Here is a 57,671-nt window from a genome sequence, read left to right on the forward strand (position 1 = left end):
GGCCTGCATGTTGGCGATATGGCAGAAGTGAAGCGCCTGATCGCGCAGGCAATGGCCCTCTTCCAGCAGGAGAAGGCGTTCCTGCCCGATACGCTCGTGCAGATCGCGGGAATTCCATTGCTTCGCCGTGCGGGCCTGCACGGCGACGAGAAAGCGGTCCTCGAAAAGAGGCACTCCCTCCAGCTGCGCGTTCGGCGCCGGCAGCGCGATCAGCGCCGCGTCGAGCTCGCCCCGCAGGAGTTCGTCCAGCAACATGTCGGTCTGCGTTTCGCGGATCTGCAGATCGAGCGCGGAGTATTGCCGCTCCACCTCGCTGAGAATGGCAGGAAGCAGATATGGCGCGACGGAGGGAATGATCCCGAGACGGACGGTGTTCGACAGAACGCCCTGATGCTGGCCTGCCAGCTCCGACAATTCCCGCACCTGACCGAGGATCGCCTCGGCCCGCTCGGCGACTTCCAGCCCGGCCTGGGTCAGGATGACGGAATTGCCTCGCCGCTCGGCCAGCTCGACCCCCAGCTCCCGCTCCAGTTCCTTGATCTGCATGGAGAGCGCCGGCTGCGTCACCGCGCATTGGTCGGCCGCCATGCCGAAATGCCGCGTCCGCGCAAGCGCCTCGAAATATCGTAGCTGACGGAATGTGATCATGATGCCGATAAGAATATCTGATCGACCGGGATAGGCAAAGCGATTGGACGTGATGACCTTCCAACCCCATGATGGCCCCGCATTATGGGGACGACCATGACACAGACAACAACTCTGACGACCACGGCCGGCGCGCCGATCGCCGACAACCAGAACAGCCTGTCCGCCGGCGAGCGCGGCCCTCTGCTGCTGCAGGATTATCAGCTCGTCGAGAAGCTGGCGCATCAGAACCGCGAGCGCATTCCCGAGCGCGTGGTGCACGCCAAGGGTTCCGCCGCCTATGGTACGCTGACCATCACCAACGACATCTCCCGATATTCGAAGGCGAAGGTCTTCTCCGAGATCGGCAAGAAGACCGAGGTCTTCCTGCGCTTCTCGACCGTGGCCGGCGAACGCGGCGCCGCGGATGCCGAGCGTGACGTGCGCGGCTTCGCCCTCAAGGTGTACACGGAAGACGGCAACTGGGACATCGTCGGCAACAACACGCCGGTGTTCTTCATCCGCGACCCGCTGAAATTCCCGGACTTCATCCGCACCCAGAAGCGTCATCCCTCGACGAATCTGCGTTCCCCGACCGCCATGTGGGACTTCTGGTCCCTCAGCCCCGAGAGCCTGCACCAGGTGACGATTCTGTTCTCGGACCGCGGCCTTCCGCAGGGCTACCGCTCCATGCACGGCTTCGGCTCCCACACCTACTCGTTCATCAACGAGGCCGGCGAGCGCTATTGGGTGAAGTTCCACTTCAAGTCCATGCAGGGCATCAAGACCTGGACGAACCGGGAAGCCGAAGCCGTCGTCGCCAAGGATCGCGAGAGCGCCCAGCGCGATCTCTACGAGGCCATCGAGGGCGGCGACTTCCCGCGCTGGAAGTTCTGCGTGCAGATCATGCCCGAGACGGATGTGGAGAAGACCTCGTACAACCCGTTCGACGTCACGAAGGTGTGGCCTCATGCGGAGTATCCGCTGATCGAGGTCGGCGTGCTCGAACTGAACCGCAATGCGCAGCACTACTTCGCGGAAGTGGAGCAGTCCTCGTTCTCGCCGTCCAACATCGTGCCGGGCATCGGCTTCTCGCCCGACAAGATGCTGCAGGGCCGCATCTTCGCCTATGCGGATGCGCACCGCTATCGCGTCGGCACCCATTACGAGGCGCTTCCGGTGAACCGCCCGCGCTGCCCGGTTCATCACTATCACGCGGATGGCTCGATGCTGTTCGACATCCCGAACCGGGGCGACGCCTATTACGAGCCGAACTCCTTCAACGGCCCGGTTCAGACCACCCGCGCCGCCGAGCCGCCGCTCAGGATTTCGGGCGATGCCGATCGCTACGATCACCGTGCGGGCAACGACGACTACAAGCAGCCGGGCGATCTCTTCCGCCTCATGTCGCCCGACGAGCAGAACCGGCTCATGGACAATATCGCGGAAGCGATGCAGGGCGTGCCGGAGGAGATCGTGAAGCGCCAGATCGTGCACTTCTACCTTGCCGACAAGGCCTATGGCCTCGGCGTCGCGGAACGCATGGGCCTGAAGGGCGCTGTGGCGGTTCAGGCGGCCGAGTAAACCGCCCTCCGTTTCGAGGCAAGATCCGATGAGGCAAGACTTGATGGCTCGGGAGCTTTCCTGAGCCATTCTTTTTTGAAGCGCAGTCGCCTGAGAGCTGTTTCCACTTGCGTGGAATCAGCTCTTTTCTTTGCTCAATCGCTATTTTCGACAGTGAACCGGATCCACTTCACCGAACAATGCTTCAGAACAGCCCATCGCCCTGTAGGAAGGGATTGGTCTGCCGCTCCTGGCCGATGGTGCTCATGGGACCGTGGCCGCAGATGAAGGCGATGTCGTCGCCGAGCGGCAAAAGCTTGTCCTTGATCGATTGGATCAGCGCCTTGCCGTCTCCGCCCGGCAGATCCACGCGGCCAACCGACCCCTGGAACAGCACATCGCCGACGAGGGCGAAGCGCTCGCTCTTCGAGACCATCACGACGCTGCCGGGCGAATGCCCCGGGCAATGCAGAACGTCGAGCGTGAGTTCGCCGATGCTCACCGTATCGCCTTCCCGAAGCCACCGGTCGGGGGTGACGGCGCGCGCGGGAATTCCATAGGCCTGTCCCTGTTCGGGAAGCCGCCGGAGCAGGAAGTCATCCGCTTCGTGCGGGCCCTCGATCGTCACTCCCAACGCGTCGCGCAGTTCCGCCGCACCTGCCGCATGGTCAATGTGACCATGGGTAAGCAGAATCTTTTCCACAGTGACGCCGCTCTGCGCGATGGCATCGCGGATCCGCTCCAGATCTCCTCCGGGATCGATCACTGCCGCCTTTTTGGTCTTCTCGCACCACAACAACGTGCAGTTCTGCTGAAACGGCGTAACGGGAATGATGGCGGCGCGAACATTGGTCACGGGCTGATCCTTCGATTGTCAAAGGACACATATGAGCGGAAATCGCTTCTGGAAAGCCCGGGAGCGGCGCAGGATCGGAACGGACCTTCCATTGACCTTCCGTCGAGCAGGTTCACATACTCGCGCCACCGAATCGCAATGGAGAAAAAGCATGGAAACCAGGGCTGCAGTGGCCTGGGAGGCTGGCAAGCCTCTGACGATCGAGACGATCCGCCTCGAGGGGCCGAAGGCGGGCGAGGTGCTGGTCGAGGTGATGGCCACGGGCGTGTGCCATACCGACGCCTACACCCTCTCGGGCCTCGATTCCGAGGGCAAGTTCCCGGCCATCCTCGGCCATGAGGGCGCCGGCATCGTGCGCGAGGTCGGCCCCGGCGTGACCACGCTGAAAGTCGGCGACCACGTCATCCCGCTCTACACGCCCGAATGCCGCAACTGCAAATCCTGCCTGTCGCGACGCACCAACCTGTGCACCGCGATCAGGTCGACTCAGGGCCAGGGCGTGATGCCCGACGGCACGAGCCGCTTCCGCTGCGACGGGGAGACCGTGTTCCACTACATGGGGTGCTCGACCTTCGCCAACTTCACCGTGCTGCCCGAGATCGCGCTCGCCAAGGTGCGCGAGGACGCGCCCTTCGACAAGATCTGCTATATCGGCTGCGGAGTGACCACCGGGATCGGCGCGGTGATCTACACCGCCAAGGTGTGGCCGGGCGCCAATGTGGTGGTGTTCGGCCTGGGCGGCATCGGCCTCAACGTGATCCAGGGCGCCCGCATGGTCGGGGCCGACAAGATCATCGGCGTCGACATCAACCCGGGCAAGCGCGCGATGGCGGAAAAGTTCGGCATGACCGACTTCGTCAACCCCAAGGAGATCGGCAACGACAAGGTGGTGCAGGCGATCGTCGACCTGACCGGCGGCGGCGCCGACTTCTCGTTCGACGCCACCGGAAACACGGATGTGATGCGCCAGGCGCTCGAATGCTGCCATCGCGGCTGGGGCGAGAGCATCATCATCGGCGTGGCGGAGGCCGGCAAGGAGATCGCCACGCGGCCGTTCCAGCTGGTGACCGGGCGGGTGTGGAAGGGCACCGCCTTCGGCGGCGCGCGCGGGCGCACGGACGTGCCCAAGATCGTCGACTGGTACATGGAGGGCAAGATCAACATCGACGACCTGATCACCCATCAGATGCCGATCGAGGAGATCAACACCGCCTTCGACCTCATGCACGAGGGCAAGTCCATCCGATCCGTCATCGTCTACTGATAAAGGGGAGAAGAGGTGAGCTTCGAGACCGTCTCGCAATCGCGCTGCTTCGGAGGCACGCAATTCGTCTACCGTCACGTCTCCCGGGAGACGGGCACGCCCATGCGTCTTGCGGCCTTCGTTCCGCCGCAGGCTGCCGCCGGCAAGGTGCCGGTGGTGTGGTTCCTCTCGGGCCTGACCTGCACGGAAGAGAATTTCACCGTCAAGGCGGGCGCGCAGCGCATGGCCTCGGAGCTCGGCCTCATCCTGGTCGCACCGGACACGAGCCCGCGCGGCGAGGGCGTGCCGGACGACCCCGAGGGCGCCTACGATTTCGGTCTCGGCGCCGGCTTTTACGTCGACGCCGTGCAGGAGCCCTGGGCGAAGAACTATCGCATGCGCTCCTATCTCGAGCAGGAGCTGCCGTCCCTCGTGGCGGACAGCCTGCCGGCCGATATGGGACGACAGGGCATCATGGGCCATTCCATGGGCGGACACGGGGCGCTCACCATCGCTCTGCGCAATCCGGGCCGCTTCAAGGCCGTCTCGGCCTTCTCGCCGATCGCCTCGCCGATGAACTGCCCGTGGGGCGAGAAAGCCCTGTCGAACTATCTCGGCTCCGACCGCTCAGCCTGGCGCGACTATGATGCCTGCGCGCTGATCGAGAGCGGTGCGCGCGTGCCCGATCTCCTGATCGATCAGGGCACGTCGGACAGCTTCCTCGAGAGTCAGCTGAAACCGCAGCTTCTGGAGGAGGCATGCTCCAGGGCGGGCCAGCCCCTCACCCTGCGCCGGCAGGATGGTTACGACCATTCCTATTTCTTCATCGCGACCTTCATCGAGGATCACCTGCGCTGGCACGCCGAGCGCCTCGGCTAGAGCATCGAACGCAAAAGTGGGAACCGGTTTTGCGTGAAAAGATGCTCAAGAACAGAGACGTCATGAGCGCATCGTGCGGCCCCGCCGGGTCCGCACGATGCGCTAGATCCTCTCGAAAGCGTGCGGGTGCCGCAATTGCAGCGCCTGCACGAGCACCATGGTCTTCATGTCGGCGATGGTGCTGTCGGCAACGAAGCCCGCGAGATCGTCGAAACCGACCTCCAGCACCTCGATCTCCTCGTGCTCGTCGGCAAGGCCGCCCCCTTCGGCGACGCGGTCCGCCTGCGTGTAGGGCGCGAGGAAGAGGTGCAGCCGCTCCGTGGTGGCTCCGGGCGCCGTCCAGAACCGGCCCAAGGGCTCCAGGCGCTCGATCCGCAATCCCGCCTCCTCCATGCTCTCCCGCCTGGCACAGGTCTCGGGCTCGTCCTCGTCGAGCAGGCCCGCCACCGCCTCCAGGAAATCCGGGTGCCCTTCGACATGCATGACGGGCGCGCGAAACTGCCGGACGAGGATCACCTTCCGCCGCCCCAGATCGTAGGGAAGGACGGCTGCAGCTTCGCCGCTGTTGAGCACCTCGCGGATCATGGTCCGCCCGTCCGGCATCTGGACCGTCAGGTCCAGGAGCTTGCGCCAGCCCTCGTAGACGATGTCGACCTGCTTGATCCGATAGGCTGTCACGTCCGGATTCCTCCTGTCCGATGTCGCAATGTCCCTACAACAACACACGAAACGCTCAAGTTATCCATCTCATTTGAGCCTGAGAGCGTGCTTTGACCGTCATGGGCAGGGGTCGGTTGCAAGGAGGCTTCAACGCGCCGGAAGACATGGCATGGATCGGGCTGCGGGCGCGCCCGGCCGCCATCCCATGTTTTCATGTTACGCTCGAATCCGGTGGAGCACGCGGTTCCGGAGCAAGGGGGCTGCACGTTCTCACGGGGAACAACTGCCCGCCGGAGGAGGCCCTTGAGGTCTTCCTGAGCACGCTCTACAACGCGGCCCAGGAATCAGGGAATGACTCCGGTCTTCAGCCGCGCTGAAGATGAATTTTTTGTAATTCGCCCTCCGCAAGCCCCAATGATAAGGTCGAAACGTTCATAGATGCGTTCGACTGCATCAGCCTTTGCGCTGCGCCGGGGCAACCTTTTGTCAACTTGGCGTTTTAGCACGTTACAGATTGAAGAGCAGGTCGATGGCAGCCTCGAAGCGGAATACGACGATTGATTTCTGGCGCGGCCTCGTGCTGGTGATTATTTTCGTCAATCATATCCCGGGCAATCTCATCGAGCACATCACGCCGCGCAATTTCGGCCTCTCCGACTCGACGGAGGCTTTCATCTTCATTTCCGGCCTGTCGATTGCTCTCGTGTACGGCCCCCGCCTGCCGCAGGGCGACCTGTTCGGCGTCGTGAGGCAGTGCCTGCAGCGCGCGTTCAAGCTCTATCGGATTCATCTTCTTCTCACGGCCGGAGCGATCGCCGTCTTCTCGATCGGTTATGAGCTGAGCGAGGAGATCGGCCTCATCGAGGAGCATGGACGCAACGCCGTCTTCGGCGACACGGCCAAGGGGATCACCGGCATCATCCTGCTCGGCCACCAGCTCGGCTATTTCAACATTCTCCCGCTTTACATCGCGCTGATGTTCTGGGCTCCCGTGGCGCTCGTCCTGGCGCGGGTCCATGCAGGCCTTGCTCTCCTGGTATCGGCGGCGGTGTACGTTCTGGCCCGTGCCGGCGTCCTGACCATCCACAGCTGGCCGGAGCCCGGAACCTGGTTCTTCAACCCGTTCGCATGGCAGTTCCTGTTTACGCTCGGGATCGTGACCGGGCTCCTGATGCTCGAACGACCGGTCCCCTACCGGAGAGCCCTCGCCGTCGGCGCGCTTGCCTTCGTCATCCTGTCACTCGTCGCGATGACGGCGGGATTCGGCCTGATGCCCTGGTTGTACGAGATCGCCCTCACCAAGCTCGATCTCGTCAAGCATGACCTTGGCGTCGTCCGCATGCTTCATTTCCTGGCGCTGGCCTATCTGGTGACCCAGTTCCGGATCGGAGACGCTCTCAAGACGACGATCGTCGGCCCCGACCTGGTCCGCCTCGGACAGAACGGCCTCACGATCTTTGCCGTGGGATCGCTCCTGAGCGCCCTCGGGCAAGTCATCATGACGCTGGCTGCAGTCAAATCGTCTGCTAGTCCGCAGATTATCGGTATGGTATTCACCATTCTTGGTATCATTGGTCTTCTGGCACTGGCGCGATATCTCGAATGGAACAGACAAAACCTAACTGCCCGGAAACAAGGGCAGGCAAAGGGGCTCGGATTGTCACCTTCACAGGGGCGGCTCTCGTCTTAGGCCTTGGATTGCTCGGTCCGTCGGGCGTCTCGGCTGCAAGCAGCGCCGGATGCGTTGCGAAGCGCCAGGTCTTCACGACCTATGCGCCCGCAACGGCCCTCGGCGCCAAGCTCGCCCGCCATGAGCCGATCCGTATTCTCGCCATCGGCTCGTCCTCGACGGAGGGCATCGGCGCCACATCGCCCGATCGTGCCTATCCCGCCCAGCTCGAAGATGAATTGAGCGAGGACTGGAAGGGTAATGTCTCCGTCGTCAACGCCGGCAAAGGTGGCGAGACCGGTGTTCAGACCGTCGAGAGGCTCGAGGCTGCCCTCGAGACCCAGCACTTCGATCTGGTCATCTGGCAGGTGGGAACGAACGACGCCATCAAGGGCGTGAGCGAAGACGATTTCCGGGCCATCCTGGAACGTGGAATCGCGGCCGTGAGGACAGCCGGAGCAAGCCTGATACTCCTCGATCAGCAGTATTTTCCTACGATCAAGGATCCGAGCCGCTACGAACAGTTCGTCCACGTGGTGAGCGCACTGGGCCGCGAAAGGCAGATTCCCGTCTTCTCCCGCTATGCGCTGATGCAGGACTGGAACAGCCAGTCGGCCGAAGAACTGCGCTCGATGCTCTCGAGCGACGGTTTCCACATGAGCGACAAGGGATACGATTGTCTGGCCGATCAGGTCGCAGAGGCGATTCAGACCCTCGTGGAGGTGCCGTCTCATGCCCGGCAGGATACGGCGACCCAAATCGCCAAGGCGCATTAACCCTTCTGCAGGGGCTCAGGCGCCAGCTTCTGCCGATCACGCCTTGAAGGCAGAGCTCTCTTCAATCCGATCACATCGTTCATGATCCAAACCAAACGCCGACTTTCGCTCAAAGACGTTCTGACCGACGGGCGCATCGCGCTCATGCTGCCTCTGGGCTTTTCATCGGGCCTGCCCTTCCTGCTCGTCTTCAGCACGCTCTCCACCTGGCTTCGGGAGGCGGGGATTTCACTCACGGTCATCGGCTTGATGAGCTGGGTCGGCCTGGCCTATTCCCTCAAGTTTCTCTGGGCGCCCATCGTCGACCGCTACGACGTTCCGGTCCTCGCCCGCCTGCTCGGCCGCCGTCGCGGGTGGATGGCTTTGGCGCAGCTCGGCGTGATGGCGGCTCTCGTCGGCATGGCCGTGACGGGGCCGACGACCGGCCTGCCTCTCACCATATCCTGCGCCGTGTTGATCGCCTTCTTCTCGGCCACGCAGGATGTCGTGATCGACGGCTGGCGCATCGATGCGGCACCCACCGAGCGTCAGGGCATGATGGCCGCAAGCCTTCAGCTCGGCTATCGCCTGGCGCTTCTGTGCGCGGGTGCCGGCGCGCTCTATATCGCCGAGCTCGTGAACTGGCCGAGCGCCTATCTGTCCATGGCCGCGCTCATGGCCGTCGGCCTCGTGGGCACCCTGCTCGCGCCGCGAATCGATGAGATCCGGATTCGCGAGAACCCTCCCTTCGCCCAGGCCATTATCGACCCCCTCGCCGATCTCTACCGGCGCAAGCGCGCGATGCTGATCCCGATCCTGGCGCTGATCGCCTGCTATCGCCTGCCTGATTTCATGGCGGGCATCATGGCGAACCCGCTCTATATCGACCTCGGCTTCAGCAAGGCCGATATCGCCAGCATCTCGAAACTCTACGGCGTGTGGATCGGCATCATCGGCGCCTTCGGAGGCGGCCTCGCCCTGACCCGCCTGGGCCTGTGGTGGACCCTGCTGATCGGAGCCGTTCTCGCCGCCGGGTCGAACGTGATGTTTTCCTGGCTCGCCGCGGGCCATGCCACCCTCACGGGCCTGACGCTTACGATCAGCATCGACAATTTCGCGCAAGGCTTCGCGGGCGCGGCCCTTGTGGCCTATATGTCGGGGCTCACCTCGCCCGGCTTTGCCGCCACCCAATACGCCCTTCTCAGCTCGCTCTACGCGCTTCCGGGAAAACTCATCGGCGGCGCATCCGGCGCCGTGGTGGATTCTTATGGCTATCCGCTGCTCTTCACCGGCACGGCGGCCCTCGGCATTCCGCTCGCGGTTCTCTGCCTCCTGGTGCGCCGCGACACGATGGAGACCGTGCGGCAGAAGGAGGAAGCGGATGCGCGCGCGGCTCGAGCATCGAACGCGGGAAGCGGGTACCGGTTTTGCGTGAAAAGATGCTCAGGACCATAGAGCATCGAACGCGGGAAGTGGGCGCCGGTCGCGTCAGAGGCGCGAGCCCGAGAGAGACGGCATGATCAGCCCGCGCCCGGCCCCGGCGTTGCGCCGGGCGGGCACTTGCCCAAAATGATCATGCCGAGCACCTCGTCCTGCGTGACATCCTGCACGTTGGCGGAGCCCACGAGCTTGCCGTTCTTCATGACGCTCACCCGATCGGCGAGGCCGAACACGTCGTGGATGTCGTGGCTGATGAGGAAAATGCCGATGCCTTCCCGCTTCAGTTGCAGCACCAGATCCGCGACCTGCTGCGTCTCGGCGGGGCCGAGCGCCGCCGTCGGCTCGTCCATGATCAGCACGCGTGCATTGAAATAGATCGCGCGCGCGATCGCCACCGATTGCCGCTGGCCGCCGGAGAGCGCCTTCACGGGCTCCTTGAAGCGGCGGAAATGCGGATTGAGGCGCGCCATCACCTTGCGGGTCTCGGCCTCCATCGCGGCATCGTCGAGCGTGCCGTAGGGCGTGAGGACCTCGCGGCCGAGAAAGATGTTGCCGGCCGCGTCGATGTTGTCGGCCAGCGCCAGAGTCTGATAGATCGTCTCGATGCCGTAACGCTTGGCATCGCGCGGCGTCGCGATTTCGGCGCGCTCGCCGTTCACATAGATCTCGCCCCCATCCGGCCTGTAGGCCCCGGAGAGAATCTTGATGAGCGTCGACTTGCCGGCCCCGTTGTGGCCGAGCAGCCCCACCACCTCGCCGGGTCGCAGGTCGACGGACACGTCGTCCACGGCCTTGATGCCGCCGAACGCGATGGAAATGTTGCGCATCTCGACGAGAGGCGTCGCTTCATCGGCCTGCATGATACGTTCCTCTCTCACTTGAGGCGGCGGCGATAGAGGCCGTCGACCCAGACCGCCAGCACGAGAACCGCGCCGACCACGATGTTCTGCAAAGGCGTATCGACCCCGAGCAGCACCATGCCGGATTGCAGCGACTGCATGACGAGCGCGCCGAGCATCGCGCCCGCAATGGTGCCGATCCCGCCCGCGAGCGACGTGCCGCCGATCACGGCGGACGCGATCACGTAAAGCTCGTCGAGCGTGCCCGCCGCATTGGTGGCCGCGTTGAGGCGCGCCGTGGAGATGCAGGCCGAGATGCCGCAGAGCAGGCCCATGAGGCCGAAGACCTTCATCAGGATCCAGCGGGTATTGATGCCGGACAGTTCCGCCGCCTCCGGATTGCCCCCGATGGCGAACACATAGCGGCCGAAGCGGCGGCGCGTGGCGATGAAGGTCATCGCGAGGCCCACCACCACGGCGATCAGCACCGGCAGCGCCACGCCATGCGGGATGAACAGGCCGCCCTCGGGCCACGGAATGCCGTTCGCCTCGGCCCAGGCGCGGGCCGTGCCCGCGGGCAGGGGATAGGCGTTGGCGACGGAAGCCGCCGCCAGCACCGCGCCGCAGGCGACGAGTGCGATCACCGCATCCGCCCAGCCCGGGCGCACCGGAAAGCCGAAGCTCAGGCGCCGGCGGCGGGACAGGCCGAGACCGATGACGATGAGGCCACAGGCAATGGCCGCGATGATCCAGGTGGCGGTTGCTCCCAGCGCACCCTCGACCCCGCCGCCGAAGGCCTTGAAGCGGCTGTCCATGGGCGCGACGGTCTGGCCCGTCGTGACCCACCAGGCCGCGCCGCGCCACACGAGCAGGCCGCCGAGGGTGACAATGAAGGAGGGAATGCCCAGATAGGCGATGAGCCAGCCCTGAAAGAGGCCGATCGCCCCGCCGGCCAGGACCGCGAGCAGCACCATGAGCGGAGCCGTCAGCGGATGCTCGAAGCCGAGATAGGACGGCAGCCATTGTGCCTGCGCGACGCCGACGATCATTCCGACGACGCCGAGGATCGCCCCGACCGAGAGATCGATATTGCGCGTGACGATCACGAGCACCATGCCGGTCGCCATGATCGCGACGGAAGCGGTCTGCACCGACAGGTTCCAGAGATTGCGCGCCGTCAGGAAGACCCCGCCCGACAGCAGATCGAAGCCGATCCAGATCACGGCGAGCGCCGCGATCATGCCGAGCATGCGGACATCGATCTCGAGCTTCGACAGAAGCGATCCGGACGTGGTGCTCGGCGGCTGGGTGGTCGTGGCAACGGGTGCGTTCATGATGCGGATCGCTCTTCTCAAACGTCATTCCGGGGCCGCGTCGCGGAGCCCGGAACCCATAAACACGATGCTTCGGAAGAGAACGCCGGGCGCTTCGCCTTTTCTGCAACGGCGCGGTTATGGATTCCGGGCTCGCGCCGAAGGCGCGTCCCGGAATGACAGCATGGGCTTAGTTGCAGGCCTTCACCGTACCGGGCTTCACGCCTTGGCAGACGACATCCTTTGAGGCCCAGCCCGCATTGATGACCACGTCGAGATTGTCCTTCGTGATCGCGACGGGCGTGAGGAAGAGAGCCGTCATGTTCTGCTTCTTCGGTCCCTGGTTCCAGGACTTCGCTCCCTGGATGTCGGTGAGCTTCTTTCCGCCGGCGAGCTGAAGCGCGATTTCGGCGGCGTTGCGGCCGAGTTCGCGGGCGTCCTTGAACACGGTCACGGTCTGCGTGCCGAGCGCGACCCGGTTCAGGGCGGCCTTGTCGGCGTCCTGGCCGGACACCGGAACGGAGCCCGCGAGCCCCTGGGCGGCGAGCGCCGCGATGGCGCCGCCGGCGGTGCCGTCATTGGCCGCGATCACGGCATCGACCTTGTTGTTGTTCTTGGTGAGGAACTGCTCCATGTTCCGCTGCGCGTTGGCGGGGAGCCAGCCATCCGTATAGGCCTCGCCCACGTTCTTGATCTTGCCTGCGTCGATCGCGGGCTTCAGCACTTCCATGGCGCCCTGGAACAGGAAGTTGGCGTTCGGATCGGAACCGGAACCCTTGATGAACACGTAGTTGCCTTCGGGCTTCACCTTGAACACCTCGCGCGCCTGGAGGCGGCCCACCTCGACGTTGTCGAAGGTGAGATAGAAGGCCTGCGGGATCTCGATCAGACGATCGTAGCCCACGACCGGAATGCCCTCGGCCACCGCCTTCTCCACGGCGGGCCGCACGGCGTCCGAGTCCTGGGCCAGCACGATCAGCGCCTTCGCGCCGCGGGAGATCAGGCTTTCGATGTCGGTGAGCTGCTTGGCAGGCGACGACTGCGCATCCGCCGACACATAGGTGCCGCCCGCCTTTTCGACCGCGGCCTTGATGGCGGCCTCGTCTGTCTTCCAGCGCTCCTCCTGGAAATTCGACCAGCTGACGCCGACGACCGGACCCTTACCCTGGGCAAGGGCCGAGCTTGCCGAAAGGGCCAGGACGGCGAGGCTGATGAGAGCATGCTTCTTCGATACCATCGGTTTCCTCCTGGGCCCGCAATGTCCCTCTGGGCCCTGTGCTCATGGCAGGCTGTCTCTCCCGATGAGATCGACAGACGTGGCTCACGCTGCCATGTTTTATTGTTCGAGCACGGAAATAATTACCCGCCCCCTTTTTGCCTTCAAGCGGCAAAGGCCTCATTATTTCGTTGAATATCCCTTTTGCCCCGCATTTATTTATTCATATCCCGAAGAAATATCAGCCATGACCATGCTTTCCCTCTCCCCCCGTGAAGCAGCCCGCCGGCGCCTCCTCGACGCCCTGCGCCGTGAAGGCCCCATGGCGCGCGTGGAGATCGGCCAGCATCTCGGCATGAGTCCGGCCAGCGTCTCGGAGCTGACGGCGGGCCTGCTCGACGAGGGCGTCCTCGTCACCGAAGAGGCGGCGGATCAGGCGGCGGGCCTCATCCGGGGACGCCCCAAGGTGCGCCTGTTCTTCGCCGAGTCCTTGGGGTCGGTGATCGGCGTATGGACCGGATTCAACCGCATCGAGCTGCGCCTGGTGGACAGCGCGGGACGCAACCGGGCGAGCCGCCATATCGAGCGCCCCTTGAGAAGCCTCGGGGCCGAGGAACTGATGGACGTTCTGGTGGACAGCATCACGGCCTTCGCCAGGGAGGCCGGCGCATCCGACGTGAAGGCCGTCGGCCTTGCCTGCCAGGGCTATGTGGATACCCGCGACGGGGTCGTCGCCTGGAGCCCGGTGCTCGGCACCCGCGACCTCCCCCTCGCGGCGGGCTTGGGCGAGCGGCTCGGCAAGCCCGTCCTCATCGAGAACGACGCCAGCGCCATGGCCTTCGCCATCGCCCAGCGCAACCCCGATTTCCGCTCGGGACGGACGGCCTGCCTGATGGTGGGCGACGGCGTCGGCATGGGTTTTCTCATCCAGGGCGAGCTTTATCGCGGCGCACGCTTTGGCGGCAGCGAGTTCGGCCATGTGCGCCTGCGCCGGAGCGGGCCGCAATGCCGCTGCGGCGGGCGCGGCTGCATCGAGGCCTATCTCGCCGATTACGCCCTGCATCGGGACGCGCAGCTCATCGACCATCGCCCGGCCCCCACCCTGCTGCTTCCGGGCGAGGAGGCCATGAGCGCCGTGGTGGAGCAGGCCCGGTCGGGCGACCCTGCCCTCCTCAACCTCTTCCGCGAAGCCGGCGAGGTGCTGGGCGACGCGGTGGGCATCCTGATCCAGACCCTGGAACCCGACCATATCGTGCTCTGCGGCCCCGGCACCCGGGCCATGGACCTGCTTCGCCCCTCCTTCGAGGCCGCCCTCGAATCGCAGACCATTCCGGAGCTCAGGGCGCTCGCGGCCATCCATGTGGTGGAATCCTCCCTCGACCTCCTCACCGAGGGCGTGGTGATGCAGGCCCTCAGGGAGCTCGATCTCGACCTGGCGCGTCTCAGGGCTGCATAAAGGCGCACCGGACGTAGCCATGGGGCGATGAAACCACTATTTGTAGGAGGTCCATTTCCTCCACGAACGAGACCCATGGCTTCCTCCCGTCCCGTCCAAGCCGGCGATCATATTTTCCTCGTCGACGGCTCCTCCTTCATCTTCCGGGCCTACTTCCAGTCCATCAACCAGGACCAGAAGTACAATTCCCGCAGCTCGGACGGCATGCCGACGGGGGCCGTGCGCCTGTTCGTCACCAAGCTCCTGCAGTTCATGCGCGACGGCGCGGCGGGCCTGCAGCCCACGCATCTGGCCATCGTGCTCGACAAGTCCGAGGGATCGTTCCGCAAGGAGCTCTATGAGGATTACAAGGGCCACCGCCCCGACGCGCCGGAGGACCTGAAGGTTCAGATGCCCCTGATGCGCGAGGCGATCCGTGCCTTCGGGCTCGAACCCGTGGAGCTTCAGCGCTACGAGGCGGACGATCTGATCGCCACCTATACCCAGCAGGCCAAGGCGCGCGGCGCGGACGTGCTCATCATCTCGTCGGACAAGGACCTGATGCAGCTCGTCGGCCCCAAGGTGTGCTTCTACGATTTCGAATCCGGCTCCAAGGGCAAGCCCGGCTACCGGCCCGAACGCAATCTCGACGAAGCCGCCGTGATCGAGAAATGGGAGGGCATCCCGCCGGAGAAGATCGGCGACGTGCTGGCCCTGATGGGCGACACCTCGGACAACGTGCCGGGCGTCCCGGGCATCGGCCTGAAGACCGCGGCGCAGCTCATCAAGGAATACGGCGACCTCGAAACGCTGCTGGAGCGCGCGAACGAGATCAAGCAGCCCAAGCGCCGCGAGACGCTGATCAACAACGCGGAATCCGCGCGCCTCTCCAAGAAGCTCGTGACCCTCGATTGCGAAGCGCCCCTGCCGGTCCCGCTCGACGATCTGCGCGTGCCCGAACCCGACCCCAAGACGCTCATCGGCTTCCTCAAGGCCATGGAGTTCAGCACCCTCACGCGCCGCGTGGCGGAACTCTACGATGCCGATCCCGCCGCGGTCGAACCGGATCCGCGGCTGATGCCGGGCGGCGAGGCGATCCGGTGGGAGCGCAACGGCGGATTTGCACCGGCCGCTACGGAACCTCCCCTGTTCGAAAAGAGCGACGCGATCCCGGGCGAGGTCGATCCGTTCGCAGGGCTCGACCTCCCGGAGACGGGCGCGGCCCGCAAGCCTCTCGAGGGTGTCGGAACGCCTTCGCAGCTTGCCGGGAAACGCGCGACGGAAGCTTCGTCCACGCCTTTCGACGTCTCTTCCTACGAGACCGTCACGAGCCTCGACCGGCTCAAGGAATGGGTCGCCAGGGCGATCGAGCAGGGCTATGTCGCCGTCGACACGGAGACGAGCGATCTCGACGCCAACCGGGCGGACATCGTGGGATTCTCGCTGGCGCTGGAGCCGGGCAAGGCCTGCTACGTGCCGCTTCAGCACCGCGATGAATCGGACCTCTTCGGCGGCGGGCTCGTGACGGGCCAGCTTCCGGTGACCGACGCGCTCGATGCCCTTCGGCCGATGCTGGAGGATCCGTCCGTTCTCAAGATCGGGCAGAACCTGAAATACGACTGGATCGTCTTCAAGCGCCACAACATCGATGTCCATCCCATCGACGACACGATGCTGCTCTCCTACGTGCTCGACGCCGGAAAAGGCTCGCACGGCATGGATGAACTGTCCCGACGCCATCTCGGCCACGCCCCGATCAGCTTCTCGGAGGTGGCGGGCACCGGCCGGAACAAGGTGACCTTCGACAAGGTCGAGATCTCCAAGGCGACGGCCTACGCGGCGGAAGACGCGGACGTCACCTTGCGCCTCTGGAAGATCCTCAAGCCCCGCCTCACCGCCGAGCATCGGGCCACCGTCTATGAAACGCTCGAGCGCCCGCTCGTCGACGTGATCGCCCGCATGGAGATGCGCGGCATCCTCGTGGACCGGCAGATCCTGAGCCGCCTGTCGGGCGACTTCTCGCAGACGCTCGCCCGCCTCGAGGACGAGATCCACGAGATGGCGGGCGAAAAATTCGCCTTGGGCAGCCCGAAGCAGATCGGCGACATCCTGTTCGGCAAGATGGGCCTGCCCGGCGCCAAGAAGACGCCGTCCGGCCAATGGGCGACGCCCGCGACCCTGCTCGACGAGCTGGCCCAGTCCGGTCACGAACTGCCCGCGAAAATTCTCGAATGGCGCCAGCTCGCGAAGCTGAAATCCACCTATACGGATACCCTGCAGGAGCACATGCACCCCGACACCAAGCGGGTGCACACCTCGTTCTCGCTCGCGGCCACGACGACGGGCCGTCTGTCCTCGTCCGATCCGAACCTGCAGAACATCCCGATCCGCACGGAAGCGGGACGCAAGATCCGCACGGCCTTCATCGCGCCGCCCGGCCAAAAGATCATCTCGGCCGACTACAGCCAGATCGAGCTGCGCATCCTCGCGCATATCGCGGATATTCCGCAATTGCAGGAGGCTTTCGCGAAGGGCCAGGACATTCACGCGGCGACCGCTTCGGCCATGTTCGGCGTCCCGCTCGACCAGATGACGTCCGACCTGCGCCGTCAGGCGAAGACCATCAATTTCGGCATCATCTACGGCATCTCGGCCTTCGGCCTCGCCACGCGCCTCGGCATTCCGAACGCCGAAGCCGCCGCGTTCATCAAGCAGTATTTCGAACGCTTCCCCGGCATCCGCACCTATATCGACGAGACGAAGAAGGCCTGCAAGGACAAGGGCTACGTGACCACGCTCTTCGGGCGCGTGTGCCACTACCCGCAGATCCGTTCGAGCAACCCGTCCGAGCGGGCGGGCGTGGAGCGCCAGGCCATCAATGCGCCGATCCAGGGCACGGCCGCCGACATCATCCGGCGCGCCATGATCCGCATGGAGGATGCGCTGAAAGCGGAGCGCCTCTCCGCGCGCATGCTCCTGCAGGTCCATGACGAACTGGTATTCGAAGCCCCGGATGAAGAGGTGGAGGCGACGCTCCCCGTGATCTCCCGCGTGATGACGGAAGCCCCCTTCCCGGCCGTGACCCTGAAGGTTCCGCTCGCCGTGGAAGCCCGGGCCGCGCAGAACTGGGACGAGGCGCATTGATGGCCTGGAGCACCACCCCTCCCTTACCCCTCTCCGCAAGGGGGACGGAAGCGACCGGTAGGCTTTACGAGCCGAACTCTCGCGTTAATGAGCTTCGAGGCTATTCTGTTGGCCCGACGCGAGAGATCATCAAAGAATGGCCGATATGCAAACCTCCTCGCTTCTCGTGCGAAAAGCCGCCGTTGGCGATGCGGAGGCTCTGTTCCGATTCACGGCGAGTCTGATCGAGGATCATCTTCCAGGCCAGACGCCCTGGGTCTCGGTGAACGACATCAAGGAAAAGGGTTTCGGCCCCGATCCGCTGTTCGAGGCCATGGTGGCCGAGCGCGATCATCAGCCTGTCGGCTTCGTCTCGTTCTTCCGAGGCTATGCTGGCTGGCGCGGCAAGCCTATGGGGATCGTTCACGCACTCTATGTTCAACCGGGGGAGCGCCGCTCCGGCGCGGCGCGATTGCTCATGGCGGGTGTTGCGCGGATTGCGCGGGAACGCAACTGGATCCGCATCGAGCTTTTCGTCGAAGAGGAGCGCCCCGCTATCCACTTCTATGAATCCATCGGCATGCGCAATCTCCATCACCGGCATTATCGGCTCGAAGGCGAGGCGCTGGAGCATTTGGCTCGCGAGAGCCTTTGACATCGACAGCGGGCGCTCCATCCTTCCAGGGGCTGCGGCCGCATGAAGGATGGAGCCCTCCATGACCTATGAGCTCTACTACTGGCCCACGATCCAGGGGCGCGGCGAGTTCGTGCGCCTTGCCCTCGAGGAAGCGGGAGCCGGTTACATCGACGTGGCGCGCCAGCCGCGCGGCATGGATGCGCTGATGAGGCTGATGGATCATGCCGAGCATCCGCCCTTCGCGCCGCCCTTCCTGAAGGATGGCGAGACGATCATCGGTCAGACGGCCGCGATTCTCCTCTATATCGGGGCGAGGCACGAACTCGCGCCGAAGGACCCGGCCGGCGGGCTGTGGACGCATCAGATCCAGCTCACCATCGCCGATTTCGTAGCGGAAGCGCACGATACGCATCACCCGGTCGCGGTCAGCCTCTATTACGAGGACCAGAAGGCGGAGGCGCTCCGGCGATCCGCCGAGTTCCGCGACAACCGCATCCCGAAATTCCTGGACTGGTTCGAAACGATCCTCGCCCGCAATCCGGCGGGCGATGCGCATCTCGTCGGCGACCGGCTCACCTATGTCGACCTGTCCCTGTTCCAGGTGGTCGAAGGTTTGTCCTACGCTTTTCCGAACGCCCTGAAACAGGTGCTCGAGGACATGCCACGGGTTGCGGCCCTGCACAGGGCCGTCGCTCGGCGGCCGCGCATCAAGGCGTACCTCGCAAGTCCCCGCCGCATCCCCTTCAACGAGGAGGGGATCTTCCGGCATTATCCGGAACTGGATGGCTGACCTTCGCGGTCGCGTCGTGCGCAGCCGGAGGTCGGGGCGGTAAAAGGCGAGGACCGCCTTTCCCGTCCGGAGTTCCGGCAACGATCCGTTAAGCGCTGGGGACGCAATGTGGTGCCGAATGTGCCGCCTGCCCGCGGATCTCGTGCCGGTGATCCGCACCGGGGAGGCGTTTGCGCTCAGTCACCGAGAGTCATGAAAGGCTGCGAGCGGCTCGACACGGGCCCGGCCGGCACCTTTCCAGCATGCGAGGAGGCGACATGATCGAGGAAACGGAAACCGTCGCGGTCCGTCTGTGGCGCGACCGGGTGCAGCTGCGGGAGCAGGAGCGCAACGAGGCTCGGACCCGCCTGCGGATCGCCGAGGAGAAAGTGGCGATCCTCATGGCCGAGAACGACCGTCTCGCGGCCGAAAACGCGCGCCTGCGCGCTTTGATCGATCCCGATGCGAGCAGCGCACGGACGGAAACCCAGAGGCAGATGGAAGAGCTCAGGGGCGCTCTCCTGCCGCTCCTGTCGGGGGCGAGCGGCTCTCTGAACTGATATGGGCTGAAAGCGGGAGCCGCTTCCCCTGGAAGGGATACGCGCCTCACGGCATCGGACGTGACATCGAACGCACATCCGATGCTGTCAGCCTATGGTCTCGAGCATCTTTCCACGCAAAACCGGTGCCCGCTTTTCACGTTCGATGCTCTCCTGGCTTGAGCATCTTTCCACGCAAAACCGGTGCCCACTTTTCACGTTCGATGCTCTATGCCGCGATCTGCGCCATGGCCTCGTTGAGGCAATGTACGGCCACGGATCGGTCCGTCCTCGCCACGAGGCAGCAGCCCTTCGGCACCTCGCGCCAGCCCTTGGTCTTGTCGTCGATCGGCTCGGAGACCACGAGCAGGCTGCCTTTCTCCTCACGGAAATAGAGCGTCGGCGGCTTGGCGTCGCAGGCCCAGCGATAGGCCCAGAGGCTTTCGCCATCGGTGAAGGCGGCGGTGAAGCGCAAGGCCTCGTCGATGCCCGCCTCGTTCATGAGGCGGCGCACCTGCTTCAGGGTCTGGGCCATGGCCCTCACGGGCTCTTCGGCAAGCCCGTTGGCCAAAGCCACGAGGAAGATCGCTTCGGAATCCGTCGTGCCCTGGCGGCGATCATAGAGTTCATCCGGGATCATGGCCTCGAGCCGCCGCTTGATGTGCCTGTATCCGCCGATCTGGCCGTTGTGCATGAAAAGATGCCGGCCATGAGAGAAGGGATGGCAGTTGGCCCGCGTCGTGGACGTGCCGGTGGAGGCCCGCACATGAGCGAAGAAGAGGCCGGAGCGCACCTGCTCGCAGAGGCTCCTCAGGTTCTCGTCGGACCAGGCGGGGCGCACCTCGCGATAGATGCCGGGCTCCTTGCGCTCCCCATACCAGCCGATGCCGAAGCCGTCGCCGTTCGTCTCGGTCTTGGCCTCGATCGCGTGAAGGGATTGGTGAACCAGCGAATGCGCCGGGGCGCAGACGAGTTCATCGAGGAAGATCGGTTCTCCCCGGTAGGCAAGAAAGCGGCACATCGGCTCCACAACCCCAGGCGAGGCTGGCGCATCGTGCGGAAAGGAGGCTCCGGTTTTCCGCGTCCCGCGATGCGCAGCTTCAAGGAAGGAGTATCGGACGCACCCCAGAAGCGGAGGCCACTTTTGGTCCGAAGCTCCGGACTTGTCATTCTGTTTTACTCTCGTCCCACCATGGTGAACAGACGGTTAACGGCCATGCCGTTGCGGGCGGCTGCACCTTCCCTTAAACGGTGGCCCAACATCATAGACATGCCGGGGGGCCGGCGAGGGGGAATCCGAAACATGCGACGCATCTCAAGCACGGCACTCGCAGCCGCCCTGACCGCGCTGCCGCAAGCCGCCTTCGCGGCGGAACTCGATGGGGCGGCCCTGAGCCCCCTCTGGGCTCTGCCCTTTGCCGGCATCCTCCTCTCCATCGCCCTGTTCCCCCTGGTGGCCGCCCATTTCTGGGAGCATCACCAGGGCAAGATCGCGGCCGTCTGGGGCCTGCTGGTGCTCGTGCCCATGGCCACCCTCCTGGGGCCCACCACGGCAATCCATGCCCTCGCGCATACCGTGCTTCTCGAATACGTTCCGTTCATTCTGCTGCTGCTTGCGCTCTTCACGGTGGCCGGCGGCATCCTGGTCCGGGGCAACCTGCACGGCTCCCCCGGCACGAACACCGTCCTGCTCGCCATCGGCACGGTGCTCGCGAGCTTCATCGGCACCACCGGCGCATCCATGGTGCTGATCCGGCCCGTGCTGCGCGCCAACGACGACCGCAAGCACAACGTCCATGTCTTCGTGTTCTTCATCTTCCTGGTCTCGAATGTCGGCGGCTCGCTCACGCCGCTCGGCGATCCCCCGCTCTTCCTCGGCTTCCTGCGCGGCGTCGACTTCTTCTGGACCACCACGCATCTCTTCCCGGAGACGCTCTTCGTCGCCGGCATCCTCCTCGCGCTGTTCTTCGCGATCGATACGGTGATCTACAGGAAGGAAGGCCACATCGCTCCGGACCCGACGCCCGACAATCCGGTCCGCGTGACGGGGGGCATCAATTTCCTGCTGATCTTCATCATCATCGGGGCGATCCTCATGAGCGCCACGACGGATCTCGGCCGCGTGACGGTGCTGGGCGCCGAAATCGAGCTCGCCAACGCCCTGCGCGATCTCATCATGATCCTCGTGACGATCATCTCCCTGAAGCTCACGCCGAAAGCGAACCGGGCGGAGAACGGCTTCTCCTGGGGGCCGATCCAGGAAGTGGCGAAGCTCTTCGCCGGCATCTTCATCGCCATCATTCCCGTGCTCGCGATGCTCAAGGCCGGTGCGGACGGTGCTTTCGCGCCCCTCGTCGCCCTGGTGACGAACCCGGACGGCAGCGCCAACAACGCCGCCTATTTCTGGCTCGCCGGCGGCCTGTCTTCATTCCTCGACAATGCCCCGACCTATCTCGTGTTCTTCGAACTCGCGGGCGGCGACGCGCGGGCCCTGATGACCACCGGCGCCCTGACCCTTGCGGCCATCTCGGCCGGCTCCGTGTTCATGGGCGCGAACTCCTATATCGGCAACGCGCCCAACTTCATGGTCTATGCGATTGCCCGCCAGGGCGGCGTGAAGATGCCGAGCTTCTTCGGCTATCTTCTCTGGTCGGGCGGCATCCTGCTGCCGATCTTCCTGGTCGCGACGCTTCTGTTCTTCAGGGGCTAGGGACGAGAGCATCGGACGTGAAAAGTGAACCCACTTTTGGGTCCGATGCTCCACCCCTCAAACAGCGCATCGTTCAGCGCGGACCCGAAGGGCCACGTTCGTGAAAACCGGGTCCACTTTTCGCTAACGCGGCCCGCTGGGTCCGCACGATGCTCTAAGCAATCAGCCTCTCCGCCACGTCCTCGGCAAGCGACAGGCACGAGGTCAAGCCCGGACTTTCGATTCCGAACAGATGCACGAGGCCGGCGAGCCCATGCTCGGCCGGCCCGTCGATCATGAAATCCGCCGCCTTCTCGCCGGGTCCCGTGAGCTTCGGGCGTATGCCCGCATAGTCGGGCACCAGCGCTCCGTCGGGCAAACCCGGCCAGTAGCGGCGGATCGCGGCATGGAAACCCTCCGCGCGCCCCGGATCGACGTCGTAGATCTCGCGGTCGATCCATTCCACATCCGGCCCGAAGCGCATGCGGCCCGCGAGATCGAGCGTCACATGCGTGCCCAGGCCGCCGTCGACCGGCGCGGGATAGATCAGGCGCGAAAAAGCAGGTTTGCCGAGACAGCCGAAATAATTGCCCTTGGCCAGAACGAGAGGCGGGATGCGCTCCGGCGCATAGCCCTCCGTCGTCCGCGCCAGGGCCTGCGCGCCCAGACCGGCCGCGTTGACCACCGCATCGACGGCGATCTCCGCGGGCTGCGCGCCTCCCACGGTGACGTTCCACCCCGTTCCGTTCCGGGCGATCCGCTCGACGGTCGCCAGGAAGGCGATCATGCCGCCCGCGGCCTCGAGATCGCCCTGGAGCGCGAGCATGAGCGCATGGCTGTCGATGATCCCGGTCTCGCGGGACAGGACCGCACCGGTGCAGGCGAGGTTCGGCTCCAGTGCCTCCGCCTCCCGGCCCGTCAGGAAGGAAAGCCCTTCGACGCCGTTGGCGACGCCCTGCTCGTAGATGCCTTCGATCTTGGCCTGTTCGAGAGCGTCCGTCGCCACGATGAGCTTGCCGCATTTCCTGTACGGCACGCCGTGACTCTCGCAGAAGGCGTAGAGCATCCGGCGCCCGTTCACGCAGTGACGGGCCCGAAAGGAAGCCGTCGGATAATACATGCCCCCATGGATCACCTCGCTGTTGCGCGAGGAGACGCCGTTGCCGATACCGCCGGTCTTCTCCGCGACGATGACGTCATGGCCGCGCCGGGCCAGGGCGCGAGCGCAAGCCAGCCCGACGACGCCGGCGCCGATGACGAGTACGTCCATCCAACTCCCCAATGCAAAGCGGCGGCCCGAAAGCCGCCGCCTCTTGTCGTTGCGATGCTCCGCCGTCAGGCGGCGATCGACATCTGCGGCGCAGCGCGGCGCACGTCGGAATCGACATGCCCCTCGAAGCGCTTGAAGTTCTCGTTGAACATGGCGATCAGGCGCTTCGCCGTCTCGGCGAACTCGGCCTTATCCTGCCAGGTCTTGACGGGATAGAGAATGTGCGGCTCGACGCCGGGCACCGAGGTCGGGACCGCGAAACCGAAATAGGGATCGCGGCGGAAATCGGCGCGGGAGAGCGAACCGTCGAGCGCGGCCGTCAGCAGGCGGCGCGTCACGCGGATCGGCATGCGGCGGCCGACGCCGTACTTACCGCCGGTCCAGCCGGTATTGACGAGCCAGCAATCCACCGAGTGCTTGGCGATCAGATCGCGCAGCAGGTTGCCGTATTCGGACGGATGGCGCGGCATGAAGGGCGCGCCGAAGCAGGTCGAGAAGGTGGCCTCGGGGTCCTTCACGCCCTTCTCCGTGCCGGCCACCTTCGCGGTGTAGCCGGAGAGGAAGTGATACATCGCCTCCGCGGGGGTGAGCTTGGCGATGGGAGGCAGGACGCCGAACGCGTCGCAGGTGAGCATCACGATGTTCTTCGGGATGCCTGCGCGTCCCGTGGCGCTCGCATTGGGGATGAAGTCGAGCGGATAGGCGCAGCGGGTGTTCTCGGTCTTCGACGCGTCGTCGAAATCGGGCACCCGGGTGATGGGATCGATCACCACGTTCTCGAGAACCGTGCCGAAGCGCTCGGTGGTGGCGAAGATCTCCGGTTCCGCTTCGCGGGAGAGGCGGATGGTCTTGGCGTAGCAGCCGCCCTCGAAATTGAACACGCCGTTCGGACCCCAGCCGTGCTCGTCGTCGCCGAGCAGGATGCGGTTCGGGTCGGCCGACAAGGTCGTCTTGCCGGTGCCGGAGAGGCCGAAGAACACGGCCACGTCGCCCTCGCGACCCACATTGGCGGAGCAATGCATGGGCATGACGTTCTGCGCGGGCAGCACGTAGTTGAGATAGGTGAAGACGGACTTCTTCATCTCACCCGCATAGGACGTGCCGCCGATGAGCACGATCTTGCGGGCGAAATCGCAGGCGATGACCGTCTCGGAGCGGCATCCGTGGCGGGTGGGATCGGCCCTGAAGGACGGAAGGTCGATGATCGTCAGGCCGGGCACATAGTCCCTGAGCTCGCCCATGTCGGGGCGGATCAGCAGGTTGCGGATGAACAGGGAGTGCCAGGCGAATTCCGTGAAGACACGCGCCTTGACGCGGTAGGCGGGGTCCGCGCCGCCGTAGAGATCCTGCGCGAACAGCTCCTTGCCCTCGGCATGGGCGAGGAAATCCTGCAGCAGGGTGTCGAAGTTTCCGGACGTGATGGCGCCGTTGTTGTCCCACCAGACGGAGCTCTCGGTGGCCTCGTCGCGCACCACGAACTTGTCCTTCGGGGAGCGGCCGGTATGGACGCCGGTCTCCGCCAGGAGTGCGCCCCCCTTCACGAGCCTGGTCTCGCCCCGGGTCAGCGAATGCTCGTAAAGTGCGGGAGCTTCGAGGTTCCAGTAGACTTTCTTGAGATTGCGGAAGCCGATGGCCTCCGCGCCTTGAGCGCTGTTGAAGACGCCGATGTTATCCACGGAAAACTTCTCCTGGTCGCCGATGGTCAAGCGGCCGGAGGTGCCGCTTTCCGAAGGCTGTCACGGTGTTGCGTTCAAGCGGCGCCGGTCCGAAGTCGCTACGCAACCGCCTGAAGGTAGGATGTTTAGGTCGCGCGGCCAAGCCGTCAACCGAGCCATTCCATGGCATTCTATTTTTTGCGACGCTAGGCCTTGCAAGCGGGATGGGTCGGTTTTTCCGGCATTTGCCGCAAATCTTTGGGAGGATTGACGGCCCGCAACTGTGTCACGTAGCATCTCAATGCCTTGGGTGCGCCCATTCGCCCAAGGCCGGCAGGACGGAAACCGCCGTAGTTTGTTCATCTCCGGTTGAACCGGCACTTTCTAAACACCACTATCCGTCCGGTCCGCCCCTCGCCTGGAGCTGCGGCAACCATAATTATGCCATCAGTAAGGCGCAGTTGGGCACGTTTCGAGGCCCCCTGCGTTATCGAACGATACGTCACGCGACCATCGTCCGTGTCAGCCAAGGAAGAGTTCATGCCCACGATCGCTCTTGTCGACGACGATCGCAATATCCTGACTTCCGTTTCGATCGCCCTCGAGGCCGAGGGCTACCGCATCCAGACCTATACCGACGGAGCCTCGGCCCTCGACGGTCTGAAACACGCTCCACCGGATCTTGCCATTTTCGATATCAAGATGCCGCGCATGGACGGCATGGAGCTTCTGCGCCGCCTGCGCCAGAAATCCGACCTCCCCGTGATCTTCCTGACCTCCAAGGACGAGGAGATCGACGAGCTGTTCGGGCTGAAGATGGGCGCGGACGATTTCATCCGGAAGCCCTTCTCCCAGCGCCTTCTGGTCGAGCGCGTGAAGGCGGTGCTGCGCCGCTTCGCGCCCAAGGACCAGAGCACACCCAAGGAAACCGATCCGAAGGCCCTGGAACGGGGCCAGCTGAAGATGGATCCGGAGCGGCATGCCTGCACCTGGAAGGGCGAGCCCGTCACGCTCACCGTCACCGAGTTCCTGATCCTCCAGGCCCTCGCGACCCGCCCCGGCGTGGTGAAAAGCCGCAATGCGCTCATGGACGCGGCCTATGACGACCAGGTCTATGTGGACGACCGCACCATCGACAGCCACATCAAGCGCCTGCGCAAGAAGTTCAAAGCGGTTGACCAGAGTTTCGAAATGATCGAGACCCTTTACGGCGTCGGCTACCGCTTCAAGGAAGCCTGATGCCTGCAGGACTTGCCTCTTGGCGGGACTTGCCTCTTGGCAGGACTTGCCTCTTGAAGGCAAGTGACAACCGGAAAGACGGGCAGGGTCCGGAAATTCTTTCGGATCATGCTTAGATGAGTGGCATGAAGGCTGATCCCACCCACGCCGAGGCGGCGACAGACGATCCGCCTGCTCCTCGCGGCATCCTGGCGCGGCTGAAGCATCTCGGCCGCATGCTCTCGCAACGTGCCTCCTCAAGCCTGACGCGGCGCATCGTCGTGCTCAACCTGGCGGGCCTCGTCGCCCTGCTCATCGGCTTCCTCTATCTCAACCAGTTCCGGGAAGGCCTGATCGAAGCGCGGGTGCAGAGCCTGCTCACCCAGGGCGAGATCATCGCCGGCGCCATCGCCAGCTCGGCGACGGTGGAAACCAACACCATCACCCTCGACCCCGACCAGCTTCTGCAGATGCAGGCGGGCGAGACGGAGCGCCTGCACGACGAGGGTCTCTCCTCCCTCGAATTCTCCATCAACCCGGAGCGGGTGGCCCCCCTGCTGCGGCGGCTCGTCACCCCGACCCAGACCCGCGCCCGGATCTTCGACCGCGACGGCCTTCTCCTGCTCGATTCCCGCAACTTCTATTCGCGCGGCGACATCCTGCGCATGGATCTGCCGCCGGTCGGAAACGTGGAGGACACCACGAGCTTCATCGAGCGCACCTGGAACAGCGTGCGCAAGATGTTCCGGCGCACCAAGCGGCCCGTCCTCGATGAGGCGGGACCCGTCAACGGCAAATCCCTGCCTGAGGTGCAGCAGGCCTTCTCGGGCCAGCAATCGAGCGTGGTGCGCGTGAACAACCGCGGCGAAACGATCGTGTCCGTGGCCGTTCCGGTCCAGCGTTTCCGGACGGTCCAGGGCGTGCTGCTGCTCTCCACGCAGGAGGGCGACATCGACGCCATCATCGCGTCCGAGCGCTTCGCCCTGCTCCAGGTGTTCCTGGTGGCGGCGGTGGTCATGATGGTCCTGTCTCTGCTCCTGGCCGGCGCGATCGCGGGCCCCGTGCGCCGCCTGGCGGAGGCGGCCGAGCGTGTCCGCTGGGGCACCAAGTCGCGCCAGGAGATCCCGGACTTCACCGACCGCTCGGACGAGATCGGCCACCTTTCCGGCGCCCTGCGGGACATGACGAAGGCGCTCTACAACCGCATCGACGCCATCGAGAGCTTCGCGGCGGACGTGGCGCACGAACTGAAAAACCCGCTCACCTCGCTGCGGAGCGCCGTGGAAACCCTGCCGCTCGCCCGCAGCGACGATTCCCGCGAGCGGCTCATGTCGATCATCCAGCACGACGTCCGGCGCCTCGACCGCCTTATCAGCGACATTTCCGACGCCTCGCGCCTCGACGCCGAGCTTGCCCGCGCCGACGCGGAGCCGGTCGACCTGGCGCGCCTGCTCGAAGCGGTCGTGTCGGTGGCCAACGAGCGCCGTCAGGAGCACGATCCGCTCATCGAGCTCACCATCGAAACCCATGCGCGCGGCCGCGATGCCTTCCTGGTGCTCGGCCACGACAGCCGCCTCGGCCAGGTCTTCAACAACCTCATCGACAATGCCCGCTCCTTCTCGCCGCCCGACGCATCGGTGCGCGTGACGCTGCGGCGGCGCAAGTCCGGGGTCGAGATCCTGGTGGAGGACAGCGGTCCCGGCATCGAGCCCGATGCCCTCGACCGGATTTTCGAACGCTTCTACACGGACCGTCCCGAGCAGGGCTTCGGCCAGAACTCGGGCCTGGGACTGTCCATCTCGCGCCAGATCATCGAGGCCCATCGCGGCACGATCCGGGCCGAAAACCGCCTCGGCCCGCCCGACGGGAGCGGCGAGCCGCAACGCCTCGGCGCCCGCTTCGTCATCCGCCTCCCGGCCGCCGAGAGTCCGAAAGGCAAGAAGGACCAGGGCAAGAAGGACCAGGGCAGGAAGGAACAGGCCAAGCAGGAACAGGCCAGGCAGGAACAGGCCAGGCAGGGACAGGCCCGAGCCGCCCAGGGAGAGAAGACGCCTTGAGCACGGGCGAGACCATCCACGCTTCCTGCGTCGTCATCGGCGAGGCCGGCGTGCTGATCCGGGGCCTGTCCGGTTCCGGCAAGTCGACGCTGGCGCGCGAACTGGTGCTGCACGCACTCCAGGCCGGCCGGTTCGGCCGTCTCGTGAGCGACGACAGAACCGGTCTTCGCGCGGAACACGGGCGTCTCTTGGCAAGCCCGGTGGAGCCTCTCGCCGGACATCTCGAGATCCATGGCCTGGGAATCACCCGCCAGCCTTATGAACCCGCCGCCGTCATCCGCCTCGTGATCGACCTGAGCGAGGATCCGCCGCGCTTTCCCGAAGCCGACGACGGCAACATTGTTCTGTGCGGCGTCATGATCCCTCGCATCCGCATGCGGGCCGGGGCAAGCTTTGCAAGCATCGCCCTGAGGCGCTTGAGTGGTGTTTGCGACACGGTCGTGACACTGTGATGAACTTTTCCTCTCAATGCTCTTGCGCTTGGCTTCGCAGTGCACAAAATAGCGGCTCCGCTCTCGGAGCGTTCGGACCTGGAACATTATGATTGGAATGGTGCTCGTTACCCACGGGCAGCTCGCGACGGAGTTCAGAGCCGCGCTTGAGCATGTGGTGGGTCCTCAAGAGCAGCTTGAGACGATCACGATCGGCCCCGACGACGACATGGAAACACGGCGCAAGGACATCATGGCCGCTGTGTGCCGGGTCAATTCGGGCCAGGGCGTCGTGGTCTTGACCGATATGTTCGGGGGTACCCCCTCGAACCTCGCCCTGTCCTGCATGAATGGCGGCTCCGTCGAGGTGGTCGCCGGAATCAACCTGCCCATGCTCATCAAGCTGGCCTCGGTCCGGGACGAGGAGCCCCTCGGCGACGCGGTCTCGCACGCCCAGGAGGCCGGAAGGAAATACATCAACATCGCCTCGCGCGTTCTGTCGGGAAAATAAGCACCATGGATCAACCCCTCGATCAGGATTGCCCCCCTGCTCCTGTGCCCGAGGGGGCCGAAGCCCGGGAGCTTCCGATCGTCAATCGCCGGGGCCTGCATGCCCGCGCCTCGGCCAAGTTCGTCCAGACCGTGGAGCGCTTCGATTCGGACGTCACCGTGACCCGCTGCGGCGAGACCGTGGGCGGGCGTTCCATCATGGGCCTCCTGACCCTGGCGGCGGCCCAGGGCACCACCATCACCGTGACCGCCAAGGGCCCCGACGCGACAGCCTGTCTCCAGGCCATCGACGACCTCGTCGCCGGCAGGTTCGGGGAGGACGAGTAGCCCTCCGGCGCATCGTGCGGACCCAGCGGGCCGCGCAGACGATGCGCTCTTTCCAAGGGGTGAGCATCGGATGGAATCCCAAAAGGGGAATCCACTTCCCGCGTCCGATGCTCCGGCCCGACATATAAAGACATCTTTATATCTTGATTGCCTCCGGAGCGCCGCTCTGGTAGAGACTTGCGCCAACGAAATCCCGTCGGGTGCATGGAGGCCATCATGGCTCAGGACTACATCGTCAAAGACATCGGCTTGGCCGATTTCGGCCGCAAGGAAATTTCGATCGCCGAGACCGAGATGCCGGGCCTCATGGCCGTCCGCGAGGAATACGGACCGAAGCAGCCTCTGAAGGGCGCCCGCATCGCCGGCTCGCTCCACATGACCATCCAGACGGCCGTGCTGATCGAGACCTTGAAGGCTCTCGGGGCCGACATCCGCTGGGTGTCCTGCAACATCTACTCCACCCAGGACCATGCCGCAGCCGCGATCGCGGCCGCCGGAATCCCGGTTTTCGCCTATAAGGGCGAAACCCTGAAGGAATACTGGGACTACACCGCCAAGCTGTTCGACTGGCACGGCGGCGGCATGCCGAACATGATCCTCGACGACGGCGGCGACGCCACGATGCTCGTTCACATGGGCCTGCGCGCCGAGCAGGGCGACACCGCCTTCCTCGACAAGCCGGGCTCCGAGGAGGAAGAGGTTTTCTTCGCTCTCATCAAGCGCCTGCTTTCCGAGAAGCCGAAAGGCTGGTTCGCCGAGCTCGCCGCCGCGATCAAGGGCGTCTCGGAAGAGACCACCACCGGCGTTCACCGCCTCTACATCATGGAGAAGGAGGGCAAGCTCCTCTTCCCGGCGATCAACGTGAACGACTCGGTGACGAAATCGAAGTTCGACAATCTCTACGGCTGCCGCGAATCGCTCGTCGACGGCATTCGCCGCGGCACGGACGTGATGATGGCCGGCAAGGTCGCCATGGTGGCGGGCTTCGGCGACGTGGGCAAGGGCTCGGCCGCTTCGCTCCGTCAGGCCGGCTGCCGCGTGCTGGTGTCGGAGGTCGATCCGATCTGCGCGCTCCAGGCCGCCATGGAAGGCTATGAGGTCACGACGATGGAGGACGCCGCTCCGCGCGCCGACATCTTCGTCACGGCGACCGGCAACAAGGACGTGATCACCATCGAGCACATGCGCGCGATGAAGGACCGCGCCATCGTCTGCAACATCGGCCACTTCGACAACGAGATCCAGGTCGCGGCTCTCAAGAACCTCAAGTGGACCAACATCAAGCCGCAGGTGGACGAGATCGAGTTCGCCGACGGGCACCGCATCATCCTGCTCTCGGAAGGCCGTCTCGTGAACCTCGGCAATGCCATGGGTCACCCCTCCTTCGTGATGTCGGCCTCCTTCACGAACCAGACGCTCGCCCAGATCGAACTCTTCACGAACCAGGGCAGGTACGAGCGCAAGGTCTATACCCTGCCCAAGCACCTGGACGAGAAGGTGGCTTCGCTCCACCTCGAAAAGATCGGCGTGAAGCTCACCAAGCTCCGTCCCGATCAGGCTTCGTATATCGGCGTGTCCGAGACCGGGCCGTTCAAGCCGGATCATTATCGCTATTGATTGCAACTTCCGTTACGGAAGTTTCCAGAAAGCCCGGCTTCGTGCCGGGCTTTTTCATGCGGCCTCCGTCGAATCGACCAGATGACGCAACGGCATGTGTGTGTCTCGATTGCAATATCGGCCCGCCAATTGCTCACAGCTTCTCCAAAGGAAGATTAAGACAACGTTAACCCTCTTCCTGGCGGAGTCGGGCGTGGTCTAGAGTGGATGCGATTCGACCGGCAATACCGCGGTTTTCTTCGAAACCATGCCGGAAGTTCCGTTCATGCGTAGGCGGTATCTCCTCTTGGGCGCTTCGAGAAGGCTCCGGAGGCATGAACACACTTGGCCTTAACACACTTGGCCTTTTCATCGAGGCCGGAAAGCATTGGGAGGACCGTACGGCATGGCCCGGCAGGGGAAGCGCAAGACAGGCAGCCGAGACGAGGCGGCCATCCTCGCAGGCCTCGCCCGCGTGCCCTTGAGCCTGACCTTGCTGTCCGGAACATCGCAAACGGCTCTCGCGGCCGATTCCCCTTTCTCCGTCATGGAGCAGGCCTCCGACCTTCTCGGTTACCTCTACGGTCTCAATCTCCACAGCGCGGCGGCGTTCGGCCTCTTCATGGGGCTCGTGTCGCTCACCACCATCACGTCCCTTCTGCTGATGATCGAGCGCCGCCGCTCGGCGCGCGTGGAGCGGACCCTGAGGAAAGAGCTTGCGGCTCTGCGCGGCTCGGACGATCTCGCAACTCTGCTCATGGGGTCCGAGCGGCAATTGCTGGTCAGCTGGCATGGCCGGGACAGCGAGCCGCGATTTCAGGGCGACCCCTCCATCATCGGCGAGGGCGCTCCCGCGCAGCGGGCGCTTGCCTTCGGCACCTGGATGCAGCCGAGCGATGCCGCGGCGGCGGAAGCCTCGCTCGAGCAGCTCAAGCAGCGCGGAGAAGCCTTCCGGCAGGTGGCGCATACGCTCTTCAACCGCTTCATCGACGTGGAGGGCCGCACCATCGGGGGACGCGCGATCCTGCGCCTGCGCGACGTCACCGGCGACCGGGCGGATCTGCTCAAGACACGCGCGGAGCTCGCCACCGCGCGCAGCGACCTGCGCTCCATGACCATGCTCCTCGACGATGTCGCCTATCCGCTCTGGATCCGCGATTCGGGCGATAAGCTGATCTGGGCTAACCACGCCTATCTGCGCGCCGTCGAGGCACAGGATCTGGACGAGGCGATCTCCCGTTCCATCGAACTCCTGAGCGAGCGGGCACGCGACGAGGCAGGCCGCCAGCGCCGGAACGGCGCAACCTATGCCGCGCGCGTGACGGCGGTCGTCGCGGGCCAGCGCGCCGTGCTCGACGTGATCGAGCGGCCGACATCCGGCGGCAGCGCCGGCATCGCGGTGGACGTCTCCGAGCTCGAAGCCGTGCGCAACGATCTGCAGCGCCAGATGGACGCGCATGTGCGCACGCTCGACCAGCTGCCGACGGCGGTTGCGATCTTCGATGCCGCGCAACACCTGATCTTCAGCAACGCCGCCTATCAGCAGCTCTGGGGCCTCGACGCGGCGTTCCTCGCCTCGCGTCCGACGGACGGCGAAGTGCTCGACCGTCTGCGTGCCGCGCGCAAGCTGCCGGAGCAGGCGGATTTCCGCGCCTGGAAGGCGGATTTTCTCACGGGCTACCGCTCTGTCGAGCAGCAGGAAACCTGGTGGCATCTGCCGGATCGCCGCACGCTGCGCGTGGTGATCAACCCCAATCCGCAAGGTGGCGTGACCTATCTGTTCGACGATGTCAGCGAGCGGTTCGAACTCGCGTCGCAGGTCAATTCCCTGACGCAGGTTCAGGGCGAGACGCTCAGCACGCTGAAGGAGGGCGTGGCCGTGTTCGGCTCCGACGGGCGTCTCAAGCTGCACAACCGCGCCTTCGCGGATATGTGGAATCTGCCCCTCGACCTGACGGCGCAAAATCCGCATGTGGATGCCATCATCAAGGCCTGTCGCCTGCTCGCGCCGCAGGAGGAGCCGTGGATCGACATCCGCGGCGCCGTGGTGGGCCTTGCCGACATGCGCATGGGCCATTCCTGCCGCTTCGAGCGGCGTGACGGCACTGCGCTCGACTGTACCGCGCAGCCCTTGCCGGACGGCGCGACCCTCCTGAGCTTCACCGACGTGACGGCGAGCGTGAACGTGGAGCGCGCGCTGACCGAGCGCAACGAAGCGCTGGAGCGCGCCTCGCGGCTCCGCGACGAGTTCGTGCATCACGTGTCCTACGAGCTGCGCTCGCCGCTCACCAACATCATCGGCTTCACCCAGCTCCTCGGCGACGAGACGGTGGGCGCGCTCAATCCGCGCCAGCGCGATTACGCGGATCACATCATGCGCTCCTCGGCCGCGCTGCTGGCGATCCTCAACGACATCCTCGACCTTGCCTCCATCGACACCGGATCGCTGGAGCTCACGCCGGAAATCGTGGACATCCGCTCCACCATCGAGGCCGCCATGCGGGGCCTGGAGGACCGGCTGGCGGAATCCTCGCTCCATCTCGTCATCGACACGCCGGACGACATCGGAACCTTCGTGGCGGACGGCAAGCGCGTGCGGCAGATCCTGTTCAACCTGCTCTCCAACGCGGTCGGATTCTCCTCGCCCGGACAGACCATCACGGTCTCGGCCCGCAAGCGTGGCAGCGAGGTGATCTTCGACGTGAAGGATCAGGGCCGCGGCATCCCGCCGGAGATCAAGGCGCGCATCTTCGAGCGGTTCGAGAGCCACACATTGGGCACCCGCCACCGGGGCGTGGGGCTGGGGCTTTCCATCGTGCGCTCCTTCGTGGAGCTGCATGGCGGACGCATCGAGCTCACCTCGGCGCCCGGCCAGGGCACAACCGTGACCTGCACCTTCCCCAATGAGCGGCGGGAATCGCCTTCCGCTGGCGGATCCGTCTCATCTGCGCTAACTCCTATAGCCGCCGAGTAGGACTCAAGCGATGGTGAATGGATTGGCCCTCATGTCCGAGCAGGATGTTTCCCAAGCCGCGTGGATCGTGACGCTTCCCGATCACGAGGCCACGGAGGATTTCGCACGCAAGCTCGCCGAGGAGCTGAGGCCCGGCGACCTCGTCACTCTCTCCGGCGACCTCGGAGCCGGCAAGACCACCTTCGCGCGCGCCCTCGTGCGCACCCTGGCGGACGAACCGGAACTCGAGGTCCCGAGCCCCACCTTCACCCTGATGCAGGTCTATGACGGCCTGCTCTGCCCTATCGTCCATGCGGATTTCTACCGCCTCTCGGGCGGGTACGAGCTCGTGGAGCTGGGCTGGGAAGAGGTGACCGAGAATGCGATTGCGCTCGTGGAATGGCCCGAGCGCGCCGAGGACGCGCTGAACGCCGATCACCTCGACATCCGCCTCGATTTCGCGCCCGGAGGCCGCGGGCGCGTCGCCATGCTGACCGGCACCGGCGCCTTCGCGCCGCGCCTCCAGCGCATCAAGGCGTTCCGCAACCTGGTGGATCGCTGCGGCTGGTCGGACGCGGTCCGCCTGCCGATGCCGAGCGACGCATCCGTGATCCGTTCGTACGAGCGGCTGATCAAGATGAATGGCGAAACCGCGCTGCTCATGATCTCGCCGCCCCGGCCCGTCGGCCCGCCCGTGCGGCGCGGCAAGCCCTATACGACCATTGCGAAGCTCGCGGAGACCGTTCATGCCTTCGTGGCCATGGACAAGGGGCTGCGCGCGCTGGGCTTGAGCGCACCCTACATCTACGGCGAGGATCTCGATGCAGGCCTTCTGCTGATCGAGGATCTGGGCGCCGATCCCGTGACCGACGAGAACGGCCCGATCCCGGAACGTTATGCGGAAGCCACGCGCCTGCTCGTCAAGCTCCACACCACCGAGCTGCCGCAGGTGCTGCCCGTGGCGGATGAAATCGAACACGCGCTCCTCCCTTACGATCTCGAGGCGCTTCTGATCGAGGTGGAGCTTCTCGCCGACTGGTACGTGCCGCACATCATCGGCACGCAGCTCTCGGGCTCCGCGCGCGCGGAATTCCTCAATCTCTGGACGGAGGCGCTCGGTGAGATTCTCGCAAGCCCCACGACCTGGACCCTGCGCGATTATCATTCGCCGAACCTGATCTGGATGGCGGAGCGCGAGGGCCTGCAGCGCGTGGGCCTCATCGACTTCCAGGATGCGGTTCTGGGCTCGCCCGCCTATGACGTCGCCTCCCTGCTCCAGGATGCGCGCGTCACCGTGCCGGCCGACCTCGAGCTCAAGCTCATCGGCCTTTACGCCCGCGAGCGCAAAGGCGCGGATCCCGCCTTCGACGTATCGGCCTTCGCCCGCGCCTACGCGATCATGGCGGCGCAGCGCGCCACCAAGATCCTCGGCATCTTCGCCCGCCTCGACCGGCGCGACCACAAGCCCCATTACCTGAAGCATCTGCCGCGGATCGAAGCCTATCTCGTCCGCAATCTGGCGCATCCCGCCTTGGCGAAGCTCAAGGTCTGGTATGAGAACTATCTCCCGAGGCTCATCCCGCACGACGATGAGACGCCTCCTTCTGCTTGAGCATTGTCCGTGTCCCATCCCCCTCATCGTCAGCCCCATACCGCCATCATTCTCGCCGCGGGCCTCGGCACGCGCATGCTGCCGATCACGGCCACCATGCCGAAACCGCTCGTGAAGGTGGCGGGCGAGAGCCTGATCGATTTCGCGCTCGACAGGCTGCAGGAGGCGGGCATCGGCAAGGTGGTGGTGAACGTGCATCACTTCGCGGACATGCTGGAGGCGCATCTGCGCACCCGGGCCGATCCGGAGATCGTCATTTCCGACGAGCGCGACCGGCTCCTCGAAACCGGGGGCGGCGTGAAGAAGGCCTTGCCCCTTCTAGGAAACGATCCCTTCGTCACCTTCAACTCCGATTCCATGTGGATCGAAGGCGGCGAACCGAATCTCAAGCGCCTCGTGGCCGCATGGGAGCCTCGGCGCATGGACATCCTGATGCTCGTCGCCCCGTTATCCACAAGTGTCGGCTACGAGGGCTGCGGCGACTTCCATCGCGATCCGGACGGCCGCCTGCGCCGCCGGGGAGGCGATCCGCATGCCGGTTTCGTCTATGCGGGCGTGGCCATCGTGAAGCCGGATCTCGTCGAGGGAACGCCCGACGGAGCCTTCTCGGCCAACGCCTTCTACGACCGCGCCATCGCGAACGGCCGCCTCTACGGCTTGCCTCTGGAAGGCCAATGGCTGCATGTTGGAGAGCCTCGCACCATTGCCGAGGCGGAAAAGTGCCTTGCCGCGAGCAAGCGATGAGGTGTCGTTGTGTCGAGCCAGCCGCGCGTTTTTTCGATCCCTCCGGGTTGCGCCTTTCTGCCGACCCTTGTGGACGCGCTGCTCGAAGGCCGTCTCGTCGGGCCTCTCTCTGACGATCCCGCGGCGCTCGCCGATGTCACGATCTACGTTCCGACCCGCCGTGCCACCCGCGCGCTGATCGCGCTTCTGGCGGAACGCGGCGCGGGCCGCGCCCAGCTCCTGCCGCGCATCGTGCCTCTGGGCGAGACCGACGAAGCGGAATTCGAGATGACCGGGCTGGAAGGCACGCCGCTTGCGGAAGCCGCGAGCCTGAAGCCGCCGATTCCGCCGCTGGAACGCCGCCTCATTCTCACGCGACTCGTGCAGCGCTGGTCGGCTCAAGTCGACCGCGCACTCCTGCAGCTCGGCCCCGAAGTGCCCTTCATGGTGCCCGCCTCCCCGGCCGATGCGGTGAACCTCGCGGGCGATCTGGAAACGCTGATGGATGCCTTCACGACGGAAGGCGTCGACTGGCATGCGCTCGAACTCGCCGTGGATTCGGATTATTCGAAATATTTCGAGATCACCCGCCACTTCGTGCAGATCGCGAGCGAGCACTGGCCCGAGATCCTCGCCGAGCGTCAGGCGAGCGATCCCGCGCAGCGGCGCACGGCGCTCCTCGAAGCCGAGGCGCGCAGGCTTTCCCGGGAGCGGCCGGAGCATCCCATCATCGTCGCAGGCTCCACCGGCTCGGTGCCCGCAACCGCCAATCTGATGGCCGTCATCGCGCGCCTGCCGCGCGGAGCCATCGTGCTTCCCGGTCTCGACACGGATCTCGATGACGAGAGCTGGGCCACCATCGGCGGCGCGGGCGACGACGACAGTGATCCGGTGCACAGTCATCCGCAGGCCTCTCTGCGCCGTCTCGTCGACAGGCATCTGCGCATTCCGCGCTCCGCGATCGCCATTCTGGACGAACCGCCGGAACCGGCGCGTGCGCGCAACCATCTGCTGTCGGAAGCGCTCCGCCCCGCCGACACCACGGACCGCTGGGCGCTCATCGCGCCGGAAGAGCGCCTGCGCATGGGCCGCAGCGGCTGCGAAGGCATCACGATCATCGAAGCCGCGGACGAGCGCGAGGAAGCCTTCGCCATCGCCATCGCCCTGCGCGAGACCCTCATTCACCCGGACAAGACCGCAGCCCTCGTCACGCCCGACCGTGCCCTCGCGTCACGGGTGACGGCCGAACTCGCCCGCTGGGGGCTGAGCGTGGAGGATTCGGCGGGCATTCCGCTGTCCGACACGCCCGCCGGACGGCTCGCGCGTCTGACCGCGGAGGCGGCGGCCGACGATCTGAGCCCCGTGCGCCTGCTGTCCCTGCTGGCGCATCCGCTCGTGCGCCTGGGCTTTTCGCGCGCCACCGTGGACCATGCCGCCAGCGTTCTCGAAATCGGCGTGCTGCGCGGCCCCGCGCCTGCGCCCGGCATCGACGGCATGCGCGCCGCGCTCGCGGCACGCCGTCAGGGAAAGGACCACCGCACGCCCCGCCCCCGCGCGCGCCTCACCGAGGCGGATTGGGACCTCGCCGACACGCTCCTGCAGCGTGTCGGCCTCACCTTCGAGACCTTCACGCCCGCCGCGCATGGCGAGGATCGTCTCGACCTCATGGCTCTCGTGGCGCACCACCGGCGCGCCTTCGAGCTTCTCTGCGCGCAGCCCGAGGAGGACGAAGAGGGCCTGAGCGAGCCGTCCCTCGAGCCGCTCGCCGCTCTCTTCGACGATCTCGAGAATTCGGACATCCGTGAAGAGGAAGGCCATCCGCTCGTCGGCCGCTTCGTCGACTATCCCGCCTTCTTCACCGCACTCGCCAAGCAGCGCTCCCTGAGCCCCACCCCACGCTCCACCCATCGCCGCCTGAAGATCCTCGGCCTCCTGGAGGCCCGTCTTCTCACCGTCGACCGCGTCGTGCTCGGCGGCCTGGACGAAGGCACCTGGCCGCCGCGCACGGTGACGGATGCGTTCCTCAACCGCCCCATGCGGGCCCGCGTCGGCCTGATGCCGCCCGAGCGGCGCATCGGCCAGACGGCCCACGATTTCGTGCAGGCGCTCGGCACGCACGACGTGGTGATCACCCGCGCGCACAAACGCGACGGCTCGCCCATGGTGCCCTCGCGCTTCCTGCAGCGCCTCAAGGCCTTCACCGGCAAGGAGGTCTGGGACCGGATGGTGAAGGCGGGCGACTATTACCGCCGCCTCGCGCGCACCCTCGATACGCCGGAGCCTGCGCCTGCGCTCCCGCGGCCGCGTCCGAAGCCCGATCCCGCCCTCTTCCCGCGCAGTTTGAGCGTCACGGAAGTCGAAACCCTGGTGCGCGATCCCTATTCGATCTTCGCGCGCCACGTTCTCAAGCTCGATGCGCTGGAGGCGATCGCCGTCGCGCCGAGCGCGGCGGAGCGCGGCACGATCATCCACGACGTGATCGGCGGGTTCGCCGAACGCTTTCCGGAGGCTCTGCCGGCCCATGCTCAGGAGATCCTGCTGGGCCTCGGCGAGGATGCATTTGCCGGCATCGCAGAGGCTTATCCCGAGCTCTACGCGGAATGGTGGCCCCGCTTCGAGCGTCTGGCCGCCGCGTTTCTGGATTGGGAGCAGATGCGCCGTCCCGGCCTTGCGAAAGTCCATGCCGAACGTTCGGGCAGGCTGGCGATCCCGCTCCCGGACGGCTCGGTCTTCAACCTCCGCGCCCGCGCCGACCGGATCGAGCATCGACGCGACGGCGGCTTCACGATCATCGACTTCAAGACCGGCCAGCCGCCGGGCGTGCGCGAGGTCTATGCGGGGTTCTCGCCGCAACTGACGCTGGAGGCGATGATGCTGATGAAAGGCGCCTTCAAGGGTCTGCCCATGGCGAAGGAGACGCCCGATCTCGTCTATGTCCACACGACCGGCGGACGCGAACCGATCAAGCCGCGCGAGATCAAACCGGGACGGGACGAAGAGCGCTCGGTCCCCGAGATCGTGGAGGAGCATCGTCGCCGCTTCGAAGGGATGATCGCACGCTTCGCGAAGGGCGAGGCGGCTTACGTCTCGCGGCCCTTCCCGAAATATGCGCGGCGCTTCTCCGAATACGATCATCTGGCGCGCGTGAAGGAATGGTCGCTGGCGAGCGCCGGCGGGGGCGAGGGCGGCGAATGAGCAACGATCTCGTCATTCCCAACTACACGAAGGACGCGCAGCGCCGCGCCGCGAACCCGCGCGCTTCCGCGTGGGTGTCGGCGAATGCGGGCGCGGGCAAGACGAAGGTGCTGACCGACCGCGTCGTGCGCCTGCTGCTCTCGGGTTCCCTGCCCGGCCGCATCCTGTGCCTCACCTTCACCAAGGCGGCGGCCGCCAACATGGCGATCCGCGTGTTCGAACGGCTGGGACGCTGGGTGACGATGGACGAGGACAGCCTCGTCGCGGAGCTCACGGAACTCGAAGGCGCGCGACCCACGAGAAGCGAAGTGAAGCTCGCGCGCACGCTCTTCGCGCGCGCCGTCGAGACGCCGGGCGGCTTGAAGATCGACACCATCCACGCCTTCTGCGAGCGGCTTCTGCATCTCGTGCCGTTCGAGGCCAACGTGCCCGCGCGCTTCGCCGTTCTCGACGAGAGCCAGACCGACGAGATGCTGGCGCAGGCCGTGAAGAACGTGCTGGCGGATGCCTCGAACGGCAATTTCCCTCATTTGAAGGATGCGCTCGACATCATCAGCGTGGATGCCGTGGGCGATGCGCTCACGGCCGCGCTCAACGCGGCCCTGCGCTGCAAGTCCTTCCTCCACGATCCCACGGGTATCGCGCGCTTGCAGCGGGAACTCGGCCTGTCGGGAAACGAGACGCTTGCCGGCATCGAGCAGGCGATGCTGGAGGGCGGCTTCGCACCGGAGAGCTGGCCCGCGGTCGCGCAGGAGCTGATGACCGGGAAAGCCACCGACCAGGAGAGGGCGGCGTCCTTCATCGCGGCCGCGGAGGCGAGCGATCCCGCCGAGAAGCTCAAGCACTATCTGTCCGTGTTCCTGAAGGAATCCGACGGTCTGCCGCGCGCGGAATCGCGCCTCGTCACCAAGTCGGTCGCCCCCGCCCTGAAGGAGCGGCTCCTCGACGAGCAAAGCCGTATCTGGCGGCTCATGGACAAGCGCAAGGCCGCGCGCGCCCTCGAGCGCACGCGGGCGCTGTTCCTGCTGGCGGCCGAGATCCACGACCGGGTCGAACAGGCGAAGATGCGGCTCGGCGCCCTCGACTTCCAGGATCTCATCGACAGGACGCTGGCCCTGCTCTCGCGCGGCGACACGGCCTGGGTGCTCTACAAGCTCGATCGCGGCATCGACCATGTGCTGATCGACGAGGCGCAGGATACGAACCCGCAGCAATGGGAGATCCTGCGCAAGATCACGGAGGATTTCACCGCAGGCGAAGGCGCCGCGAGCGGGCGCATCCGCACGCGCTTCGCCGTGGGCGACCCCAAGCAGTCGATCTACGGATTCCAGGGGGCGGTTCCCCTGGAATTCGAACTGACGCGCAAGAGCTGGATGAAGGAGGCGAGGAACGCGGCACTTCATTTCGAAGACGTGTCGCTCACCATGTCCTTCCGCTCCACGAAAGCGGTTCTCTCGGCGGTGGACGCCACCTTCGCGGTCGAGAAGAACTTCAAGGGCCTGTCCTTCGAGGACAAGGCCATCGGCACTGTGCACGAAAGCGCCCGCCCGCATGCGCCGGGTCTCGTGGAGCTGTGGCCGACGGAGACGCCCGCCGCGGAGGAAGAGCCCGAGGCCTGGGTTCTTCCCGTCGACGAGCCCGAGCAGCAATCGCCGCCCGTCGTCGTGGCGCGGCGCGTCGCACAGGCGGTGAAATGCTGGACCACCAAGGGCGACGAGAACGGCCGCATGTGGAGCGCGGGCGACGTGCTCGTTCTCGTGCGCAAGCGCGGCTCCGCCTTCGAGGCCGTGATCCGCGCGTTGAAGGAAGCGGGCGTGCCCGTGGCGGGTGCGGACCGGCTCAATATCGGCGAGCATATCGCCGTGCTCGATCTCGTGGCGGCAGGACGCGCGGCGCTGCTGCCGGACGACGACCTGACGCTCGCGACCGCGCTGAAATCACCGCTCGTCGGCCTCACCGACGACGATCTGATCCGCATCGCCGCCGGCCGGGCGGACGACGCATCGCTGCATGCGGCTCTGCAATGCCACGCGGAAGCCGGCGACGCCAAGGCGAAGCGCGGCTGCGAGGCGTTGCAGGCGTGGCGCGAACTCGCGGCGCAGAACGGCCCCTTCGGCTTCTTCGCCACCCTGCTCGGCCCGCGCGGCGGGCGTTCGCAGCTCGTCGCGCGCCTGGGCAGCGAAGCGGGCGACGCCATCGACGCGTTTCTCTGCTTCGCGCATCAGTCGGAGATGACGGAGACGCCCTCGCTCACCGTCTTCCTCAACCGTTTCGAATCGGCCTCGCATACGATCAAGCGCGATCTCGACTCCGTGAACAACGAAGTGCGCGTGATGACGGTGCACGGGGCCAAGGGCCTCGAGGCGCCGATCGTGATTCTCATCGACGGCTGCGAAGTGCTCGGCCGCGACCCGCCGCTGCTGTCGCTGCCGACGAGGACCGGCGACACGATTCCCGTCTGGGCCCCGGGCCGGAGCGCCGATTGCAGCGTGATGGAAGAGGCGCGCGACGTCCTTCACGCCAAGGGCTACGAGGAGCACAACCGCCTCCTCTACGTGGCCATGACCCGCGCCAAGGACCGGCTGGTGATCGCCCCCTATCTCACGGGACGCAAGGACTCGCCGCAAGAGGCCTGGTGCGAGATGATCCGCCATGGGCTCGTCGAGAAGGCAGGCGGCCTGGAGCGCAGCGAAGCTCCCTATGGGCCCATCGAGCTCTGGCGCGAGGGATCGCCGCTCGCGCGAACGCTCGCCGCGGAATCCGACGTCGCGCCCCTCGAGGCCTTCGAGGTGCCGCACTGGCTGAGCCTGACGGCTCGGCCGGAGCCGGAGCCCCTGCCGCCGATCCGCCCCTCCAGCGCCCTGGGCGCGGCCGACCGCATGACGCGGCCGGGAGACGGCCCCTATGCCCCCGAGGCACGGCTTCGCGGCACCCTGGTCCATGCCCTGCTGGAACGCCTTCCCGCCCTCGATGCGGGGCACCGGGAGGCCATGGCGCGAACCTATGTGCGGGCCAGGGCCCCGCGCCTCGCCCCCGAGATCTGCGAGACGGTGATCGCCAATGCTCTCGGCGTCCTGGAGCACGAGGATCTGAAGGCGCTTTTCGGGCCCGGCTCCCGGGCGGAGGCCCCCATCGCCGGCAAGGTCTCGACGATGGACGGAGAGCTCATGGTCTCGGGCCAGATCGACCGCCTCGCGGTCCTGGAGCGCGAGGTCCTGGTGGCCGACTTCAAGACCACGGCCCGCGCGCCCAGGCCTGGCCAGAAACCGCCCCAAGGCTATGTGGCCCAGCTGGCGCTCTACCGGACCCTGCTCGCCGAGATCTACCCGGACAAGCGCATCCGCACCTTCCTGGTCTGGACCGCCGGACCGGTCATTCACGAGTTGATGGAACCCGAGCTGGAATCGGCTCTTACCCTCATCAAAGCGGCGTGAGGGGAAGATTGCCCTTGCTTGATTCCCCGATCCGCCGTTCTTACCTTGGCTCTATCGTCGAGCGGCTCGCCTTGAGTCGCTGTATCAGAAATTCAAAGGTGATGTGATGGCGACCTTTAAGGTGACCGACGCGAGCTTCTCGCAGGACGTCCTGCAATCCTCCGAGCCCGTCGTGGTCGATTTCTGGGCCGAGTGGTGCGGCCCCTGCCGCATGATCGGCCCGGCTCTGGAAGAGATTTCCAACGAGATGGAAGGCCGCGTGAAGATCGCGAAGGTGAATGTGGACGAGAACCCGCAGATCGCCTCGCAGCTCGGCATCCGGTCGATCCCGGCGCTCATGATGTTCAAGGGCGGCCAGGTGGTGGCCCAGAAGATCGGCGCCGCCCCGAAGGGCGACCTCACCAAGTGGATCCAGGCCTCGGCCTGATCACTCCAAGAGCCTGAAATTGAGCCTGAAATTCGAAAGGGGCCGAAACGGCCCCTTTTTCCGTCCGGCCCTCAGGAACCGGATGTATCGTCGAACCCATATCCGATGCTTCGACATTTTGATTGTGAGCATCTTTTCACGGTGAACCGGTTCCCACTTTTCGCGTTCGATGCTCTCCTGGCTTGAGCATCTTTCCACGCAAAACCGGTTCCCACTTTTCGCGTTCGATGCTCTAGGCCCGCTCCATGGCATCCTGGTCCATGTAGACGATTTCCCAGATATGCCCGTCGAGGTCGCTGAAGCTGCGGCCGAACATGAAGCCGTGATCCTCCGGCTCCCGCATTTCCCGGCCGCCCTGGGCCAGAGCCCTCTCCACCAGCTGGTTGACCCTCTTGCGGCTCTCCACCGAGAGGCTGGTGAGCACCTCGGTCATGCGCGAGGTATCGGCCACGGGCCGGCGAGCGACCTCCCGGAACTTCGCCTCCGTGAGCAGCATGGCGAAGATGTCGTCGGAGATCGCCATGCAGGCGGCGGTCTCGTCGCTGAGCTGCGGGTTGAAGCCGAAGCCCATCGTTTGAAAAAACCGCACCGACCGCTGAAGGTCCTTCACCGGCAGGTTGACGTAGATTTTGGTGGCCATGGCCGCTTTCCTTATTCGGGCAGCGTTCCGTTGGCTGCCAGCACCTCACCTGCCAGATAGAGCGAACCGCAGATCAAGACACGGGGCGGGCGTTCCCAAACGTAGTTGTGGAGCGAAGCCAATGCGGATTCGACACTCGGTGCGACGGAGGTGGTAAGCCCGACGCTCGCCGCGATGGCGGCCACTTCCTCGGCGGGGCGCGCCGCGATCTGGCCGGAAATCGGCACGGCGATCACCTCCCGCGCGAGGCCGGAGAAATTCTTGAAGAAAGCTTGGGAATCCTTGGTGCCGAGCATGCCGGCGATCACCACGAGCGGCGCATCGTTGCGTTCGCTCTGATCGGCCATGGCCGCGGCCAGAACGCGCCCGCCATCGATGTTGTGTCCGCCGTCGAGCCACAGCTCGCTGCCGTGCGGGGCGATTTCCGGCAGGCGTCCCTTCGAGAGACGCTGCAACCGTCCGGGCCATTCCGCACGGGTGAGCCCCGCCTCGAAGGCGGAGGTCTCGAACTGTTCGAAACCGGCCGCCCGCAGGGCCGCGATGGCCGTCCCCGCATTGGTAAACTGATGCCGCCCGGTGAGCTTCGGACGCGGCAGATCGAGCAAGCCCTTCTCGTCCTGGTAGACGAGACGGCCACCCTCTTCGTGGATGGAGAAGTCCTGCTGGCCGATGAGCAGCGGAGAGGCGCCGATGCGCTCCGCTTCGTCGTGCAGGGTCTGATCGGCCTCCACATAATCCTGCGGCGCGATGACGGCCGGGCATCCCCGCTTGAAGATCCCCGCCTTTTCCTTGGCGATGGCCGCAAGGGTCGTGCCGAGATATTCCGCGTGGTCGTGGCCGATCGGCGTCACTACGGCGGCGGCGGGCCTGTCGATGACGTTCGTGGCGTCGAAGCGCCCGCCCAGCCCCACTTCGAGCAGCAGCACATCGGCCGGCTCTTCCGCGAAGATCAGCAGCGCCGCGGCCGTGGTGATCTCGAATACGGTGATCGGTTCGCCCGCATTCACCGCCTCGCACCGGCGGAAGGCTTCGACGAGGCGGTCCTCGCTCACATATTGCCCGCCGCCGAAGCGCCCGAGACGGATGCGCTCGTGGAAACGCACGAGATGCGGCGAGGTATAGACATGAACGGCGAGGCCCGCGCTCTCCAGGATCGCCCGCATGAAGGCGATGGTGGAGCCCTTGCCGTTGGTGCCCGCCACATGGATGACGGGCGGCAGACGGCGCTCGGGATGACCGAGCTTCGCGAGCAGCCGCTGGATGCGCCCGAGCGACAGATCGATGGTCTTCGGGTGCAGGGCGAGAAACCGCGCGATCAGCGCATCGGAAGAGTCCACCGCCCTGCCCTCACTTATTCGGCCGCAGCCGCGACATCGGTCGTGATCGTGCCCTCGGTCGGAGCCGCCGCCGGAGCCTTCATGAACAGGCGCGAGAGACGGGCGATCGTCGGCTTCAGGTCATGGCGGTGCAACACCATGTCCACCATGCCGTGCTCCTTCAGGTATTCGGAACGCTGGAAGCCGTCGGGCAGCTTCTCGCGGATGGTCTGCTCGATCACGCGCGGACCGGCAAAGCCGATGAGCGCGCCGGGCTCGGCGAGATGCACGTCGCCCAGCATGGCATAGGATGCGGTCACGCCGCCCGTGGTCGGGTTCGTGAGCACGACGATATAGGGCAGGCGCGCATCGCGCAGGCGGCGGATCGCCACCGTGGTGCGCGGCATCTGCATGAGGGAGAGAATGCCCTCCTGCATGCGCGCGCCGCCGGAACCGGCGAAGAGCACGAAAGGCGTCTTCTTGTCGAGAGCCGTCTCGGCGCCTTTGACGAAGGCCTCGCCCGCCGCCATGCCGAGCGAGCCGCCCATGAAGCCGAAATCCTGCACGGCGATGGTCATCGGCAGCTCGTCGACGCGGCCGAAGCCCACCTTGAAGGCATCCTGCTGGCCCGTCTTGGCGCGGGCGTCCTTCAGGCGGTCGATGTAGCGCTTCTCATCGCGGAACTTCAGGGGGTCGACGGGCACTTCGGGAAGCGCCACATCGAGCCAGGTGCCCCCGTCGAACATGAGCTGGAGGCGCTGCGTGGCCGAGATGCGCATGTGATGGTTCGAGCCGGGAATGACCCACTGGTTCGCCTCCACGTCCTTGTGGAAGACCACCTGACCCGTATCCGGGCACTTGATCCAGAGATTGTCCGGCGTCTCGCGCTTGAAGAGCGTCTTGATCTTCGGACGGACGACTTCGGAAATCCAGTTCATCGTTTTACCCTTTCGTCATGCCCGAACCTGGTCCGGGCATCCACGCCCTGCCGGCGTGGAAAGACGCGGATGACCGGGACGAGCCCGGTCATGACGTCCCTTGTGTCGTTTCAAGCCGCCGCGCGCTTCTCCACCGAGCGCACGCCTTCGCTCAATTCCTTCACCAAGGTGGTGACGGCTTCGACCGAACGCGAGGTCGCGCGGCCCTGATCGTCGAGGGTGCCCTTCAGCGCATCGATGAGCGCCGAGCCCACCACGACGCCGTCGGCGCCTTTGGCCACCGCCGCCGCATGGGCGCCGCTCTTCACGCCGAAGCCTACCACGACCGGCAGGGGCGTATGATGCTTGATGCGCTCCACCGCCGTGGCGACCTTTCCGAAATCGGGCGTCGCCGCGCCGGTGATCCCGGTGATCGAAACGTAATAAACGAACCCGGCCGTATTGGCGAGCACCGCCGGCAGGCGATGATCGTCCGTGGTCGGAGTGGCGAGGCGAATGAAGGCGAGCCCCGCCTTCAGGGCCGGCAGGCACAGCTCGTCGTCCTCCTCGGGCGGCAGATCCACCACGATGAGGCCGTCGACGCCGGCATCCTTGGCATCGTTCAGGAAGCGATCGACGCCATAGACATAGATCGGGTTGAAATAGCCCATGAGGATCACGGGCGTATCCTGATCCTCGGCCCGGAAGCGGCGGACGAGCTCGAGGGTCTTGACCGTGTCCTGGCCCACCTTCAGGGCCCGCAGTCCCGCCGCCTGGATCGCCGGACCGTCGGCCATGGGATCCGTGAACGGCAGGCCGAACTCGACGATGTCGGCCCCCGCCTTGGGCAGGCTCTTCAGGATCTCGAGGGAGGTCTCCGGGTCCGGGTCTCCCGCCATGATGTAGGTCACGAGAGCGGCGCGGCCTTCCGCTCGGCATTGTTCAAAACGGGCTTCGATGCGCTTGGTCATGGGCGGGTCTTTAGCATGGGAAGGACACGGGATGAAATCGTTTAACGCATGTCGTCATGCCCGCGCCTGTCGCGGGGATCCACGTCTTTGCGGCGCTGCGGTTCGTGAAGACGCGGATGGCCGGGAGATCCCCGGATGGAGATCCCCGGATCAAGTCCGGGGACGGCCATGACGGGCGGCGTGTTAAGCGATCTCGCTCCCCAGATGCTCGGCGATCTGGAACAGGTCCTTGTCGCCGCGGCCGCTGATATTGACCACCATCAGGTGATCCTTCGGCTTCTTGGGCGCGAGCTCCATGACCTTGGCGAGCGCGTGGCTGGGCTCCAGCGCGGGCAGGATGCCCTCGAGGCGCGCGCAGAGCTGGAAGGCTTCCAGCGCCTCCTCGTCGGTGGCCGAGATGTAGTTCACGCGGCCCATCTCGTGCAGCCATGAGTGCTCGGGGCCGATCCCGGGGTAGTCGAGGCCCGCCGAGATCGAGTGGGCGTCGTTGATCTGCCCGTCATGGTTCATGAGCAGGTAGGTGCGGTTGCCGTGCAGCACCCCCGGACGGCCGCCGCTGAGCGAGGCCGCATGGAGCTTGTCGAGCCCATGGCCCGCAGCCTCCACGCCGTAGATCTCGATGCCCTTGTCGTCGAGGAAGGGATGGAACAGCCCGATGGCGTTGGAGCCGCCGCCGATGCAGGCGACGAGCGAATCCGGCAGGCGGCCTTCGGCCTCCATCATCTGCGTGCGGGTCTCGTCGCCGATGACGCACTGGAAATCGCGCACCATGGCGGGATAGGGATGCGGGCCCGCCACCGTGCCGATGCAGTAGAAGGTGTCGGCGACGTTGGTGACCCAATCGCGCAGGGCCTCGTTCATGGCATCCTTGAGCGTCCTGGTGCCCGACTGGACCGGCACCACCTTGGCGCCCAGCATGTTCATGCGGAAGACGTTGGGCTTCTGCCGCTCCACGTCGACGGCGCCCATGTAGACGATGCATTCGAGGCCGAAGCGCGCGCAGAGGGTGGCGGTGGCGACGCCGTGCTGGCCTGCGCCGGTTTCGGCGATGATGCGCTTCTTGCCCATGCGGCGGGCGAGAAGGATCTGGCCCAGCACGTTGTTCACCTTGTGGGCGCCGGTATGGTTCAGCTCCTCGCGCTTGAAGTAGATCTTCGCGCCGCCGAGATGCTCGGTCATGCGCTCCGCGAAATAGAGCGGGCTCGGACGGCCGATATAGTGCTTGGAGAAATACTCCATGTCGGCATGGAAGGCCGGATCGTTCCTGGCCTCGTTATAGGCCTTCTCCAGTTCGAGAATGTTCGGCATCAGGGTCTCGGCGACGAAACGTCCGCCGAACTGACCGAAATGCCCGCGCTCGTCGGGACCGGTGCGGAAGGAATTGGGTTGGGCTTGAGCTGACACGGGCCTGTCCTGCCTTAAAATGAGCATTTCCCGGACAATGGATTCCGGTTTCCCTGTCGAGGAAATGCGTTCTTCCTTTTATAGCTGGGCAGCGAATGCTGTCCGGGCTGCCTTGACGAAGGCTTCGATCCTGGCCGGATCCTTCCGGCCCGGTCCGCTTTCCACCCCCGATGAAACGTCGACGGCCTGGGGCCTGGTGAGCCGGATGGCCTCCGCCACGTTGTCGGGGTTGAGGCCTCCTGACAACATGATGGAGAGAGCCGGGTCAAGCCCATTCAGGAGCGTCCAGTCGAAGGAGATGCCATTGCCGCCGGGCAGGGAGCCTTCCGCCCCGGGCGGCTTGGCGTCGAGCAGGATGTGCTCGACGGCTCCCGCATAGGGAAGAAGAGCCGCGAGATCGCCCCGCTCGGCGATGCCGAAAGCCTTCATGACGGGACGGCGGATCATGGAACGGATCTCGGCGACCCGCTCGGGGCTCTCCCGCCCATGAAGCTGGATCAGGTCGGGGTTGATGGCCTCGACGGCCTGCGCGATCTCCTCGTCGCCGGGATCGACCAGAAGCACGACGCGCCGGGCACGGCCCTTGGCCTGCAGGGACAGGCGATGGCCGAGATCGAGGGTCACATGGCGGGGACTTTTCGGAAAGCGCACGAACCCCACCATGTCCGCGCCGGCATCGAGCGCGGCCGCCAGGGTTTCGGGGGTCGACAGCCCGCAGATCTTGATCAGATTGGTCATGGGCCCGTTCTACGACGTTTTGGGCAACAAACGCCACACCAGCATCGCCGCAGCCAGATCCTCCAGGGCCGTGCCGACCGATTTGAACAGGGTGACGGCCTTGTCGCTCCGCCGCGGCGGATGGCGGCAGAGGTCGAACAGGGTGCCGCGCACATGCCCCGGTTCGATCGCCCCCTCCCGGAGCGACAGGGCCACGTCCCCGCCTTCGGAGAGGGCGGCCTCGGTATCGACATAGACCAGGGCCCTGCGCAGGGCCTCGTCGTCGGCCTCCCGCATCGTCAGGTTGAACGCGCCCACAAGATCGAGATGGGCGCCTTCCTTCAGCCACGCGCCCTTCACGACGGGCGCGGTCGAAAGGGTCGCGCAGGAGACGAGGTCGGCCTCGCGCACCGCCGCTTCCAGATCCGTGACGGCCGTGACCGGGAGGCCCTCGGCACGAAGCTCGGCCGCCAGGGCTTCGGCCTTGCCGGGCCTGTGATTCCAGAGGGAGACCTCGCGAATGGGCCGCTGGCTCGCGTGAGCGCGGATCAGGAACGGTGCGAGCGCGCCCGCTCCCACCATCACCATCCGGGCCGCGTCCGCACGGGCCAGATGCCGCGCGGCGAGCGCGGAGGCCGCGGCCGTGCGCCAGACCGTGAGGCGCGTGCCGTCGAGAACGGCGACGGGCTCGCCCGTCTCGCCGTTCATCAGGAGGTACGACCCCATGACGCTGGGAAGATTCTTCGCCCCGTTGTCCGGAAAGACGGAAACCACCTTCACGCCCACGAATCCGCCCCCTGCGGCCGGACCGGTCCAGGACGGCATCAGCAGCAGCGTTCCCGGGGAGCCCGGGCGCTCGATCTCGTGATGGTGCCGCACCGGCGTGACCATGTCGCCGCCAAAGGCCTCGGCAAGCGCCTCCACGAGAGCCGGAAAGGTGAGGATCCGGTCGATCTCGGCTGATGAAACGACGCGCACGGTCAACGACAGCGCTAGAAGCCGGGCGATTGCGGAGACGGCAGGGTGGCCGGCAGGCCCGCCGCGGCGTTCTGGCTGCGCAGGCGCTCGGTTTCGTGGCGCAGCTGATCGGCCTCGCGGCGATAGCGGCGACGGGCCTTGCGGGTCTTGCCCTGGGCCAGCCAGGTCGCCGTGCCGCCGATGACGACGCCGACCATGACGGCGGCGAAGATCACGGCAAAGAGAGGAAGCTGTGCCGCGAATTCGGGCGCATCCTTGGAAAATGGATCCAGCGACAGGGTCACCGGAGCGCGATTCGCAACGGCGAGCAACACGACCAGAATCGCAACCGGCAGAAGAATGAGCGCCTTCAGAAAGCGAATCACGAGCACCTCACGAGCATTGTTATTGGGCTGCGGCGGCCTTCAGCACTTTCGAAGCCGGGGCATTGAGCCGCTGGCGCATTTCCTTGCCCGTCTTGAAGACGGGAACGACCTTTTCGGAAATGGAAACGGACTCGCCCGTGCGCGGGTTGCGGCCGGTGCGGGCGTCGCGCTTCTTGACGGAAAAGGCGCCGAAGCCGCGCAATTCCACCCGGTCGCCCCGCGCCAGCGCGTCCGCGATCGTGTCGAGAATCGCGTTCACGATCTTCTCGACGTCGCGTTGGTACAAATGCGGGTTCTGCTCAGCGAGCTTGAGCACCAGTTCTGATTTGATCATGGATGAGCTATATCTTTGACGATGCTTTATTTTTCTGAAGGTTGCCAGACGACCAGCAGGCCGTCAAGCTGCGCTGCCTCAACGTGAGCATCCGCTTGACGCAGGGCTTGCGCCACTCTCTCGAACCCGAGGAGATCCGCCGTCGCCGCCGCCATGGTGAAGATCGAGAAGTCATGGTCGGAACGCGGCTTCCAATCGCGAATCGGCAGGTTCTTGGTGATGCCCTTCTCGGTCTCGAGCCAGGCTACCGCGTCGCGCTCGCTGCCGAGCTTGTCCACGAGCTTCATGGGCAGACCCTGGCGGCCGCTGAAGACCTGACCGGTGGACACCGTGGCGAGTTCGCCCTCGCTCAGGCGGCGGCGCTCGCGCACGAGGGTCTTGAACCAGTCATAGGTATCGCCGACGACGGACTGGATGGCCGCGCGGGCCTCGGGCGACGTTGGTGTGAAGGGGTTCGGCTCTGCCTTGAGGGGAGCCGATTTGATCGTCTCCACCTTCACGCCGACATTCCCCAGAAGGCCGGACACATCCGGGTACTGGAACAGCACGCCGATGGAGCCCACGAGGGAGGTCTCCCGGGCGACGATGTAGTCGGACGCGACGGCCGTGATGTAGCCGCCCGAGGCCGCCGTGCCGTCCACGAAGGTGACCACCGGCTTTTTCTCCGAGAGACGGCGGATGTTCCGGTAAAGCTCCTCGGAGCCCGTGGTGGTGCCCCCGGGGCTGTTGATGGAGATCACGACGCCGGAGACGAGGCTGGAATGACCCACCCGCTCCATCAGCTCCGCCATGCGCTGGTTGCCGGTGATCACGCCGCCGACCGAGATGCGGGCGATCTGCTGCTGCACGGCGCCATAGCCCATCCGGTCCGCGGCGGCGTAGCCCAGGGCGGCCACGGCGGCGATCAATCCTGAGAAGCCGGCGATGCGCCAGAAGGAGAGCTTGCGGCGCAGACGGCGGCGGTCGGCAATGGCTTCGGCATCGATGGACATCGGTTCGTCTCTAACTCGGCTCACTCGCGTGCGAAGGCAGCACCCTAGAGCGGTTTGCGCCGCTATGGAATTGCAAACCCGTCATTTTTCGCGAACCGGATCGGCGGGCGGCGACCCGCGATCCGTCTCGCGACGGTCTCAACGCGAAGGCAGATAGGGCGGCCCGGAGCATGTCCAACCCGAACCCATGCATGGATCACGCGGGCTTCGGGCATAAAAAATCCCCGGGCCGAAGCCCGGGGATCCATCAGACCCTGAGATAGGGTGAGTCCGATTACTTCTTGTCGGTACGGGCCTTGAGAGCCGCGCCCAGGATGTCGCCGAGCGACGCACCCGAATCGGCCGAGCCGTACTGAGCCATGGCTTCCTTCTCCTCAGCGACCTCGAGGGCCTTGATGGAGACGGTGACGCGGCGGGCCTTGCGGTCGAACTGCGTGACGCGGGCGTCGATCTTCTCACCCGCGGCAAAGCGCTCGGGACGCTGATCGGCGCGGTCGCGAGCAAGCTCGGAACGCTTGATGAAGGTGGAGAGGTCGGTATCGACCAGCTTCACCTCGAGGCCGCCGTCCTTCACCTCGAGAACCTCGCAGGTGACGATCTGGCCCTTCCTCAGCTCGCCGGCCTCGGCGAAGGGATCGCCCGCCAGCTGCTTGATGCCGAGCGAGATGCGCTCCTTCTCGACATCGACGTCGAGAACCTGAGCGCGAACCATGTCGCCCTTCTTGAAGTCGTCGATGACCTGCTCGCCCGGACGGTTCCAGTCGAGATCCGAGAGATGGACCATGCCGTCGACGTCGTTCTCGAGGCCGATGAACAGACCGAACTCGGTCTTGTTCTTCACCTCGCCCTCGACGACGGAGCCCACGGGGTGCTTCTCGGCGAAGGCCTCCCACGGATTCTGCAGCGTCTGCTTCAGGCCGAGCGAGATACGACGCTTCACCTGATCGACCTCGAGGATCACGACCTCGACCTCCTGAGAGGTGGAGATGATCTTGCCGGGGTGGACGTTCTTCTTCGTCCAGGACATCTCCGAGACGTGGATCAGGCCTTCGATGCCCGGCTCGAGCTCGACGAACGCACCGTAATCGGTGATGTTCGTGACGCGGCCCTTCAGCTTGGCGCCGACGGGGTAACGAGCGGCGATGCCCTCCCACGGATCGGCCAGCAGCTGCTTGATGCCGAGCGAGATGCGGTGCGTCTCGTGGTTGATCTTGATGATCTTCACCTTCACCGTCTGGCCGATCGTTACGACCTCGGACGGATGGTTCACGCGGCGCCACGCCATGTCGGTGACGTGCAGCAGGCCGTCGATGCCGCCGAGATCAACGAACGCACCGTATTCGGTGATGTTCTTGACCACGCCGTCGATGACCTGACCCTCTTCGAGGTTGGCCACGAGCTCGGAACGCTGCTCGGCGCGGCTCTCTTCGAGAACCGTGCGGCGCGACACGACGATGTTGCCGCGGCGGCGATCCATCTTGAGGATCTGGAACGGCTGAGCCACGCCCATGAGCGGGGTGACGTCGCGGACGGGACGGATGTCCACCTGCGAGCGGGGCAGGAACGCCACGGCGCCGTCGAGGTCGACCGTGTAGCCGCCCTTGACCTGGTTGAAGATGGTGCCGTTGACGCGCTCGCCGGCCTCGAAGGCCTTCTCGAGCTTCACCCACGACTCTTCGCGGCGGGCCTTGTCACGGGAGATGACGGCCTCGCCCAGCGCATTCTCGATGCGCTCGACATAAACCTCGACCTCATCGCCGACCTTGATCTCACGGTCGCGGTTGGGGCCGGAGAATTCTTTCAGAGCGACGCGACCCTCGGTCTTCGCGCCGATATCGATGACCGCGACATCCTTCTCGATGGCGACCACCTTGCCCTTCACCACCGAGCCTTCGTTGATCTCGGACGTGCGGAAGGATTCTTCGAGCAGAGCAGCAAAATCTTCACGGCTCGGCTGTTGGAAAGCTGCAGACATATGTTCTCCTGAATGGCCCTCGTTTAAAGGGGCAACGCCGGCGGCTCGTGTGAACGGGCCGTTTCCCTCCGTCGCCGCCTCAGGACGCCCCCTTGAGGGCCGTGTCCAAGGCGTGCCGCTTCAAAAGCGGGCCGGCGTATCATCGGCGGACGGAAACGCTTTGTTCGTCAAGACTTTAGCGGAACACCTCAGGGGCCCATATCAGGCCCCCTCGAACACGGCGCACCGCGAATGTCTGTCGAATAGGCGTTCCTTTATCCCAAATCGCCTTGGATCACAAGGCTTTCAACCCCTTGAGCCTCACGGCTCGCGCATCGGGAGGCTCAAGGGGCGCCAGGGATGCCTTCAGTCCTCGTGGATCAGGCTGTGATCCCGGGTGTCCCTCATGCGCAGGTAAACGATGAGGGAGAGGCCGATCATGATCGTCACGTAGATGAAGAAGCCGTACTCCATGCCGGCCTGCTTGAACCAGAGCGCCACGTATTCCGCGGTGCCGCCGAAGATCGTATTGGCGAGGGCATAGGGCAGAGCCACGCCCAGCGCGCGGATATGGGCCGGGAACATCTCCGCCTTCACGACCGCGTTGATGGAGGTGTACCCGGTGACGATCACGAGGGCCGCCAGGGCCAGCGCGAAGGCCGTGTAGGGATTGCTGGTGCCCGCGAGCGTCGAGAAGATCAGGTAGGTGAACAGCACGCCGAGAACGCCGAAGCCGACCATGATCGGCTTGCGCCCGATCCGGTCCGACAGCGCACCCGCCACCGGCTGCAGCACCATGAACACGAAGAGAGCCGCCGCCGTGATCTGGCTCGCCGTCTCGCGGGAGAAGCCGGAGGTGTTGACCAGGAACTTCTGCAGGTAGGTGGTGTAGGCATAGAAGGCGAGCGTGCCCCCGGCCGTGAGCGCGATCACCGTGAAGGCCTCGCGGGGATACTTCGTGAAGAGCGTGAGACCGCTGGAGCGGGGCGCCTTCGCGCCTTTTGCGTTCTTGTAGGACTCCGTCTCGGCCAGCCCGCGCCGGAGATAGAAGACCACCACGGCCAGGATGCCGCCGATGAAGAAGGGAATGCGCCATCCCCAGGCCTCGAGGGCCTGCTCGGAGAGCACCTGCTGGAGGATCAAAAGCACGGCGAGGGCCAGGAGCTGTCCCGAGATCAGCGTCACATACTGGAAGCTGGAGAAGAAGCCGCGGCGGCTCTTGCCGGCCATCTCGCTCAAATAGGTGGCGCTGGCGCCGTATTCGCCGCCCACGCTGATGCCCTGGAGCAGGCGGGCCAGGACCAGGATCACGGGAGCCAGCACGCCGATGCTGTCATAGCCCGGCGTGACGGCGATCATCAGCGAGCCGGTGCACATGAGCGTCACGGAGAGGGTCAGGCCGGCCTTGCGTCCCCTGCTGTCCGCATAAATGCCCATGATCCAGGCCCCGATGGGCCGCATGAGGAAGCCGACGGCGAACACCGCCGCCGCGCTCAGGAGCTGCGCGGTCTGATCACCCTTGGGAAAGAAGATCGGGGCGAAGTAGAGGGTAAAGGCGGAATAGACGTACCAGTCGTACCATTCGACCATGTTGCCCGCCGATCCGCCGAGGATCGATTTCAGGCGATGCCTGCGATCGACGAGATTGTTTTCCTTCAGCATAAGTTCGTTCGTTCCAATAATGCATGCCCTCCCCCGCGCCGGGAGAGCGCATGGCCTGAGAAGAGGCTTAATTTTTGTGAGAAAGAGGCAGCAGCGTTGGCGTTCCACTGCAGCGTTATATTTCCTGGGTGCATACGCTCGCCATGACGATACGTCAAATTGCGAGGGTTCACATGCAACATCTGAACCTTTGCCGGCGCTTCCGGGCTAAATACTTGTGCGGGCTGCGAAACTGCCAGACGAGGAAACCCGATCCGTCTTCGACTAAAGGCTAATGCGCCTAGAGCGGAACCTCCGAACGCCGGGCCTGGGTGGCGGCCCATTCGAGCGCCTGATCGAGCCGGTCGTTGCCCCAGAACATCTCTCCGTCCTCGGCGAAGAAGCTCGGTGCGCCGATGACGCCCCGGGAGAGCGCCTCGTCGTTCAGACGCCGCAGGCGGCCCTTGGTGGCATCGGATTGAGCCTCGTGGACAGTCGTTTCCGGGTCGAGTCCGAGGCCGGACAGGATGCCGGAGAGCACCTGCGGGTCGGAGATGTCGCGACCCTCGCCGAACTCCGCCGCGTAGACCGCCTGGGTGAAAACGGGCGTCCAGCCCTTGTCGAGACCGAGAAGGGCGAGGCGGGCGGCCAGGAGCGTGTTCTGCGGAAAGAGGCTTGGCCTGTAGAGGGGAAGACCGAAACGCGCCGCTTCCCGCTCCATGTCACGCCACATGTAGCGGCCTTTGGCCGGGTAGAGGTTGAAGGGCGAGGTCCCCCACCCTTGCGCCTTGAAGATCGGGCCGAGGAGAAACGGCCGCCACACGAGCTCCACTCCCGCCTCCGCGGCCGCCTGCTCGATGCGCATGGCCGTCAGATAGGAATAGGGCGAGGCGAATTCGTACCAGAACTCGAAAAACGGGCGGCGGATCATGAGCCTCTCCTTGCCTTTCAGGCCCCTCGCTAGAGCATCGGACGCCCCTTGGGCAGGCCCCGCCATTACGGGCAGGAATGCGGGAGAAGCATGACTTTCCAGGTTGTCGGCCGGCCTCGTGCCCGTCGGATGCAATCCACGTCAAGTCCGGTGGGCCGACGATCGTCCGGAGCGAAGATCACTCCAGTCTTGGTTTCAGGATCGATGGGATGTTGTCGTCACCGACGCTTATTTTTCCCGATATCAGCACCAGACATCGGATCGGGACGCCCTGATCGACGCAATGGCTGGAGACGAAAGAACGCTCACGCTCCGGCACGGCAGCGATGTTGACTTTGACGTCTCCCATAGGCTTTCCATCGTCACTGTATGCCGGGCACCTTCCTTCGTCCAACTCCTTCAGGGAGACCCAGCACAGAAGGTCGACCTCTCGTCCTGAAAAGGCTTGCGGGTCACTCACGACTTCCAATGGGACGGTTCGGCCCCCGCGTGTCTCCCTATTCGCCCCGGCCTGGGCCTGCGAGGCTATCGGAAGCAGCGACAGGAGCCAGGGCAGGACCGCCAGTATTTGAAGTTTATATCGTATCATTTTGGTTTCGTAGCATCGAACGCCGACACCGCGCAATCGCCGAGCCTCCGGAAGATCTTGTCCGGAAGGTCTTGGTTGCACTTCCAAAGCATCCCGGCTAAGTCGCGGATACCCTTTCATTCTGGAACATCGATTATGGCTGAGAAGCGCGTGAACAAGGTCGTGCTCGCCTATTCCGGCGGCCTCGACACCTCCATCATCCTCAAGTGGCTGCAGACCACCTATGGCTGCGAGGTGGTGACCTTCACCGCCGATCTCGGCC

Annotated in this window: 48 protein-coding genes (2 of these 48 running past the window's edge); 25 read left to right on the top strand and 23 right to left on the bottom strand. The window is 65.2% G+C overall.

Features of this window, described 5'->3' with window-relative positions; all coding sequences use genetic code 11:
- Positions 1-648, bottom strand: partial view of a LysR substrate-binding domain-containing protein gene (locus RE429_RS19480; protein WP_414472312.1) — the 5' portion only. The gene continues 252 nt to the left of window position 1, outside the view; only the first 648 of its 900 coding nucleotides appear in the window; its start codon is at positions 646-648; its stop codon lies beyond the left edge, outside the window.
- A 96-nt stretch (positions 649-744) separates the two neighbouring features.
- Here RE429_RS19480 and RE429_RS19485 point away from each other — a divergent pair, with 96 nt between their 5' ends.
- Complete coding sequence (locus RE429_RS19485) at positions 745-2,211, top strand: catalase (RefSeq protein WP_414472313.1); 1,467 nt, start codon at positions 745-747, stop codon at positions 2,209-2,211.
- A gap of 184 nt (positions 2,212-2,395) precedes the next feature.
- Here the strand turns inward: RE429_RS19485 and RE429_RS19490 are convergent, their stop codons facing one another.
- Positions 2,396-3,046 carry an MBL fold metallo-hydrolase gene (locus RE429_RS19490; RefSeq protein ID WP_414472314.1) on the bottom strand — a complete coding sequence of 217 codons (651 nt, stop codon included), beginning with the start codon at positions 3,044-3,046 and terminating at the stop codon, positions 2,396-2,398.
- 151 nt (positions 3,047-3,197) lie between these two features.
- Here RE429_RS19490 and RE429_RS19495 point away from each other — a divergent pair, with 151 nt between their 5' ends.
- Both RE429_RS19495 and fghA read left to right on the top strand, forming a co-directional pair.
- Complete coding sequence (locus RE429_RS19495) at positions 3,198-4,310, top strand: S-(hydroxymethyl)glutathione dehydrogenase/class III alcohol dehydrogenase (RefSeq protein ID WP_414472315.1); 1,113 nt, start codon at positions 3,198-3,200, stop codon at positions 4,308-4,310.
- Between the two features lie 15 nt (positions 4,311-4,325).
- Entirely contained in the window at positions 4,326-5,168 is an 843-nt protein-coding gene (gene fghA / locus RE429_RS19500) for an S-formylglutathione hydrolase (RefSeq protein ID WP_414472316.1), read from the top strand.
- A 102-nt stretch (positions 5,169-5,270) separates the two neighbouring features.
- Here fghA and RE429_RS19505 read toward each other — a convergent pair whose 3' ends face one another.
- Positions 5,271-5,846 (bottom strand): NUDIX domain-containing protein, encoded by a 576-nt coding sequence (locus RE429_RS19505; protein ID WP_414472317.1) that lies wholly within the window; start codon positions 5,844-5,846, stop codon positions 5,271-5,273.
- A gap of 511 nt (positions 5,847-6,357) precedes the next feature.
- Here RE429_RS19505 and RE429_RS19510 point away from each other — a divergent pair.
- The 3 genes from RE429_RS19510 (at position 6,358) to RE429_RS19520 (ending at position 9,707) form a co-directional block, all read left to right on the top strand.
- Positions 6,358-7,518, top strand: coding sequence for an OpgC family protein (locus RE429_RS19510; RefSeq protein ID WP_414472318.1), 1,161 nt, complete (start codon positions 6,358-6,360; stop codon positions 7,516-7,518).
- A gap of 8 nt (positions 7,519-7,526) precedes the next feature.
- The gene (locus RE429_RS19515; protein ID WP_414472319.1) at positions 7,527-8,273 is read left to right on the top strand and encodes an SGNH/GDSL hydrolase family protein; all 747 of its coding nucleotides are present in this window, start codon (positions 7,527-7,529) and stop codon (positions 8,271-8,273) included.
- An 81-nt stretch (positions 8,274-8,354) separates the two neighbouring features.
- Entirely contained in the window at positions 8,355-9,707 is a 1,353-nt protein-coding gene (locus RE429_RS19520; RefSeq protein ID WP_414472320.1) for an AmpG family muropeptide MFS transporter, read from the top strand.
- Between the two features lie 65 nt (positions 9,708-9,772).
- Here the strand turns inward: RE429_RS19520 and RE429_RS19525 are convergent, their stop codons facing one another.
- The 3 genes from RE429_RS19525 to xylF all read right to left on the bottom strand — a co-directional run bounded on the left by RE429_RS19525 (position 9,773) and on the right by xylF (position 13,081).
- Positions 9,773-10,552: an ATP-binding cassette domain-containing protein gene (locus RE429_RS19525; RefSeq protein ID WP_414472321.1), complete on the bottom strand. Its 780-nt coding sequence runs from the start codon at positions 10,550-10,552 to the stop codon at positions 9,773-9,775.
- Positions 10,553-10,566: 14 nt separating this feature from the next.
- Positions 10,567-11,865 carry a sugar ABC transporter permease gene (locus RE429_RS19530; RefSeq protein WP_414472322.1) on the bottom strand — a complete coding sequence of 433 codons (1,299 nt, stop codon included), beginning with the start codon at positions 11,863-11,865 and terminating at the stop codon, positions 10,567-10,569.
- Between the two features lie 169 nt (positions 11,866-12,034).
- On the bottom strand, positions 12,035-13,081 hold the full coding sequence (xylF, locus tag RE429_RS19535) for a D-xylose ABC transporter substrate-binding protein (protein ID WP_414472323.1): 1,047 nt from the start codon (positions 13,079-13,081) through the stop codon (positions 12,035-12,037).
- A gap of 226 nt (positions 13,082-13,307) precedes the next feature.
- Here xylF and RE429_RS19540 point away from each other — a divergent pair, with 226 nt between their 5' ends.
- From RE429_RS19540 to RE429_RS19560, 5 genes are all read left to right on the top strand, one after another.
- Positions 13,308-14,516 (top strand): ROK family protein, encoded by a 1,209-nt coding sequence (locus RE429_RS19540; RefSeq protein WP_414472324.1) that lies wholly within the window; start codon positions 13,308-13,310, stop codon positions 14,514-14,516.
- A gap of 75 nt (positions 14,517-14,591) precedes the next feature.
- Entirely contained in the window at positions 14,592-17,639 is a 3,048-nt protein-coding gene (gene polA / locus RE429_RS19545) for a DNA polymerase I (protein ID WP_414472325.1), read from the top strand.
- A 136-nt stretch (positions 17,640-17,775) separates the two neighbouring features.
- Complete coding sequence (locus RE429_RS19550; protein ID WP_414472326.1) at positions 17,776-18,273, top strand: N-acetyltransferase family protein; 498 nt, start codon at positions 17,776-17,778, stop codon at positions 18,271-18,273.
- A gap of 61 nt (positions 18,274-18,334) precedes the next feature.
- Complete coding sequence (locus tag RE429_RS19555; protein ID WP_414472327.1) at positions 18,335-19,045, top strand: glutathione S-transferase; 711 nt, start codon at positions 18,335-18,337, stop codon at positions 19,043-19,045.
- A 257-nt stretch (positions 19,046-19,302) separates the two neighbouring features.
- Positions 19,303-19,584, top strand: coding sequence for a hypothetical protein (locus RE429_RS19560; protein ID WP_414472328.1), 282 nt, complete (start codon positions 19,303-19,305; stop codon positions 19,582-19,584).
- A gap of 208 nt (positions 19,585-19,792) precedes the next feature.
- Here RE429_RS19560 and RE429_RS19565 read toward each other — a convergent pair whose 3' ends face one another.
- A complete protein-coding gene (locus RE429_RS19565; protein ID WP_414472329.1) occupies positions 19,793-20,584 on the bottom strand; it encodes a class II glutamine amidotransferase in 792 nt (263 codons plus the stop codon).
- A gap of 282 nt (positions 20,585-20,866) precedes the next feature.
- Between RE429_RS19565 and RE429_RS19570 the strand changes: the two genes are divergently transcribed.
- A complete protein-coding gene (locus tag RE429_RS19570; RefSeq protein WP_414472330.1) occupies positions 20,867-22,273 on the top strand; it encodes a sodium:proton antiporter in 1,407 nt (468 codons plus the stop codon).
- 154 nt (positions 22,274-22,427) lie between these two features.
- Here the strand turns inward: RE429_RS19570 and RE429_RS19575 are convergent, their stop codons facing one another.
- Together RE429_RS19575 and RE429_RS19580 are read right to left on the bottom strand one after the other, a co-directional pair.
- Entirely contained in the window at positions 22,428-23,522 is a 1,095-nt protein-coding gene (locus tag RE429_RS19575; RefSeq protein ID WP_414472331.1) for an NAD(P)/FAD-dependent oxidoreductase, read from the bottom strand.
- 65 nt (positions 23,523-23,587) lie between these two features.
- Entirely contained in the window at positions 23,588-25,198 is a 1,611-nt protein-coding gene (locus RE429_RS19580) for a phosphoenolpyruvate carboxykinase (RefSeq protein WP_414472332.1), read from the bottom strand.
- A gap of 519 nt (positions 25,199-25,717) precedes the next feature.
- Between RE429_RS19580 and RE429_RS19585 the strand changes: the two genes are divergently transcribed.
- From RE429_RS19585 to trxA, 12 genes are all read left to right on the top strand, one after another.
- Entirely contained in the window at positions 25,718-26,416 is a 699-nt protein-coding gene (locus tag RE429_RS19585) for a response regulator transcription factor (RefSeq protein ID WP_370439026.1), read from the top strand.
- 125 nt (positions 26,417-26,541) lie between these two features.
- Positions 26,542-28,452, top strand: coding sequence for a stimulus-sensing domain-containing protein (locus RE429_RS19590; protein WP_414472333.1), 1,911 nt, complete (start codon positions 26,542-26,544; stop codon positions 28,450-28,452).
- On the top strand, positions 28,449-28,904 hold the full coding sequence (locus tag RE429_RS19595; protein ID WP_414472334.1) for an HPr kinase/phosphorylase: 456 nt from the start codon (positions 28,449-28,451) through the stop codon (positions 28,902-28,904). Before RE429_RS19590 ends, RE429_RS19595 begins: the two co-directional genes overlap by 4 nt.
- Before the next feature lie 88 nt (positions 28,905-28,992).
- Complete coding sequence (locus RE429_RS19600) at positions 28,993-29,394, top strand: PTS sugar transporter subunit IIA (protein WP_370439029.1); 402 nt, start codon at positions 28,993-28,995, stop codon at positions 29,392-29,394.
- Between the two features lie 5 nt (positions 29,395-29,399).
- Positions 29,400-29,720 carry an HPr family phosphocarrier protein gene (locus RE429_RS19605; protein ID WP_414472335.1) on the top strand — a complete coding sequence of 107 codons (321 nt, stop codon included), beginning with the start codon at positions 29,400-29,402 and terminating at the stop codon, positions 29,718-29,720.
- A 216-nt stretch (positions 29,721-29,936) separates the two neighbouring features.
- Entirely contained in the window at positions 29,937-31,337 is a 1,401-nt protein-coding gene (gene ahcY / locus RE429_RS19610; RefSeq protein ID WP_414472336.1) for an adenosylhomocysteinase, read from the top strand.
- A 385-nt stretch (positions 31,338-31,722) separates the two neighbouring features.
- Positions 31,723-34,290 (top strand): ATP-binding protein, encoded by a 2,568-nt coding sequence (locus tag RE429_RS19615; protein ID WP_414472337.1) that lies wholly within the window; start codon positions 31,723-31,725, stop codon positions 34,288-34,290.
- Between the two features lie 31 nt (positions 34,291-34,321).
- Complete coding sequence (tsaE, locus tag RE429_RS19620) at positions 34,322-35,881, top strand: tRNA (adenosine(37)-N6)-threonylcarbamoyltransferase complex ATPase subunit type 1 TsaE (protein WP_414472338.1); 1,560 nt, start codon at positions 34,322-34,324, stop codon at positions 35,879-35,881.
- A 75-nt stretch (positions 35,882-35,956) separates the two neighbouring features.
- Positions 35,957-36,625, top strand: a complete 669-nt coding sequence (locus RE429_RS19625; RefSeq protein ID WP_414474260.1) for a nucleotidyltransferase family protein — start codon at positions 35,957-35,959, stop codon at positions 36,623-36,625.
- A 9-nt stretch (positions 36,626-36,634) separates the two neighbouring features.
- On the top strand, positions 36,635-39,799 hold the full coding sequence (gene addB, locus RE429_RS19630; RefSeq protein ID WP_414472339.1) for a double-strand break repair protein AddB: 3,165 nt from the start codon (positions 36,635-36,637) through the stop codon (positions 39,797-39,799).
- The gene (gene addA / locus RE429_RS19635) at positions 39,796-43,233 is read left to right on the top strand and encodes a double-strand break repair helicase AddA (protein ID WP_414472340.1); all 3,438 of its coding nucleotides are present in this window, start codon (positions 39,796-39,798) and stop codon (positions 43,231-43,233) included. The genes addB and addA overlap by 4 nt, the downstream gene beginning before the upstream one ends.
- A 106-nt stretch (positions 43,234-43,339) precedes the next feature.
- Positions 43,340-43,660 (top strand): thioredoxin, encoded by a 321-nt coding sequence (gene trxA, locus RE429_RS19640; RefSeq protein WP_414472341.1) that lies wholly within the window; start codon positions 43,340-43,342, stop codon positions 43,658-43,660.
- Positions 43,661-43,892: 232 nt separating this feature from the next.
- Here the strand turns inward: trxA and RE429_RS19645 are convergent, their stop codons facing one another.
- The 14 genes from RE429_RS19645 to RE429_RS19710 form a co-directional block, all read right to left on the bottom strand.
- Positions 43,893-44,300 (bottom strand): VOC family protein, encoded by a 408-nt coding sequence (locus RE429_RS19645; protein WP_414472342.1) that lies wholly within the window; start codon positions 44,298-44,300, stop codon positions 43,893-43,895.
- 11 nt (positions 44,301-44,311) lie between these two features.
- Complete coding sequence (locus tag RE429_RS19650) at positions 44,312-45,637, bottom strand: bifunctional folylpolyglutamate synthase/dihydrofolate synthase (RefSeq protein WP_414472343.1); 1,326 nt, start codon at positions 45,635-45,637, stop codon at positions 44,312-44,314.
- 14 nt (positions 45,638-45,651) lie between these two features.
- Positions 45,652-46,554, bottom strand: a complete 903-nt coding sequence (accD, locus tag RE429_RS19655) for an acetyl-CoA carboxylase, carboxyltransferase subunit beta (protein ID WP_414472344.1) — start codon at positions 46,552-46,554, stop codon at positions 45,652-45,654.
- Positions 46,555-46,664: 110 nt separating this feature from the next.
- On the bottom strand, positions 46,665-47,504 hold the full coding sequence (gene trpA / locus RE429_RS19660; protein ID WP_414472345.1) for a tryptophan synthase subunit alpha: 840 nt from the start codon (positions 47,502-47,504) through the stop codon (positions 46,665-46,667).
- 183 nt (positions 47,505-47,687) lie between these two features.
- Positions 47,688-48,908, bottom strand: coding sequence for a tryptophan synthase subunit beta (gene trpB, locus RE429_RS19665; RefSeq protein ID WP_414472346.1), 1,221 nt, complete (start codon positions 48,906-48,908; stop codon positions 47,688-47,690).
- Positions 48,909-48,986: 78 nt separating this feature from the next.
- The gene (locus RE429_RS19670; protein WP_414472347.1) at positions 48,987-49,646 is read right to left on the bottom strand and encodes a phosphoribosylanthranilate isomerase; all 660 of its coding nucleotides are present in this window, start codon (positions 49,644-49,646) and stop codon (positions 48,987-48,989) included.
- A 9-nt stretch (positions 49,647-49,655) separates the two neighbouring features.
- On the bottom strand, positions 49,656-50,603 hold the full coding sequence (locus RE429_RS19675) for an ornithine cyclodeaminase family protein (RefSeq protein ID WP_414474261.1): 948 nt from the start codon (positions 50,601-50,603) through the stop codon (positions 49,656-49,658).
- A 14-nt stretch (positions 50,604-50,617) separates the two neighbouring features.
- Positions 50,618-50,968, bottom strand: a complete 351-nt coding sequence (locus RE429_RS19680) for a lipopolysaccharide assembly protein LapA domain-containing protein (protein WP_414472349.1) — start codon at positions 50,966-50,968, stop codon at positions 50,618-50,620.
- Between the two features lie 19 nt (positions 50,969-50,987).
- A complete protein-coding gene (gene ihfB, locus RE429_RS19685) occupies positions 50,988-51,302 on the bottom strand; it encodes an integration host factor subunit beta (protein WP_370439046.1) in 315 nt (104 codons plus the stop codon).
- A gap of 26 nt (positions 51,303-51,328) precedes the next feature.
- Positions 51,329-52,294, bottom strand: coding sequence for a signal peptide peptidase SppA (gene sppA, locus RE429_RS19690; protein ID WP_414472350.1), 966 nt, complete (start codon positions 52,292-52,294; stop codon positions 51,329-51,331).
- Positions 52,295-52,568: 274 nt separating this feature from the next.
- Positions 52,569-54,269 carry a 30S ribosomal protein S1 gene (gene rpsA / locus RE429_RS19695; RefSeq protein WP_414472351.1) on the bottom strand — a complete coding sequence of 567 codons (1,701 nt, stop codon included), beginning with the start codon at positions 54,267-54,269 and terminating at the stop codon, positions 52,569-52,571.
- Positions 54,270-54,614: 345 nt separating this feature from the next.
- Positions 54,615-55,910, bottom strand: a complete 1,296-nt coding sequence (locus RE429_RS19700) for an MFS transporter (protein WP_414472352.1) — start codon at positions 55,908-55,910, stop codon at positions 54,615-54,617.
- A 280-nt stretch (positions 55,911-56,190) separates the two neighbouring features.
- Positions 56,191-56,820, bottom strand: a complete 630-nt coding sequence (locus RE429_RS19705; protein WP_414472353.1) for a 2-hydroxychromene-2-carboxylate isomerase — start codon at positions 56,818-56,820, stop codon at positions 56,191-56,193.
- A gap of 178 nt (positions 56,821-56,998) precedes the next feature.
- Positions 56,999-57,169: a hypothetical protein gene (locus RE429_RS19710; protein ID WP_414472354.1), complete on the bottom strand. Its 171-nt coding sequence runs from the start codon at positions 57,167-57,169 to the stop codon at positions 56,999-57,001.
- Between the two features lie 375 nt (positions 57,170-57,544).
- Between RE429_RS19710 and RE429_RS19715 the strand changes: the two genes are divergently transcribed.
- A protein-coding gene (locus tag RE429_RS19715; protein ID WP_414472355.1) for an argininosuccinate synthase crosses the window boundary here: on the top strand, positions 57,545-57,671 show its 5' portion. It continues 1,106 nt past the right edge of the window; the window shows 127 of its 1,233 coding nt (coding positions 1-127); its start codon is at positions 57,545-57,547; its stop codon lies beyond the right edge, outside the window.

It is taken from the genome of Microvirga sp. M2 (assembly GCF_047497095.1).
Classification (GTDB): Bacteria; Pseudomonadota; Alphaproteobacteria; order Rhizobiales; family Beijerinckiaceae; genus Microvirga.

Coding starts and splice junctions, on each gene's coding strand:
- RE429_RS19485 (WP_414472313.1), top strand. CDS start 745: ATGACACAGACAACAACTCTGACGACCACGGCCGGCGCGCCGATCGCC.
- RE429_RS19495 (WP_414472315.1), top strand. CDS start 3,198: ATGGAAACCAGGGCTGCAGTGGCCTGGGAGGCTGGCAAGCCTCTGACG.
- RE429_RS19510 (WP_414472318.1), top strand. CDS start 6,358: ATGGCAGCCTCGAAGCGGAATACGACGATTGATTTCTGGCGCGGCCTC.
- RE429_RS19520 (WP_414472320.1), top strand. CDS start 8,355: ATGATCCAAACCAAACGCCGACTTTCGCTCAAAGACGTTCTGACCGAC.
- RE429_RS19525 (WP_414472321.1), bottom strand. CDS start 10,552: ATGCAGGCCGATGAAGCGACGCCTCTCGTCGAGATGCGCAACATTTCC.
- RE429_RS19530 (WP_414472322.1), bottom strand. CDS start 11,865: ATGAACGCACCCGTTGCCACGACCACCCAGCCGCCGAGCACCACGTCC.
- xylF (WP_414472323.1), bottom strand. CDS start 13,081: ATGGTATCGAAGAAGCATGCTCTCATCAGCCTCGCCGTCCTGGCCCTT.
- RE429_RS19540 (WP_414472324.1), top strand. CDS start 13,308: ATGACCATGCTTTCCCTCTCCCCCCGTGAAGCAGCCCGCCGGCGCCTC.
- polA (WP_414472325.1), top strand. CDS start 14,592: ATGGCTTCCTCCCGTCCCGTCCAAGCCGGCGATCATATTTTCCTCGTC.
- RE429_RS19550 (WP_414472326.1), top strand. CDS start 17,776: ATGGCCGATATGCAAACCTCCTCGCTTCTCGTGCGAAAAGCCGCCGTT.
- RE429_RS19555 (WP_414472327.1), top strand. CDS start 18,335: ATGACCTATGAGCTCTACTACTGGCCCACGATCCAGGGGCGCGGCGAG.
- RE429_RS19560 (WP_414472328.1), top strand. CDS start 19,303: ATGATCGAGGAAACGGAAACCGTCGCGGTCCGTCTGTGGCGCGACCGG.
- RE429_RS19565 (WP_414472329.1), bottom strand. CDS start 20,584: ATGTGCCGCTTTCTTGCCTACCGGGGAGAACCGATCTTCCTCGATGAA.
- RE429_RS19570 (WP_414472330.1), top strand. CDS start 20,867: ATGCGACGCATCTCAAGCACGGCACTCGCAGCCGCCCTGACCGCGCTG.
- RE429_RS19575 (WP_414472331.1), bottom strand. CDS start 23,522: ATGGACGTACTCGTCATCGGCGCCGGCGTCGTCGGGCTGGCTTGCGCT.
- RE429_RS19585 (WP_370439026.1), top strand. CDS start 25,718: ATGCCCACGATCGCTCTTGTCGACGACGATCGCAATATCCTGACTTCC.
- RE429_RS19590 (WP_414472333.1), top strand. CDS start 26,542: ATGAAGGCTGATCCCACCCACGCCGAGGCGGCGACAGACGATCCGCCT.
- RE429_RS19600 (WP_370439029.1), top strand. CDS start 28,993: ATGATTGGAATGGTGCTCGTTACCCACGGGCAGCTCGCGACGGAGTTC.
- RE429_RS19605 (WP_414472335.1), top strand. CDS start 29,400: ATGGATCAACCCCTCGATCAGGATTGCCCCCCTGCTCCTGTGCCCGAG.
- ahcY (WP_414472336.1), top strand. CDS start 29,937: ATGGCTCAGGACTACATCGTCAAAGACATCGGCTTGGCCGATTTCGGC.
- RE429_RS19615 (WP_414472337.1), top strand. CDS start 31,723: ATGGCCCGGCAGGGGAAGCGCAAGACAGGCAGCCGAGACGAGGCGGCC.
- tsaE (WP_414472338.1), top strand. CDS start 34,322: ATGTCCGAGCAGGATGTTTCCCAAGCCGCGTGGATCGTGACGCTTCCC.
- RE429_RS19625 (WP_414474260.1), top strand. CDS start 35,957: ATGCTGCCGATCACGGCCACCATGCCGAAACCGCTCGTGAAGGTGGCG.
- addA (WP_414472340.1), top strand. CDS start 39,796: ATGAGCAACGATCTCGTCATTCCCAACTACACGAAGGACGCGCAGCGC.
- trxA (WP_414472341.1), top strand. CDS start 43,340: ATGGCGACCTTTAAGGTGACCGACGCGAGCTTCTCGCAGGACGTCCTG.
- RE429_RS19645 (WP_414472342.1), bottom strand. CDS start 44,300: ATGGCCACCAAAATCTACGTCAACCTGCCGGTGAAGGACCTTCAGCGG.
- accD (WP_414472344.1), bottom strand. CDS start 46,554: ATGAACTGGATTTCCGAAGTCGTCCGTCCGAAGATCAAGACGCTCTTC.
- trpA (WP_414472345.1), bottom strand. CDS start 47,504: ATGACCAAGCGCATCGAAGCCCGTTTTGAACAATGCCGAGCGGAAGGC.
- RE429_RS19670 (WP_414472347.1), bottom strand. CDS start 49,646: ATGACCAATCTGATCAAGATCTGCGGGCTGTCGACCCCCGAAACCCTG.
- ihfB (WP_370439046.1), bottom strand. CDS start 51,302: ATGATCAAATCAGAACTGGTGCTCAAGCTCGCTGAGCAGAACCCGCAT.
- sppA (WP_414472350.1), bottom strand. CDS start 52,294: ATGTCCATCGATGCCGAAGCCATTGCCGACCGCCGCCGTCTGCGCCGC.
- rpsA (WP_414472351.1), bottom strand. CDS start 54,269: ATGTCTGCAGCTTTCCAACAGCCGAGCCGTGAAGATTTTGCTGCTCTG.
- RE429_RS19700 (WP_414472352.1), bottom strand. CDS start 55,910: ATGCTGAAGGAAAACAATCTCGTCGATCGCAGGCATCGCCTGAAATCG.
- RE429_RS19705 (WP_414472353.1), bottom strand. CDS start 56,820: ATGATCCGCCGCCCGTTTTTCGAGTTCTGGTACGAATTCGCCTCGCCC.
- RE429_RS19710 (WP_414472354.1), bottom strand. CDS start 57,169: ATGGGAGACGTCAAAGTCAACATCGCTGCCGTGCCGGAGCGTGAGCGT.